The organism is Desulfuromonas sp. (assembly GCF_002868845.1).
Taxonomy (GTDB): Bacteria; Desulfobacterota; Desulfuromonadia; order Desulfuromonadales; family BM501; genus BM501.
The window spans coordinates 1-45,549 of record NZ_PKUB01000032.1; the positions used below are offsets into that span (position 1 = coordinate 1).

Here is a 45,549-nt window from a genome sequence, read left to right on the forward strand (position 1 = left end):
CGATCAGGACCCTGAGCTATTCTGGGCGATTCGCGGCGGCGGCGGGAACTTCGGAGTCGTCACCCTGTTCGAGTTCCGTCTGCACCCGGTCGGCCCCGAAGTTTTCAGCGGACTCGTCGTCTATCCTTTCGAGCAGGCCAGGGAGGTCCTGTACAGGTACCGCGAATTCGTCGAGACTTTGCCCGACGAGTTAAGCGTCTGGGCCGTATTGCGCAAAGCGCCCCCCCTCCCCTTCCTTCCCGAGGAGGTGTATGGCAAGGGCATCGTCGCCCTGGCCCTGTTCGGCATGGGGGATGCCAAGGAGGCCCGCAAGCGGCTCGACCCGGTCCGTGCCTTCGGCCGCCCCTACGGAGAGCACCTGGGGGTCCAGCCCTACACTGCCTGGCAGCAGGCCTTCGACCCCCTGCTCACACCCGGGGCGCGAAACTACTGGAAGTCCCACAACTTCACCGAGCTCAGCGACGGGGCCATCGACACCGTCATCGAGTACGCGGCCAAGCTGTCATCGCCCCAGAGCGAGATCTTCATCGGCCTGCTCGGCGGCCAGGCGAGCCGGGTGCCCCCCGAGGCCACCGCCTACGCCCACCGGGACACCCAATTCGCCCTCAACGTCCACGGCCGCTGGGAAGATCCGGCCGACGACCAGAGGTGCATCGCCTGGGCGCGGGAGTTCTTCAAGGCGACCACCCCCTATGCCGCCGGCGGCGTCTACGTGAACTTCATGACCTAGGAGGAGACCGACCGGATCGCCGCCGCCTACGGGCCCAACTACGAGCGCCTCGTCCGGGCCAAGACGAAGTACGACCCGGAGAATTTTTTCAGCCTCAACCAGAACATCAAGCCTTCGAACGAATAGCCGGGCCACTAGACCTTCCCCACCGGGGCCATGTAGAGGGTGAATTCGTCTTCGCCGTCGAGGCCCAGCAGCCGATCCATTCTCTCCTGGTGGTACGCGGCGATGGCGCAGGTGCCGCAGCCGACGGCCTGGCTGGCCAGATAGAGATTCTGGCAGACGTGGCCGGCGTCCATGGCGATCACCCGGTGGGCCGCGAGACCGTAACGCCATTCCATGCGATAGGGTACCGTCGCCCACACGAAGACCACCGGCGCCGCCGCAACGAATGTCTGGTTCAGTGCGGCCAGGGACAGCTCGGCCTGGAGGTTGACCCTGCCGCCCTCGAAGACGAGGGCATGGTCCACCGGAAGGTAGCGATAGACGCCCGGCGCCAGGCCCCCGACACTTGAGACAACCAGGTAGGTCTCGAAGGCGTGGCGGCACCCCGCCGAGGGGACGACACGGTAGGCGCATCCGGGACCGACGCTCTCCCGGATGCCCTGGGTGCTCCAGAGCAAAAAGGCCAGTTCGGCCAGGGACAGTTGCTCGTCCTTGAAGCGGCGGTGACTCTTTCTATTCCCAATCGCCGCCACCAGGTCGGTCCCGGCAAAAGAACCCCAGGCCTCCCTGCCCGGCAAGGGAATTTTATCCTGGTCATTCCGGGGCGGTTTTTGCAGCGGCGGCGGCCCGATCCCCCGGTTCTGATCGGTCGCTGAAAAGTCCAAGGTCAAGCGGAGCGAATCCTTGAGAAAGTCCCGATATGTCTTTGTCTCATCGTCAACCATAGGCCTTGTCCGTTGAGAAGGGCTCGGTTGCAGGGGCGACATCGCCCCCTGCACTTCCATTGATGGTCAAAGGCCCGGCTCAATAGAGCCGGGCCTTTGAGATGGGCGGTTAGGGGAGAATCAGTTCAGCGGGTGACAGAGGCTGCAGTCGGTCTCCCCGTCGAAGGCCGTGTGGTCGATCGCCTCCGTGGGACGGACGCCCAGAACCTCCATCTGATCGGCGCTGAGTGGCAGGACGTAGTTATCCAGCACGTGGAAGATGTCCGGGCCGGCCTCGAAGAACTTCCGTGCGCTCCCCGGCCCAGCGGCCGGGTCGACCAGGTCGACGAAATCGAAGAGGAGCAGGCCGTTGGGGTCGGGGGGAACGGGAATAACCCCCCGCGGGGGCTGCCAGGTCGCCCCCATCTCACTGGCCGGCACCTCCGCGTCCGCGGCGGCGCCCCAGCCTACGACCTGGAAGGGGGTGCCCCCAGCCAGATCCGTTGCCGTCTGGGTCCAGTGGCAGCCCAGGCAGGTCAGGGCATCGCTGCGGGTAATGGCGTGGGCGTAGTACGGCGCGATAGCCACGAAGGTGATCCCCTGGTCGTCCTCGCCCGGGAATTCGGCGGAGGTGACGTCCCCGACGAGAGTCTGCATGCTGCCGGGGTAGACCATCGTCGTGCCTCCGGCGTCGAGAACGCGGTTCACCAGGTAGCGCCACGACTTGCCCGATTCGGGCGGACCGCCGAACTTGGCGCTGGCGAACTTAGCGTGGAACACGGTGCCGTCGTTGATCGCTTCGTTGTCGAAATGACAGTTGTAGCAGGTGACGACGCTTTCCATGTGGCAGGCCGAGCAGGTGATGTTTCCGGCATGCTCGGTATGCTCCAAGGTCGTGCTGGCCGTGATGTCGTGACAATCCCGGCAGTCGGCGGTCAGGGCGCCCTCGTCGAACATGGTGGCGGGCTCCACGCCGGTGACGCCGTGGATGTCGCTGAGCTGGTGGCAGTCGGTGCATTTGAAAGCGCCGTGTACGTCCTCCAGGCCGATCGCCGCTTCCGCCCCCAGCCGGCCGTGACACCCCTTGCAGGTGTCGTTGGGGACGTTGGCCCCGGCCGCAGGGTTCTCCGTGGCGTGGCAGTCGCGGCAGACGGGGTTGCCGGGCCAGACGTCCTCGAACCCTTGTCCGGTGATGGCGTCCCACGGGCCGTCGTCGGTGCCGTTGTGGCAATCGATGCACGGCAGGTCGGCATAGGGCACCGTCACGAAATTCCCGAAGCCCTGCTGCAGCAGGGAGGAATCCGTCGCGCCGAGGCCGTCGTTGTAGAAGGTCTCCTTGCCGTTGCGCGTGCCGTGCAAGCTGGTGTTGAACCAGCCGAGCTTGTCCAATTGCGCCTGGGTAAGCGGCCTGACATAAGCGTCAAGCAGATGGATCTGGTCGGCGCCGCGCTTGAAGAGTACCCTCGGACTCGAAGAGGTAGCGGTCGGAGTCAGGGGCGCTGCGGGGTCGACCAGGTCGACGAATTCGAACTTCAGCGCCTGCGCGTAGTCGGGGGGTACGGGGATGATCCCCTTGGGTGGCTGCCAGGCCGTGCCGAGGGTCAGCCCTTCGTCTTCGCGTTGCAGGGGAACCTCTTCGCCCTCTGCGCCCTTCCACTTCACCACGTCAATGATCCCCTCGTCCACATACTGCTGCATCGCCGCGCTGGCGTGGCAGTCTTCGCAGGTCACCGCGTTTTTCTGGATCGAGTGGCTGTAGTAGGGGCCGATGGCCACAAAGCCGACCCCCGCTCCGTCGTCCTGGCCGTCGAGGGCCGCCTGGTCCGCCATGAGCGACTGCATGCTGCCGGGGTAGATCTTGGTGTTGCCCGCCCCGTCGATAACGCGGTTGACCAGGAAGCGCCACGCCTTCTCGCCGGCGCCGCCGAACTTGGCGCTGGCAAACTTGGAGTGGGTAACGCTGCCGTCGTCGATCCCCTCGTTGTCGAAATGACAGTTGTAACACGCCACCGCTGTCGTCATGTGGCAGGTGGAGCAGTCCATGCCGTTCATGTGACCGGCAGTGTGAAAGTCGTTCACCCCCTGCAGCTCGCCTGCATCGTGGCAATCGCTGCAGGCGGCGTCGATGGCGCCGAGTTCGAACATGGTGGAATAGGCGTTGCCGTCACCGTGTACGTCGCCGCTGGTGTGGCAGTTCATGCAGTCGAAGCCGAGTTGGTCCATGTGATAGTCGGTCAGGCCGAGGCTGATCTCTGTCGCCTGGCGGCCGTGACAACCAAGGCAGGTATCGGGCATGGCCACGTTGCCCTTTTCCGGCTCGCCGTCGTGGCAGTCCTGGCAACTCGGGGCGCCGGGCCAGGTGTCGGTGAAGGAGTCGAGAGCCGGATCGCCGTCGTTCTTGCCCTGGTCGCGGGTATCGTGACAACCGACGCAGGGAAGATCGTCGTACGGCACGTTGACAAAGTTGCCGAACCCCTCGACCGGGTCGTTGAACCACGTCTCCTTGCCCTGGCGGGTGTTGTGGAGGCTGGTCTCGAAATTCTGCTCGATCTTCTTCGTGCCGTCACCACCGCCATCGCCGTCACCGTCGCAGCCGGTGGCCAGGGCGAGTGCCGCAACGACCACAAGGCACAGCAAACGTCTCCACATCTCCAGCTTTTTCATTACGCCTCCTCCTTCTTGCGCCGGCACCCAGTCGCCGGACCGATTCGGCCGCTCGAAGCGGCTTGCGTTACTGACCGGCCCAATTTTCACAAGATGAATAACGGGCCCAGGGTCAGGGAAGGAACGGTGCAAGTTTAACAAGGGAACCGGGAAGGGCAAGACAATGGGTAGAGCTTTCTAATCCGGCTACGCTTTGTCCGAACCGGGTCCAATGTGCTGCGAAGCTTGGCATAGGACAGGGCAGCACGGGAGCCTGAGATCAAACCCGGCCCTTCGCCCGTTCAAGCCGTAAAGCCGCAAAGGAAAAAATTCAGGCCGGATGGATCTGCCTCAAAATGAGTTGCCCCCGAATCGATAGACAAGAGGGCCACGAGGCCTGATAATGGGCGGCAGAGATTCAACGGAGCATCGACCTGCGAAGGGAAATAAGATGAAAAATCGAAAAGTCAGCGACCAAGGCCCGGTCTATTCGTCCGAACACGGCCGCATGTGCCCCGGCTGCGCTCAGCCGGCCAAACGGTGCCGGTGCCTCAAGGAACAGGCGCCCCCCGCCGGCGACGGCGTCGTGCGTGTCGCCCGCCAGACCAAGGGGCGCAAGGGCAAAGGGGTGACCTTGATCACCGGTGTTCCCCTGGCCGGTGACGGGTTGAAGGAATTCGCCAAAAGGCTCAAGCAGAGGTGCGGCACCGGCGGCACGGTGAAGGACGGGGTCATCGAAATCCAGGGGGATCACCCGGAGGTGCTGATCGAGGAACTGAAGAAGGAGGGGTGGACTGTGAAGAAGGCGGGAGGGTGAACCTCAAGTGCGCATTCGAGTCATTTTTAGCCTTGGTTGCCCGAAGGAAACCGGCGGCCGGGGGGTGCTCTGCATATTACATTCAGTAACCCCGCAGTCCTATCGAAAGAGTGCCTTTCGAAAGCTGGCTCCCAACGTCTATCGTCGCAAGCCGATAACCGTTCCGGCAGCAGGGCCTCTACCCGATCTTTTGTTCCATCCGTGACTCCCCATCCCTTCCGAAATAGCGCTTTTTCAGCCAAAATGCGACATTGACAAGCCCAATCAAAGCCGGGACCTCCACCAGGGGGCCAATGACAGCTGTGAAGGCTATGGCTGAATTAAGCCCGAAGACAGCGACAGCGACAGCAATGGCAAGCTCAAAGTTGTTTCCGGCGGCAGTGAAGGCTACGGTGGACGTCTTGGAATAATCGGCGCCCACCTTTACCCCCATCCAGAAACTGACCAGAAACATCACAGCGAAGTAGATCAGCAGGGGGATGGCGATTCGGATCACATCACCGGGGATGGTGACGATCAAGTTCCCCTTGAGACTGAACATAACAACGATCGTGAACAGCAGAGCCACCAGGGTAATGGGACTGATGCGCGGGATAAAGACATTCTGGTACCATTCGCGCCCCTTCAGGGGGATCAGTGAGCAGCGCGTGGCAATCCCTGCGATGAAGGGAATGCCCAGGTAGATGAAGACGCTCCTGGCGATCTGCCCGATAGTCACATCGACCACCGCCCCTTTCAGGCCCAGCATCGGCGGAAGGACGGTGATGAAGAACCAGGCGTAGAGGCTGTAGAAAAGGACCTGAAAGACGCTGTTGAATGCGACCAACCCGGCGCAGTAGTCGGTGTCGCCCCTGGCCAGTTCGTTCCAGACGATGACCATGGCGATGCACCGAGCCAGGCCGATCATGATAAGGCCGACCATGTATTCGGGGTAGTCGTGAAGGAACGCGACGGCCAGCACGAACATCAGAATCGGCCCGATCACCCAGTTCTGGACCAGCGAAATCCCCAGGATGCGCCTGTTGCGGAACACCTCGCCGAGTTCCTCGTAGCGGACCTTGGCCAGGGGCGGGTACATCATCAGGATCAAGCCGATGGCGATAGGGATGTTCGTCGTGCCGACCTGAAAGGCGTTGATGAATTCCTCGACCCCGGGGATGAGGTAGCCGGCGCCCACCCCGCAGGCCATGGCGGCGAAAATCCACAGGGTCAGATACCGGTCAAGAAAAGAGAGCTCCTTGCTTATACCTTGGGACATAAGAGTTTCTCCGAGTTTGAAAACGCAGCGTTCCCAATGCCCGTTCGAGATCTGTTTCTTGAACCACATCCCCCACCTGGCCCTTTGCCTTGCCGGGCACAAAGGTCATGACGATGGTCTGAATGGTCCCGGTTTCTTTATTTAACAAACCTTTTCATCTCCTCTTTTCAACCCCCAACCATAATATCCGCATCTGCCGGGTTTGTCAGAAAGGGCCATGAAAAAGGAAGCTGATTTTTCATGGTCAGAACATATCCGCGTCGGGGGATATGGCCAACCTCCTCCTGCCGGGTCAATTCCACCGCATACGATGCCATTCCTCCCCGACGGCGAGGGCCCACCCGCACCATCCCGCCACCTCAAAGCCCCCCCCCGCCAGTCTCCATTGCAAGCCGAACCCAAATCGGCCCAAACTCTAGTAGACTGAAACTTTGTCCGTAATCGTTTCGATGTCCCCTCCCCCCGGCATGACCAAAAGGAGGCTTTATGGACCGCCGCCGTTTCCTCAAGGAGGTCGCCCTCTGGACCGCGGGGCTCTCCCTCGCCGTTCCCCGCTTCATGATTCCGACCGCAAATGCGGCAACTCCCCAGTCCGCCCTGGCGGTCGCCACCGGCAAGGACTACGGAGCGCTGACCGCCCGGGTACTGGAGCCGCTCGGCGGGATCACGGCGTTCGTCAAGCCGGGCGAGGCGGTGGTCATCAAGCCGAACATCGGTTGGGACCGCACCCCCGAGCAGGGCGCCAACACCCATCCCCTCGTCGTCGCTGCCCTGGCCCGGCTCTCTCTGGAGGCCGGCGCAAAGGAAGTGAAGGTCTTCGACCGCACCTGCAACGAAGAGCGCCGCTGCTACCAGAGGAGCGGCATCCGCCCCGCCCTGCTCGCACTCGACGACGGGCGGGTCAGATGCGAATACATCGACGGCCGCAAGTTCGTACCGGTCGACATCGTCAAGGGCAAATCGATCAACCGCTGGAAGTTCTACGGGGACGCCCTGGAGGCCGACTGCTACATCAACGTGCCGGTCGCCAAGCACCACGGGTTAAGCGCCCTCTCCCTCGGGCTGAAGAACACCATGGGAGTGATCGGCGGCAACCGGGGCAAGATTCACCAGGACATCGGCCAGAAGCTGGCCGACCTCGGCAGCGTCGTCCGGCCCCGGCTGACGGTGATCGACGCCACCCGGCTGCTGCTGCGCAACGGACCCCAGGGAGGGGATGTGAACGATGTCAAGATCAACGACATGCTCATCGCCTCGGCCGATCCCGTCGCCGCCGACGCCTACGCCACCACCCTGTTCGGGATGAATCCGGACGCGATCACCTCGACGGTGGCGGCTCACGGCATGGGGCTCGGGCAGATCGACCTGACCAAGGTCAAAATCGACGAAACGGCCCTATGAAGGGCAAATCTAAACCCCCGTGGATCACGTGGCGCCGGCTGAGCCAGGTCCTCTTCCTGCTCCTCTTCTTCATCCTCTTCATCAAGACCGACTACAACGGCACCGACGAGATCCCCTACGCGGTCAACATCCTCTTCCGCATCGACCCCCTCGTCGCCGCCGCGGCGATGCTCGCGGCGAAGGCCGTCATCGCCATCCTCCTCCCCGCCCTGATCGTGGTCGCCCTGACCCTGCTGCTGGGACGCGCCTTCTGCGGCTGGCTCTGCCCGATGGGAGCCCTGATCGACTTCTGCCGCCGCTGGATCAGGCCTAGGGCAAATCAGCCGCGGCCGGGCCTGCGGCGGATCAAGTACGTCCTGCTCGCCCTCGTCCTGACCGGGGCCTTCTTCGGCCTTCCCGTCGTCGGCTATTTCGACCCCTTCTCGATCCTGGTGAGGGGATTCGCAACCTCCGTTTATCCCGCCGCGAACGGGGCGGTCACCGAGTTCTTCACCGTCACCTACAAGTCCGCCCCGGCCTGGGTCAACGCCGTCACCGAACCGCTCTACGCCCTGCTCAAGGCGACGATCCTCCCCTTCAAACAGAAACTCTTCACCCTGAGCCTGCTGTCGCTGGCGATGCTCCTGGCGGTCTTCGCCCTCGAGAAACTCGAACGGCGCTTCTTCTGCCGGAACCTCTGCCCCCTCGGCGCCCTGCTCGCCCTGAACAGCTGGTTCTCCCTGATGCGCGGCCGGGCCGCCGACACCCGGTGCGGCGACTGCCGGCTCTGCGAGCGGATCTGCAGGATGAACGCCATCGACGGGGAAAAGCGGATCTCCCCGGAGGCCTGCATCCTCTGCATGGAATGCGTCGATCGCTGCCCGCAGGAAAAGATCGCCTTCGGCTTCGACCGGCCCGCGCCGAAACCGGCCTTCGCCGGGATGCCCCGGCGCACCTTCGTCGCCGCCCTCGTCTCGGGGGCGGTGCTGCCGGCCTTCCTGAAAACCCGCACCATCGCCGCAGTCCCCCCGCCCGAACTCGTCCGCCCGCCCGGCGCCCTGCCCGAGCCCGAGTTCCTCGGCCGCTGCGTGCGCTGCGCCGAGTGCATGCAGGTCTGCATCGGCAACGCTCTTCATCCGGCCTTTCTCGAGGCGGGAATGGAGGGGGTCTTCACCCCCCGCCTGATGGCCCGGGTCGGCTACTGCGAATACAACTGCACCCTCTGCGGCCAGGTCTGCACCACCGGCGCCATCCGGCCCCTGCCCCTGGCCGAAAAGCAGAAGACCGTCATCGGCCTGGCGATCATCGACAAAAACACCTGCCTCCCCTTCGCCAAAGGGGTGCCGTGCATCGTCTGCGAAGAGCACTGCCCGACCCCGGACAAGGCGATCAAGTTCCGCATGGCGACGGTGCTCAACGAGCGCGGCGAGAGCGTCCGGGTCAAGCAGCCCTACGTCATCGACCGGCTGTGCATCGGCTGCGGCATCTGCGAAACCCGCTGCCCGGTCGCGGGCCGGAGCGCCATCGTCGTCACCAGCGCGGGGGAGTCGCGGCATCCTGAGATTGGTGGGGGATATTAGGCCTTCGGAAAGCCCAAGAAGTCAAAAAGGGGATTGGAGAACACATCTATTTTTCAACAACTTATTCAAAGAGCCTAAGTTTGCTTTGTCATTTCAAGACAATGCGTACTATAGCCTTCGCTCATGAGCCATGATTTTTGACGAAGCAATGGATGAGGCAAAATGCGCCATAGCTTTAAGATTGTGGCGTTTTTTCTTAAAGCGCCCCCGTCCTCACGAATGATACCAGCGGCTAGACCCTGGAAATTCCGCATTGAACCGATGAAGAACCAGATTGATACGACATATTTTAAAGTAAATATTTAACTTCAGGGACGTTCCCCTTCCTGTCTCCATCTTAAAAATTGGTCGGCTTACGAAGACGCTACGCGCCTTGCCTGGCGCACCAAATAAAAGAAGGGCGTCCAAATCGGCCGCCCTTCGTCGTTCCATGTTCCCGGACAGGACTTTCCTCCCCCGGCCGGAAAAAACTCATTCTTCCTCCCGCCTCTCGGCGAAGATCCCCATCAGCCCCTCCTTCTCCTCCGGGCTGACCTCTCCGACAGCACCGTAGGGCGGGTGACGGACGCAGTTGCGCCCTTCCCGCTTGGCCTGGTAGAGGTAGCGGTCCGCCGCCTCGACAAACTCCTCGATCGTCGCTTCCTGCAGGGCGCCGTAGACCTCGATGCCGAAACTGGCGGTTAGAGGGACCGACCGGCCGTCGTCCTGCAGGGGCGTCGCCTCGATGGCGGCACGCAGCCGCTCGGCGAAAACGAGGCTGCCGGCGAGATCGGTACCGGGCAGGACGATGGCGAACTCTTCGCCCCCGTAGCGGCAGGGGATATCGAGCTGACGCGCCGAGTTGGTGATCAGCCCGGCGACGTGAACGAGAGCGGCGTTGCCGGCCTCGTGCCCATAAGTATCGTTGATTTTTTTAAAATGGTCGAGATCGAGCATGACCAGGGCGGTGGGCAGAGACGTGCGGCGGGTACGCTCCATCTCCGAGCCCATGACATCGATAAAGTGACGGAAGTTGGCGAGCCCCGTCAGCGGATCGGTATGGACGAGTTCGGACAGCTCGCCGAGTTTCCGCTGAAGCTCGGCGATTTCATCGAGAACGTCGCACCCTCCCTCCCCGACCGGACATTCGGCGGGAACGGAAAACGACTCGTTCAGGAGAGGGTCCTGCATGTTCTTCTCGGCTTGACTGCCCATGGTGCTCAATCCATCGCTATTGGAAAGAAATCGCCTTAAGATAACATGATCAAACGGCCCGGCCTACCAAAAATTCCCATCTACTTTGCACCCTTATGGAAGAAGGGGATATTTTTTACGTTCTCGGCCTTTCCAGCGGCCGGAGAAGCAACGTGGCATTAATCCAGATCGGCCTCACGCCCGTTCGCATTCGTTCGCTCAAGCCGCAAACCTTCAAAGAGAAAGATTGAGATGAGAAACCGTCGTTCCCGTTCCATGTTGCCGGTTTCAGTCGCATAGCCAGAGAGGACTACCCGAATTCCGGCAGCGCCCCCCTCTCCTCCTCGGAAAGGCTCTCCACGTATTCGCTCATCCCCCGCAAGGTGTTGCCGAAAAAGACCCTCTCACGGGCGTAGATGTCCGGCGCAAGCTGGCGGATGTTGCGGAAGTGCTCATCGCACTCCAGAAGCCATTCGAAGAACGCCTCCTCCCGCCGGATCCCCTCTTCCCCTCGCGTCTCGGCGACCCCCCTGACCCACAGCTGGAGCTGGCGGCGGCCGATTCGCAGGTAGTCGAGGGCCGGCTCGACCAGGCCGTAGTGGGCGATGACCAGGGCTCGCGGCCGCAGGGCGATCATGCGGTCGATGGAGTCGAGGGCGACGGGCAGGATGAAGCGCGGCGGGGTGGCCGGCCGCATGTAGATGCCCTCGGCCACGGGAGCGCGAACACCTGCCACCTCGCCGCCGAAGAGGAGGTCCCCCTTCTGGTAGCAGGCGTGGTGCTGGGCATGGCCCGGGGTGAGATAGGCCCGCACCCCGCTCGGCCCGATTTCCTCCTCGAAGCCGATCTTCTCCGCCGGCACCGGGACGATCTCGCCGTAGGCCTCGGCCGTCGCCCCGAGCACCTTGAGCGAGCCCTGCCAGAGTTTTTCGGGTGAAACCATGTGCCGGACCCCGTCGGGGTGGCAGATCACCCGCGCCTCGGGGAATTCCTTCAACAGGGCGCCGGTTCCCCCGGCGTGGTCAATGTGAATGTGGGTCAGCAGGATGGTGTCGAGCCTCTCGACGCCCCTGCGGCGCAGTTCGCCGACGAGACGGGGAATGGTCGAGAGGGGGCCGGGATCGACGAGAAAGGTGCCGTCTTCCCCGCGGTAGAGCCAGGCGCTGATGAATTGGCGAAAGCCTTCGAGAGCGGGTTGATCGAGGTCGATGCAGGCCAGGTTGTCGAGGTTCATGAATTCTCCCCTGTCGGTTCCCGACCGATGTGCGGGCCGGATTAAAAGAGGGATTCTGGCGCGGCACCGGCCCTTCTGTCAAGGGGTTCCATCGGTGTCTGCGTGACCTCCTGCGGTTCACGACCGGGGACTGGCTGCTTTGAGGGTTTTCAAAGCTGCCTGTCCCCCTTGCCCCTGCCGCCCGAACACCAGGCTGCTTCCGGGGACAGGCACCTGCGGAGCCGGTCCCCTCACACGGGACACTAGACTTTCCGGCGGGGAAGAGAGTCGGCGGACGGCAGGCGAGAAAAATCGATAAAGAGGGCGGCGGGGATGAGGGTGTCGAGTTCCAGCAGGGGCCGGCCGAAAAGCTCCCGGGTGAAGGCCCCGAGAAGGTCGTATTCCGCGGCGAAGGCGCGGCGGAATTCCCAGCGCAGCCCCTCTTCGGAAAGGGGAACCCCACCGGGGAAGTTGCGGGTGCAGCACCCGTCGCTGAAGACCTCGCCGGAGAGGTCGATGTTGGGCAGGCCGTGCAGGCGGCAGGTGGTGGGACGATGGGCGTAGACGAGGCAGCGACCGTCGGCGCCGAGCAGGGGGCAGACCGTCTCGTCCTCCCCGGGGACCTCCCACTCCTCTTCGGGCAGGGCGTTGAGCAGGTAGGGGTGCTCGAAACCGGGCCAGCGGGCCTGCAGGCGGGCCAGGATCGGCTGCGCCCGCTTCAAGACCTCCCGCCGGGTCCGTTCCTCCAGCTGTCGAAAGCCCTGTTGCAGCAGGGCGGCGTCGAGAAGGGTGATGTCGAAGAGGGCCCGGCAACAGGCGGAGCACCCGGGACCGCAGGCGATTTTCTCCGGGTACCGGGACTGGCAGCGCCCGAACCAGGCGTCGATGTCGCTCAGCAGCGTTCGGTAACGGAGCAGGATTTCTTCCATGACAGTTCAGGCCTCGGGCAGGACGATGGTGAAAACGCTTCCCACGCCCGGGGTGCTGTGGACCAGGACCTCCCCGCCGTGGACCTGGGCGATGTGCTTGACGATAGAGAGGCCCAGGCCGGTTCCTCCGAGCTGGCGGCTGCGGGCCTTGTCGACCCGGTAGAAGCGCTCGAAGAGCCGGGGCAGGTGCTCGGCGGCGATGCCGCTTCCCCAGTCCTGGACCTTGATCATCACCTTGCCATCCAGCAGGGAGGCGTCCACCACCACCTTCCCCCCCGGTTCGCTGTGCTTGACTGCGTTGGTCAGCAGGTTGAGGACCGCCTGCTCGAGCAGGAGGGGATTGACCCGCCCCTGAAGATCGGGGGCGCAGAAGAGGGTCACCTGGAGGTCCTTCTCCTGAACCCCCATGGCACAGGCCTGAATGGCCGCCTCGAGCACCGGGCGAACGGCGCCGGCCTCCAGTTCAACTCCGCCGTGCTCGGCCCCCTGTTCGACCCGAGAGAGGTCGAGCAGGTCGTCGATGATGGCATTGAGGCGGTCGGCCTGCTTGGCGACGATCTCCACGAAGCGGCGGGCGTCCGTCGGTTCGTCCAGGGCCCCCTCGAGCAGGGTTTCGGCCGATCCCTTGATAGCGGTGATGGGGGTCTTCAGCTCGTGGGAGACGTTGCCGACGAAATCCCGGCGCAGGTTTTCCAGGCGGCGCAGGCGGGTGATGTCGTTGAGCACGACGAGCACCCCGATCTCCTTGCCCCGGCGGTCGCGCAGCAGGGTGCCGTGGGCCTGGAGGTGGCGCTCGTACTCCCCTGCGCCGAGGACGATGTCTTCTTCCAGGGCCTTGCGCCCCCGCAGGGCCCTGGCGATAAAGGCCTGCAGGTCCGCCTTGCGCACCACCTCCTGGAGGGCCCGCCCCTCCGCCTCGCCGGCCGAAACGCCGAGCAGGCGGGCGGCGGCCTCGTTGAGGCGCAGGATGCGTTCTTCGGCATCGACCGCGAGGACCCCTTCGACCATGCTGGCGAGCATCGCCTCGCGCTCGTTGCCCTGCCGGGCCACGGTGCGCATCCGGTCGTCGAGCTGGAGGGCCATCTGGTTCATGGCCTCGCCCAGCCTGCCGATCTCTTCGGGGCCGGAGACGGCCAGGCGCCGGTCCAGCTCCCCCCGGGCGAAGCGCTCGGCCCCCTGCTTCAGCTCCTCGAAGGGGCGCACGATGCGGCGGGAGACGAAGACGCTGACGAGGGCGGCGAGGACCGCCACAAGCACGCCCCCGAGGACGATCTTCAGGTAGACCCTTTTCAGGGTCCTGTCGATGGCGGTCATGGGCAGGGCGGCGCGAACGAACCCGGCCAGCCGGCCCTCCTCGGAGACCGGCAGGGCCGCGTAGAGCATGTCCTTGCTGAGGGTGTGGCTGTAGCGCTGGGAGAACCCGACCTTGCCCGCCTGGGCGGCCCCGATTTCGGGCCGGTCGGCGTGATTGTCCATGCGGCCCGGCTCTTCCACCGAATCGCCCAGCACCAGCCCGGCCGGCAGGATCACGGTCAGGCGGGTCCCGGTGTCGGCGCCGAGCTTTTTGCACAGGGTATCGACGGCTGGCCGCTGAAGCGGGTCGAAACGGCCCGCCATCAGGGGAGCGACCAGGCGAGTCCTGGCTTCGAGGTCGCCGGCGGTCCTCTCGAGATGGAAGTCCCGCAGGGCCCTGGTGACGAACCAGCTGACCAGCAGCAGGGCCACGAGGGTGATAATCAGGTAAGAGGGATAGAGGTACCAGAGGAGACGTTTGCGGGCCATGGAAAAGTCGGGCCTTCCGGTGAAAGGGTCTCGGGGTCGGACGCTACTCCTTGAAGCGGTAGCCGACCCCGCGGACGGTTTCGATGTTCTTTCCGCAGGGGCCGAGCTTCTTGCGCAGGCCGACGATCTGCACGTCGACTGCCCGCTCGGTCACGGCGTAGTCCTCCCCGCGCACCGCGTCCATGATCTGGTTGCGGGTAAAGACCCAGCCGGGACGACCGGCGAGCAGCAGCAGGACCCGGAACTCGGTATAGGTCAGATCAACCGGCATCCCCTCGGCCCGCACCTCGTTGCGCCCGGGATGGATCGACAATCCGTGAATCTCGACGATTCCGGCCTCGTCCGCCGCTTCACGCTCCCGCTCGCGGCGGCGCAACACCGCCTGGACCCGCGCCAGGAACACCTTGGTGCTGAAGGGTTTGGTCACGTAGTCGTCGGCCCCCTGCTCCAGGCCGGCGACCACGTCCGCCTCCTCGCCCTTGGCCGTCAGCATGACGATGGGGATTCCGGCGGTCTTCTGGTCGGCTTTCAGGCGGCGACAGACCTCGTGGCCGTCGATGCCGGGCAGCATCAGGTCGAGCACCACGAGATCGGGTTCCTCGCTGCAGGCCGTGGAGAGGCCCTCCTCGCCCGATGTGCGGGACGACACGGAGTAACCCTCCCGGGCGAGGTTGTAGTGGATCAGAGCGAGGATATCCTCCTCGTCTTCGATCACCAGGATATGTTCTTTGCCCATAGGGTCCCCTGCTCCGGGAAATTAACGAAGACGCTTATTTTAAACCCAATTTGTTAGGGTTCTGTTAAATGTCCCGGAATAATCGACAGGCATCCGGGCTACCGGCCCCGCGGAAACAGAGAACCGGGTCAGGCCGCGCCGCGGTCGCTAGGGAGAGTCAGAAAGACCGTGGTCCCACGCCCCTGTGCGCTCTCCACCCGGATCTTCCCGCCGTGCCGTTCAACGATGTGCCTGACGATGCTCATCCCGAGGCCCAGGCCGCCGATGGCGGTATTGGAACTGTCGGCACGGTAGAACTTGTCAAAAACCCGCCCGACCTCTTCGGGGGACATCCCGATGCCATCATCGGCCACGGCAATTTCCACCCCGTTCTCGACCCCTTTTCCAACAACCCGAACCGCGCCGCCCTCCGGGGAATATTTTATGGCATTGCTCAGAATGTTTTCGAAGACCTGGACCATTTTGCCCCGGTCCAGCGGGACCTTCTCGCCCTCCAGTTCGTCCAGGTCCAGCTCGATGGGATGACGGGATGCGCTCACGCGAAAATCCCCCGCGACCTTTTCCACGAGGCCGGCCAGGTCGCAGGGGGCCATCTCCATGGGAATCGGCTTGCCGGCTTCAATCCGGCTGATGTCGAGAAGGTCGTCGGTGATTTTCCTCAGGGCCTCTCCCTTTTCATAGATCTCCGCCAGGAAGTCCCTTTTCTGCTCCGGGCTGAACCCGCCGAACTGCCCGGGGTCGAGGAGCAGTTCCGTAAAACCCATGAGAGAGGTCAGGGGGGTCCGCAGTTCGTGGGCCGCTGTGGAGATGAACTCGCTCTTGATCCGATCCAGCGCCTTGAGCTGCTCCTCAGTCCGCTTGCGCTCGGTGACGTCGCGGAAGAACCAGATCCGCCCCCAGAAACGGCCATCCTCTCCCACCAGCCCCCTGCTGTGGCGTTCCACCACCCGCCCGTACCGGAAGGGAATTTCCTCGCCGGCAACCTGCTCGTCGAGGTGCTCATACAGGTGCTGAATCCGCTCCTTGAAAGCGTCCGGGTCGCGCACCTGCGAGCAGGCGATTTCAATCACCTCCCGGTGCCTGTTAGATCGCATCAGGTCTTCGGGAACAGTCCACAAGTCGAGGAAATTACGGTTCCACCCCTTGATCCTGCGGTCCTGGTCGACCACCAGGATGCCGTCAGGAGATGTCTCTTGCTGGGTGGCGAGGAGGGCGTTGCGGTACTGGAGCTCCTCCTCGGCCTTCTGTCTCTTCAGGACATCCTTCTCGAGGATCTGAAGGGTCTGCTCCAGGGCAGCCTTCTGTCCCTGGAGCTGCCGGGTCTGGTCCTCAACCGTATCTTCCAGGGCGACGGCATACTCCCCTTCCATCTCCCTGGCCCTGCGGAGCCCAGCGACCATCTCGTCAAAGGAGCGGGCCAGGATGCCGATCTCGTCCCTCCGCCCGCTGTCCAGGCGCACCTCGAGGTCCCCTTCGCCAATCTTCACTGCCGCATCGGCGATCTCCTTCAAGGGATTCAGGAAAACGCGCTGGGAAAAGAGAACCGTGACCAGAACGGCTGCCCCGAGGAAGAGGAGAAGAACGAGGTAGACCAGCCCAACCAGGGTTTCGACACGCTGGGAGAGGGTGGACTTGAGATCTAGGAGGGGCGCGAGGAACACCGCCTCCGGAACGGCGGTCACCAGGTGCCACCCCGCGGAGTGCAGAGCGTGGGAGGAGACGACATGGGGCTCCCCCCCGAGGAGAAGCCGGGAGGTGTGGACCGGCGCGGCGAGGATTCTCTCCGCCAGGGCCCGCACCTGGGGCTGGCTGGAGTCGGCCAGCCCCGTCTCCAGCAGGTCGAGGGAGTTCTCAAGGGCCTCCAGGTTGGGATCGAGGCCGAAGTCCCCGAGCAGGTCCAGGGGGAAAGTAATGATTTTCCCCCGGCCGTCCAGGAGGAAGGAGAAGAGGCCCTCGGCCTTCAGGTCAGGGTGGAGGTGGGCCGGTCCCAGAACCTGCTCGAGAATGTTCTCCAGCGGAAGGTCGAGCCCGGCTGCCCCCAGGTAGGCCCCGTCCCTGCCGACGATTGGGGTGGTGACGGTCGTTATCAGGCCATGGTCGGCGTCGTCCTGGTAGACGGGGACCCAGAGGGTCTTCCGTCCGGGGTTGTTCCGCGGGTCGGCCATGACATAGTTGTTGGTGTCGCGCAGGTCCAGTTCGGAGACGGGGGGCAGAGAATAGACCCCCTCGAAGTTGGGGTAGTAGACCCCAAGGCCGGAGGTCATGATGAGGTGGCTGGCGGCGACTTCGGGGTTCTTTTCCCTGGCCTCGACCAGGGTCGGGGCGAGGGGAGCGAGGATGTTGATCTCGTCCTCCACCTGCCGCGGGATCGATTTTCCACCCCAGTAGCAGGTCATCACCGGCTCGCCGGGGTCGGTGTAGAAGATTCCGTTGGGGGGATACAGGGAGAGGTACTCGTCCGCCCTGATCGCCCTTTGCGGGGGGGAGCCGGCGCGGGCGTAGAGAAGCTCGGCCTGGCGGGCGATAAAGCGCGAATGGGCGGCGATCCGCTGGAAAACGGCCTCATACTTCTCGGCCCTCTCCTCGGTGATCCCCTCGAGGAATTCGTAGGCCTGCTGCTTGACCTTCTGCTCGTTCGCGGAAATGGCGAAATCCCCGAAACCGACCCAGAAATAGTGGTTCAGCGCGGAGACGAAGACGAGGCAGAGGACGAGCACCACAGAGAAGGCGAGGAGGAGCTTGAAACCGATCCTGTTCTGTATTTTCAGCATGGCAAATGCTTGAACATTGGTTTTTGATTTCCTCCTCGCGCGGGAAAGTCCCCGAATCAGGGCTCCCGAAGCTGTTGGGCAGAGGTGAAATAGCCCCGATAGCCCTGCAGGAGGATGAGAAAGGAGGTCAGGGCGACGCTCCCGGTGATGGCGCACATGATGGCGATCTGGTAGCGCACCGCGACCGCGGGGGCGGTCCCCGAAAGAATCTGTCCCGTCATCATCCCCGGCAGGGCGACGATCCCCATGGCGGCCATGGTGTTGACGGTGGGGATCAGGGCGGCCCGAAAGGCGCTGCGCAGCGCCGGCTGGGCGGCCTGGCGGGCGCTGGCGGCCAGGGACAGGGACGTCTCGATCTCCTCCCGCCGATCCCGGATCTCGGCGCCCAGGCGCTCGGCGGCGAGGCTCGCTCCGTTCATGGAATTGCCGATGATCATCCCCGCGAGGGGAATCAGGTAGCGGGGCGCATACCAGGGGGCGTAGCCGACGATGAAGGCGCAGAACAGGAAGGTCACCACCCCGCAGCCGAGAAAGATGGAACTGCCCACCACCCGGTAAAAACCGGGCATCCTGTCCTTCACCCGGGATGCGAGGACCTGAACGGAAAACCCGCCCATGACCAGCAGTATCAGGAGTACCGGCACCGGGCTGTCCAGGGCGAAGACCAGGTGCAGGACGTAGCCCACCGCCAGCAACTGGGCGACCATCCTCACCGAGGCCCAGAGCATCTGCCCTTCCCAGCCGAGGCGGTACAGGCGGCTGAGGCCTATGGCCAGAAGGATCAGGCCGTAGGCCAGGGCCAGGTCGGTCAACTCCAGAAGAACGATCGATTCGCCGCTCATGGTCGGCTCACCTCCTCCAGGCGTTCCGGCTGGGCCAGAAAGGTCCCGAGTTCCTGTGTCGCTGGGCGGTTCAGGAGCTGTTCCGCGGGCCCCTCCTCGAGGATCCGCCCGCCCTCCAGGTAGGCCAGGCGGTCGGCAATCCGCCCAGCCAGGCGCAGATCGTGGGTCACCAGGAGGACGGTAAGGTTTTCCCCGCGGCAGACCTCCCGAAGGGTGTCGGCCAGGCGGTCGGCGGTGGGCCGGTCGAGGGCGCTGGTCGGCTCGTCCAGCAGCAGCACCTGGGGCCGGGCGACCAGGAGACGGGCCAGGCTCACCCGCTGCTGCTGGCCGAGGGAGAGGGTGCGGGCCTCCCGCCCCAGAAACGGGGGCTCCAGGCCGCAAAGGTCGAGAACGCGATTGATGCGAAGATCTTCCGCCGGGGGAGGGGTCTGTCCCTGGTACAGGAAGGAGCGCTGCAGGTTGGCCAGGACCGATTCGGGGTACATGAAGGGCTTCTGCGCCATCAGCCCGACCCGCCGCCGCAGCTGAAGTGGGTCGAGCCGGAGGATGTCCTCGCCGCCGAGCATAATGCGCCCGCCGTCCGGGTCCTCAAGGCGGTTGACCAGCCGGATCAGGGTGCTTTTGCCGCCGCCTGAGGGTCCGACGACGGCCGTCAGTTCCCCGGGGCGGGCACTCAGCGACACCCCCTGGAGGATCGAGACGGGCTGGCCGTCGCTGCCGGACCGGGCCTTGCGCACATCCTCGATGGCCAGTGCCGCCCCGGCGTTCCTCATGGGCCGGGCTCCCGCTCCTTCCGCAGTCGCGCCATGACCTGCTTCAGGTCCTCCCAGACCTCCCGCTTGGCGGTGGGAGTGCGCAGCAGATAGGCCGGGTGGTAGGTCGGCATGAGGGGAATCCCCCCGTACTCGCGCCACTGCCCGCGCAGCTGCTCCAGGGGAGACCGGTCGCGCAGCAGGGACTGGGCGGCGACGGCCCCGAAGGCGATGATGAGCCGGGGACCGATGGCGGCCAGCTGCCGCTGAAGGTACGGCTCACAGGCGGCGATCTCATCGGCTTTGGGTTCGCGATCTCCAGAGGGGCGGCATTTCACCGCGTTGCAGAGGTAGACCTCCGAACGTTCCATGCCCATGGCGAAGAGCATCCGGTCGAGCAGCCGCCCCGCCTCGCCGGCAAAGGGCCCGCCCGTCTCGTCCTCCTCGCGGCCCGGGGGCTCGCCCACGAGAACCAGCCTGGCGCGGGGGTTGCCGGCGCCGAAGACGACGTTCTTGCGTCCCTTGCACAGGGGGCAGCGCCGGCACTCCTCCAACTCGGCGCGGATATCCCCCAGGGTCGCCTGGCGGCACAGGGCGTCGCCTCCCATGTCCACGCCCTTCACATCGGGCGGACAGGGGGGCAGTTGGGGGGGCAGGTCGGGGACGGCCAGCTCGTCCACCCCGAGGGTGTCGAGGTCCGCAAGGAGACACCGAACCTGGCGCGCCACATCATGCAATTCTTGAATGGGGTTATCTGCCATAACGCTTTACACGTGATTTGGGGTGAATTATGCTTTTACTGACCTGCCTGGCTCGAGTTTGTCCTTGATCCACCATAGGGTTTTGTCTTTTCCCCCCTCAAAGGGTTACAATACCCCAAGGAACACAAGGACAGCTGAACAGATCCCTTTTATTCAACGAAAGACACCGCAACCGATGGTTTATCTCGTTGCCCTGCTATGCATCCCATTGATCCTTCTGCCGGCCGAGTCCTGGGCGTGGGGGGTGGGTGTCCACCTGCAGCTCGGCTCCCACGTCCTGGAAAATCTGTCCGCTCTGCCGACGGCCCTGCAGAACCTGCTCGGGGCCTTCCCCCACAACTACCTGTACGGCTGCATCAGCGCCGACATCACCCTCGGCAAGAAGTTCACCCACTACCTCAAGCACTGCCACGGCTGGCGCATGGGCCGGAAAATCCTCGACGCCGCCGCAACCGACGCCCAGAAGGCCTGCGCCTACGGCTACCTGAGCCACCTCGCCGCCGACACCGTGGCCCACTCCTATTTCGTCCCCTTCAAAATGGTGCGCACCTTCAACACCGTGCTGCTCAAGCACACCTACTGGGAATTGCGCTTCGAAGCGGGCGTCCCCCCGGAGACCTGGGCCCTGGCCCGCACCATCGCCCGCAAGAGCTTCGAGGCCAACGACGCCTTGATGCGCAACGTGCTCTCGGATACCATCTTCTCCTTCAGCACCAACAAGCGCCTTTTCAACTCCCTGCTGCTTCTCAACCGGCTGCAGCAGTGGCAGAAAATGCTGCGCTCCCTCTCCGAGACCTCCAAGTGGTCCCTGGATGAGGAGGACCGGGACGAGTACCTGGGCCTGGCCCGCACAGCGGCAATGGACATCCTCAATCACATGGAAAAAAGTCCCTACTGGCAGTCCGACCCCACCGGCGAGCGGGCCCTCAACGCGGCCCACATGATCCGCAAGAACCTCAACCTGCTATGGCTCGACGGCAAGCTTCCCGAGGCGGAGGCCAATGCTATCCTGGCCGAGCTCAAGCCCCGCTTCCGACAGGGCATTACCCAGCCGGACCAGCTGCTGGAACTGCTCTCGGAGGTTTAATCGCCCGGGCGACGCGCTCCATCATCCCCGGCGCAGGCGGACGATCCGATCGAGGAGCCGGTGGGCGACCTCGTCCTTGGGCAACTGGGGCAGGACCTCCTCGGAGCCTTCGCGGGACAGCAGACGAACGATATTGGTGTCCACGTCGAAACCCGCTCCCGGTTGGGTCACGTCGTTGGCCACGATGAGATCGAGATTCTTCTCCTGAAGCTTCTTGCGGGCGTTTTTCACCAGGTCCGCCGTTTCGGCGGCAAAGCCCACCAGAATCCGCTCCCCCTTCATGCGACCGAGTTCGGCGAGAATGTCCGGATTCTTCTCCAGGGTCAGGCTCAGCGAGCCGGCGCCCTCCTTCTTGATCTTCTCCGCGGCGACAGTGGCGGGCCGGTAGTCGGCCACCGCCGCCGCCTTGAATATCACTGTTGATTCGGCGGCGAGAGCCACGACCGCCTTACGCATCTGAAGCGCGCTGGTCACCCCATGGACCTCAACCCCGCAGGGCGGCGCCAAGGCGGTGGGACCGCTGACCAGGATCACCCTGGCGCCCCGGGAACGAGCGGCGCGGGCGATGGCGTAGCCCATCTTTCCCGAGGAGTAGTTGCTCAGGTATCGGACAGGATCGAGTTCCTCCCGGGTCGGCCCTGCGGTGACCAGTATCGTCTCCCCGGACAGATCCTTGGGGGCGAAAAGCGCCACCGTCTCCTCGAGGATGGCCGCCGGGTCGGGCAATTTCCCCTTCCCCTCCCAGCCGCAGGCGAGCGGCCCGGTCTCCGGCTCGAGAAAATGGTATCCGAGATCCTGGAGCTTGTCCTGATTCTGCCGGTACAGAGGGTTCTCCCACATGTTGACGTTCATGGCCGGCGCGAAGAGCACCGGCGCCTTGGTCGCCATGATCGTGGTGGTGAGGAGATCGTCGGCGATCCCCGAGGCGACCTTGCCGACGAGGTTTGCCGTTGCCGGGGCCACCACGAAAAGGTCGGCCCGGTCGGCCAGGGAGATGTGACCGATCTCCCGCTCCTGGTAGAGGTTGAAGAGCTCGGTATGGACTGGATGGGTCGAAAGGGTCTGGAAGGTCAGGGGAGTGACGAATTCCTGGGCGTTTCGCGTCATCACGACGTGGACGTCGGCCCCCGCCTTGACGAAGAGGCGCAGCAACTCCACCGCCTTGTAGGCGGCGATCCCCCCGCTGACACCGAGTACGATTGTTTTTCCTGATAGCATGGCGCCATCCCTTTGCATAATACCGGAAGGGCGCAAGGCCTCCCGGAAGACGTGATGAAGGGAAAAGGTCCGGTGTCAGTCCGCTCCGATCCCGACGAAGGGGTTATCGCTCTTCTCCCGGCCGACCGTGGTGTCGGGGCCGTGCCCCGGGTGGACCACGGTCGCCTCGGGAAGGACCAGCAGGCGGCTGCGGATTCCCTCGACCAGCATGTCGTGATCCCCGCCGGGCAGGTCCGTCCGACCGACGGAGCCGGCAAACAGGGCATCCCCGGAGAAAAGGTGCCCCCCCCCGTAGAGAGAGATGCCGCCGGGTGAGTGGCCGGGGGTGTGGATGACCTCGAAGCGCAGCTGCCCGACCTCCAGGACCTCCCCGCCCCGAAGGGTCCGGGTCGGTTCGGGAGACGGGACCGTCTTCAAACCGTAAATGGCCGCATGCGTCGCGGCCTGGCGCAGTACGGGAAGATCATCCTCATGGATCAGCAGCTGCGCACCGGTCTTCTCCATCAGCAGGGCGTTCCCCCCGATGTGGTCGAAGTGGCCGTGGGTGTTGACGATCAGCTTCGGCTGGATGTTGTTGGCGCGAAGCGTCTCGATGATTCTTTCCCCTTCGTCCCCCGGGTCGATGACCATGGCCTCCCGGGTGGCCGGGCACGCGGCGATGAAACAGTTGACCTGCAGGGGGCCGACCGCAAGAGTCTCAATCAGCACTGTCGCCCTCCCCCTTGTCGTCTTTCGCTGCGAACAGGTCGAGACTCGAGCCCTTGAGCTGGTCCGCGAGGGTGAAGCTCAGATCCCCGCGCCCCTCCCGCGGCCGGCCCTTCTCCCTGGCCGGGGTCCTTTGGGGAGACGCCGCTGAAATGACGGGCTGTTGCGGCACGGGATCGACCACCGGCTCTGCCGCCGACTCGGGGGGCTGCCCCTCGGGGGAATCCCTGAAGAAGTAGCGGTCGTAGAGACGGTGATAGCTGGTCCAGGAACCGTTGTTCAGTGTCTCCTTTTCCATGTGGGTGCGCACGCCGTTGATCTTGGAGTCGAGATCGTCGAGGAAATTGAGGACCACCGCCTCCAGGGTCTTGGGCCGCTTGGGCGACCCGTACTCGTACTGTCCATGGTGGGACAGCAGAAGGTGCTTGAGGAGGGTGACCATCCTCCGGGGAAAGCCGGGAAGGGTTCTGACCTTTTCCTCGACCATCTCCACGCCCATCACGATGTGACCCAGCAGTTTGCCCTCGTCGGTGTAGTCGAAGGCCCGTCGGTAGGCCAGCTCCGCCACCTTGCCGATATCGTGGAGCAGGGCCCCGGTCACCAGGAGATCCCGGTTGATCCCGGGGTAGCGTCGGCTCACGTCATCGGCCAGGTCCGCCACCGCCAGGGAATGTTCCAGCAGCCCCCCCAGGTAGACATGGTGCATCGCCTTGGCCGCCGGGGCCTGGACGTACCCCTTGAGAAAGACGGCATCGGCCAGGAAGGCCTCCATGAGAGACCGAAGGTGAGGGTCCTGAAGACTGTCCACACGGGCCCTCAGGTCGGCCAGCAGCTCCTCGCTGCTGCGCCCGGCCACCGGCAGGTAATCGGCCAGGTCGGCCTCCTCCTCGTCGAGTCGCTTCACCCCCTGGATCACCAGCTGCATTTTGCCCAGGTAGACGCTGGCCTTGCCCTTGACCCGGATGAAATCGTTCTTCTCGAAGAGGTCTGCGAACTCGTCCACCCGGTCCCAGACCCGCCCTTCGACCTCGCCGGTCCGATCCATGAGCTTGAGGGTCATGTAGGGCTTGCCGTTCTTGGCCATGGCCATAATCTTATCCCGCACCAAAAAAGGGCTCTCCACCCAGTCCCTTTCCCGGATCTGCTCCACGTAAATCTCTTTCACCTATGACTCCTGTCGTCTGACTTGTTCCGCAACGTATTCCGCCGCCCGCAGGCCATCGAGGGCGGCACTCATGATTCCCCCGGCGTAACCTGCCCCTTCGCCCGCCGGAAACAGGCCGGGGTGAGACACCGACTGGCCGTCCTCCCCCCGGAGGATGCGAAGGGGAGCCGAAGTCCGGGTCTCCACCCCGACAAGGGTGGCCTCCCCGGTGACGAACCCCCGCAGGCGCCGGCCGAAAACCGGCAGCGCCCGACGCAGCCCGTCGGTCACAAAGGAAGGCAGGACTTCCTCGAGGGACGCCTCGCGCACCCCGGGCCGGCAGGTTGAGACCACGGGGCCTTCCCCCTGCCCTAAAAAAGAGAGCATGTTCTGGGCGGGAGCCCGAAAGTCGCCTCCCCCCGCCCGAAAGGCGGCCTGCTCCAAACGGCGCTGGAAATGAACCCCGTCCAGGGGGTCGGCTCCGGGGAAGTCCTCCGGTCCCACGCTCACGACCAGGGCGCTGTTGGAATAGTCCCCGTCGCGACGCCGAAAGCTCATCCCGTTGACCACCAGTCCGTCCGCCTCCGAGGCGGCGGTGATGCCCTCCCCCCCGGGGCACATGCAGAAGGAGTAGACCCCCCGCCCGGTCTCCCGGTCGTTGAAGGTCAGTCCGTATTCCGCCGCCGGAAGCCGGGGGTGGCTGGGGATTCCGTACTGGGCGCGGTTGATCAGAGCGGCGGGGTGTTCCACCCGCACCCCGACGGCGAAGGGCTTGGGCTCCAGCCGGACGCCGCTTCGCTGGAGCATCCGGTAGGTGTCCCTGGCGCTGTGACCGGGGGCCAGCACCAGGCTGTCGCAGGGGATCGCATCCCCCCCGTCGCACAGCCCCCCCCGCACTCGCCCGGAATCGGTGGCCAGGCCCGAAAGGCGGTTCTCAAAGCGCAGGTCCACTCCCTTGCGAAGCAGGGCCTTGCGAAAATTGATCAGAACCAGGCGCAGACGATCCGTGCCGACGTGGGGTTTTGCCTGGACCAGGATCTCCTCCGGGGCGCCGAAGCCGACCAGGGTCTGCAGCACCAGGCGGATCCACGGGTGGTTCAGGCGGGTGGTCAGTTTGCCGTCCGAGAAGGTCCCCGCCCCGCCCTCGCCGAACTGAACATTGCTGGCGGGGTCGAGAATCCCATCGGCCCAGAAGCGCCGCACGTCCCGAACCCGCGCCTCGACGGGCCGGCCCCGCTCCAGGAGCGTCACAGAGAGGCCGTACTCGGCGAGGCGCAGGGCGGCGAACAGCCCTGCCGGCCCCATGCCCACCACCAGAACCCGGTGGTCCCGGCCGAGAGGAAAGGCGCGGGGAAGCTCGGGCGAAACCGCTCGTTCCAGACGCTTGTTGCCCTTGTGGCGGCGCAGCAGGGCCTCCTCGTCAGGAGCGGTGAACTCCACGGTGTAGACCTGCCGCAGGCGCGGCTTGCGGCGGGCGTCGATGCCGCGCCGGACAACCCGAAACTGCCCCAGGGAACCCGGTTCGACCCCCAGTTCGCCGCCGACCCTGGCGGGCAGCAGTGATTCCTCCTCCTCGAGGCCAAGTGAAACTTCCCGCAATCTCAGGGCCATGACAGGCGCATCTCCAAACCGGGGGGGGCGGGACAGGACAGGAACGACTAGCTGAGGGGCAGCTGGATGTGGAAGGTCGTCCCCTTCCCCTCGGAGCTTTCAACGGAAATCCGCCCCCTGTAGGTCTTCACGATGCGCAGCACAACCGACAGGCCGAAGCCGGTCCCCTTGGCCTTGGTGGTGAAGAAGGGGTCGAAGACCTGCCCCAGGTTCTCCTCGGAAATCCCACTCCCGGTGTCTGAGACCGACACCGAAAGGGTCTTCTCGTCGTGGCAGAGGCGGATGCCGAGCCTCCCCCCTTCGGCCATCTCGTAAAGAGAGTTGATAAACAAGTTGGTAAAGATCTGCTCGATCTCCGAGGCGTCGGCCAGGATCTGGGGAGGCTCCCCCCCGAACTCCCGGACCACCTCCACCCCCTGGGCCGCGGCCTGATCGACGAACCCCTCCAATGCCCGGTCGATGATCTCCGGCACCGAGACCAGCTGCAGCTCGAAGCGGGGGCGCTTGCAGGTCGCCAGGAGCTGGACCAGAATCCCATCGATGCGGTCCACCTCCCTCAGGATCTTGTCGGCGTAGGATGCCTTCTCGGGATCGTCCATCCCCGACTGGAGGATTTGCCCGAACAGGCTGATGGCATTCAAGGGATTGCGGATCTCGTGGGCCATGCCCGCGGTGAGGTGCCCAAGGGCGGCAAGCTTTTACCCCTGCACGATCTCGACATGGGCCCGTTCCAACTCCCGACTCTTCTCCTCCACCCGGCGCTCCAGCTCCCGGTTCCACTCCTCGATCTCCCGCCGCAACCGTTCCCGCTCCCGCTGCAACTCCCGGTTGTGCAGTTCGATGGTGCGGATGCGCAGGACATTCTCGATGCGCTCTACAAGGTCCTGATTGTTAAAGGGCTTGAGGATGTAGTCCGAGGCACCCGCCTTCATCAGTTCAACGGCGATTTCCTCGCTTCCCTTGCCGGTGAACATGATGACGGAGGTATCGGGGCACGCCTCCCGGATCTGGCGCAGGGCGGTCATGCCATCCATTCCCGGCATCATGAAGTCGAGCAGGATCAGGGCCGGCTCTTTTTCCGCGGCGATCCGCACCCCGTCCTCGCCGCATTCCGCGGTCGCGACCTGGTAACCCTTCCCCTTCAATATCATGGAGGTGAGTTCGAGAATGATCTTCTCGTCGTCCACCACCAATATGAGCTCGCGGCTGGTCAAAGGCCCCCACCTCCGGATGAATTCTATTGCGATCGAAGGGTAGAATACCCTTCCCCCCGCCTCTTTGACAAGGAGAAATCCCAACTTCCCGCGGCGGCTCCAATAAGAAAAGGCAGCGTCACCGCTGCCTTTTCACTCCTGCCTTGGTCGCCCTCGCCGGGGCTCATTCGTTGATGCGTATGGTCATGACGGCAACGGGAGATTTGCGAACCACCTTCTCCGCGGTGCTGCCGAACAGCACATGGTCCAGTCCGGTTCGTCCATGGGTACCGAGGACGATGAGGTCGGCGGAGTTCTCCGCCGCATTTTTGATAATTTCGTCGTAGGGGATACCGGGGACGATAAAGGTCTCGTAATTATCGTAATCCTTGATGTGGGTCCGGCAGAACTTCTCCATCAATTTGCGAGCCCCCTCCTCGATCTCCTCCTCTAGCTTTTCAAAGGAGATGTGGGTAACGTAGAAGCCCCTCAGGTCGACGGGCTCGTTGATAACGTGCAGGATCAGCAGCCGGGCCCCGAACTTCTTGGCCAGGGAGAGGGCGGACTCGAAGGCGTAATCGGAACTCTCCGAGAAGTCGGTGGCGTACAGGATTGTCCGGAAGTCTTTCATGGTTTCATCCCCCGCGATGAAATGGTTGGCTCCTGCGGCGGCCCGGGTCAGTGGGGCTCGCTGCCGAGTTTGTTCATGACAGACTTGAGTTCATCCAGCTTGACCGGCTTGTGGATGTACTCGAAGGCTCCAAGGTTCATCGCCTCCAGGTAGGACTCGACCTCGCCGTAGGCGGTGATCATGATGACGTGGGTACTCGGGTGGTGACGGCTCAATTCCCGAAGAAATGTCAGACCGTTCATCTCCGGCATATTCAGGTCGCTGATAACCAGGTTGACCTTGTTTTGGCGCATGAAGTCCATCGCCTCGAAGCCGTTGGCCACACTGTCGACGAGGTACCCTTCCTGAGAGAGCAGTTTGCTCAAACCGATGCGGGCATTCTCCTCATCGTCGACGATCAGGATTTTTTTGATTGTTTCGCCCAAGATGCAAACCCCTTCATTTCTTTAGGAGAAGTCTAACATCCCGCTCCGGCCTGTCAACCCGGGCTCCTGCCAAACCCCATAAATAACAGCCAATTAGCTGGATTGTAGAAGAAAAATGTCGGCGAGGGCAGATTCAGGATTCGGAGCCGGACTCCCCCCGCCAGAGAAGCAGCAGGTGGCGCAGAAGGTCGCCGAAGGCCAGCGCCCCCTGCCGACCGGCGGCCAGGACCTCGCCGTGGTCCGGGGACTCGGCGGAAAGCCCCGCAGCCACATTGGAAATCAGGGACAGGCCGGCGACATCCATCCCCAGGTGCCTGCCCATAATGGCTTCAGGGACCGTGGACATGGAGACGGCGTCGGCGCCAAGAACTGACAACGCCCGGATTTCGGCGGGTGTTTCGTAGGAAGGACCGGTCAGGGCGGCGAGTACCCCAGAGTGGAGCCGAATGCCCTGTTTCCCGGCAAAGGCCAGTAGTTGCGGGTAGAGATCCTTCTTGTAAAGGTGGGTCAGGTCGAGAAAGGGATTGCCGAAAGCCCCCCTCAGGGGATTGTCCCCCATCAGGTTGATATGGTCGGCGATGAACATGAAGTCCCCGGGCCGGTAATCCGGGTTGATGCCGCCGGCGGCATTGGACAGCAGCAACCGGGAGCAACCGAGCGCCCCCGCCAGCCGCACCGGGAGGGTGACCTGGAGAGCGTCATACCCCTCGTAAAGGTGGTAGCGCCCCTGAAAAACGAGGACCCGGAACCCCTCGAGAGTGCCGGCGACGAGGCGGCCGGCGTGACCGCTCACCCCTGTCGGCGGAAAGCACTTCAGAGCCGGGTAGTCGATGGCCAATGCTCCGTCCACCTGCTCCGCAAGGTCCCCGAGCCCCGAGCCTAGCACCACGGCCAGCTCGAAGGTTTCGGTTCCGGTCAGGCGGCGAAGCTCTGCCGCCGCCCCAAGGAGATCTCCTTCGGCCATCACCCCCCCAGGAGCCCTTTCACGCGTTCCTGCAGCTGCTCGGGCTTGAAGGACTTGTTAATGAAGTCGTCGGCGCCGGCCCTTTCGGCATCGACGGTGTCGGCCTTGGTGCGGTAGACGCCGCTCATGGCCAGCACCTTGACTCCATTCAGGGCGGGGTCGGCCCGCACCTGGAGGATCAACTCGTAGCCGTTCATCTCAGGCAGATTCAGGTCGAGAATGACCAGGTCCGGACGCCCCTTGCGAATGATCTCCAACGCCTCGACCCCGTCTGCGGCGGTGCGCAGGGAGAGGGGAAGGGGTTTAAGCACATCGATGATCAATTCCCGAAAATAGTTGGAGTCATCCACCACAAGCACCTTCTTCTCGGGAGGCCTTTCCGCCGGCGGCGCGACAGCCTCGGGAACCGGCAGGGGGGCCGGGGCGGGGCTGCGAAGAATGACCTGGAAGGCATTGGAGCACTTGGGACAACGAAGCCGTACTTCCCCCTTGGTGGTTTTTGTCGGGTCGATCCGGTAGCGGCCGCCGCATGCCGGGCACTGAACAGTCATAGCTTTTCCTCTTGGGGGGACGCCTCCAGGCGCAGGGTCTGACCCTCCGGCGGGATCGACGGCAGGGCCTGGGGCGCGGCTTCCCCTTCTGCCGTCACGCCCCCTTCGGGGCCGACCGTGGCGGAGGGCTCACCCACCCGAACCGGTCCCGGCATGGCCTTCGCCAAAGAGGTGCCGCCGGATGCGTCCGGAATCTCCGCCGGTCCCGCGGAACCGTCGGCAGGGGGGGACATCGAGGGCAGCCGGGCGGCGGAGGGAACCTGGGGCGTCGCCTGCCCGGTCGCCCCTCCGGAAAGAAACATCCATGCGGCCCCGCCCAGGACCAGCAGCACAGCGGCGAGGAGGGGGAGGACCATTCGTCCGCGGTCTCTGCGGGAACGCAGGGGGGCCGGGGACAGGGGCTGGGGGACGGGGCTGGGCGTTGCCCACAGGCTGCCGGCCCCCTGCTCCTCGAGACGACCCAGCAGAGGGGCAGAGTCCATCCCCAGGGCTTCGGCATAACTGCGCAAAAACCCCTTCAGGTATGCCTCGGCGGAGAATGCCTCGAATCGCTCCTCCTCGAGGGCCTGAAGAAAGCCCTGCCGGACCCTGGTCCGGGCCGCGACCTCCGCCAGGGAAAGGCCGAGTTTCAGGCGTCGGCTCCGCAGGCTGGCGCCAATGCTTTCTGTTTCAGTCGCAGTCATGGGATCACTGGATAATCTTAAGGTAGTCCGCAGCCGACCGGCCCGCCTCGGATGCGGGAGCCAGGCGGATCACCTCGCGGAAAGAAGCCCTGGCCTGCTTCGGCCGGTTCAGCTTCAGATAGGTTATGCCCAGCTTGTAATGGGCCAGGGTGTAGTTGGGGGCGAGGTAGAGGGCCTGAAGAAATTCGCCCACCGCCTCCTCGGCCCGGTCGAGGGCGAAATACGCCTCTACGAGCCGGAAGTGGGCCTGGGGGTAGGTAGGGCGGTGGTCGAGGGCCTCCCGATAGGCGGTCGCCGCCTCCTGGAATTCCCCCTTGTTGAAGTGGGCGAACCCCGCACCGGTATAAGCGACCTCAGGGCTGAGAAAGAGCAGGTTCCCGGCTGCCCGGCGGAACTCGACGATGGCATCGTCCCAGCGCTCCATATCGAGGTAGAGCGCCCCCAGGTTGTTCTGCATCTGGGGGTCGTCACCGGCGAGTTGAAGGGCCCGCTGAAAGTGTGTCTCGGCCTCGGCGTAGGCCTTCTTCCGGTGATAGGCCTGTCCGAGGGCGGCCTGCAGTTTGGCATCGCCAGGCTCGATCCGCTCGCCCTGAAGGAACTCCTTCAGAGCCAGAGTGGGATTCCCCTCCTGAAGGTAGGAGACCCCGAGGATGTAATGGACCTCGGCATCGTTGACCTTCTTTTGAGCCTTCTTGGCCCCGCCGCAGCCGGCGGTCAGGCAGACCAGAAGGAGCAGCACCCCGCCTACGAATGTCCTGCCCACACGACCCTCCTCACTGGGACGCCATGAAGCGTCCCACATGTTTTAAAAACCTTCTGCGCCGGGCCCCGATGTCCTCACCGGATCGGGCGGGAGGCGAGGTAGCGCCCGTCTGCCCTTTTTCCCGCCTCAGGGGCAATTCATCCCACAGAGCTTCCCGCTCAGAGGCGCTCAGCCGCTGCAGGTGGAGATCGTCCATCATAAACCCCATGGACTCGGCGAAGCGCACGCCCGCTTTCAAGGCTGCCCCGGCCTCAGCTTTTTCGAGGGCTCCCCCTTCGTTGAGGTAAATGGCGACCTTCGCGCTGCGATGCAGGTAGAGGGCGATGGCAATCCGCACCCCCTTGTTCTCTGAGAAAGCAGCCAGGTATGCTGTCGTCTGCTGGGAGGGCAGCCCGGGCAGGGCCACCTGGACATCCCCCAGGGAACGTCGCAGATGCAGAACCCTTGCGGCGGGGATGTCGAGATGCCTCATCTCCTTCTGCCAGACAAACATAACCGTTCTCCCTGAACCTAGGACAACCCCTCGAACTCGGTCAGGAGTTCGAACTTTCTGAAGCGGGCCTCGATCTCCGGATATTCGAGAGTCTTCATCCGGTTGAGGCTGAAATTCTCGACATTGAAGGAGGCCATCACGCTGCCGAACACGATGGCTTTCCGGAGGCTTGCCTCGGAGAGATTGCCGGTGGCGGCGAGGTAGCCCGTGAATCCGCCGCCGAATGTGTCCCCCGCACCCGTCGGGTCGAAGACCTCCTCCAGGGGATAGGCCGGAGCGGAGAAGACCGAGTGTTCGTGAAACATGAGCACCCCGTACTCCCCTCTCTTGACCACGAGGGTTTTGGGTCACATGGCGAGGATGGTGCGGGCCGCCTTGACCAGGTTGGGCTCCTCGGCCAGCTGCCTCGCCTCCCCTTCGTTGATGAGCAGGATGTAGACATGGCGCAGGGTCTTCAACAGAGCCTCTCGTTTGCCCTCTATCCAGAAGTTCATCGTATCACAGGCGACCAGTTCCGGCCTCTTCACCTGCTTCAGGACCTCCAGCTGCAGCTCGGGATCGATATTGGCCAGAAAGACAAAGCGGGCGTCCTCGTAGCCCTGGGGCAGTTCGGGACGAAAGGTTTCGAAGACATTGAGCTGGGTCTCCAGGGTGTGCGCCTCGTTCAGATCGTAATCGTAGCGCCCCCGCCAGCGGAAGGTTCGCCCGGGCACGGTCTTCAGCCCGCCCAGGTCGACCCGCCTGGAGCGCAGGAAATCGAGATGCTCCTCCGGAAAGTCCTCCCCCACCACGGCCACCAGCTGCACATCGGTGAAAAAGCTGGCCGATGTGGCAAAATAGGTACCCGATCCCCCCAGTACTTCCTCGACCCGGCCGAAGGGTGTCTCAACGGAGTCGAAGGCCACGGACCCGACGACAAGTATGCTCACACTGTTCCTCCTCGATAGTTTGGTTGGACGGCTTTCCCCGAAGGGATCACTTCAGGTACTTGCCCATGAGCAGGTCCAGCTTCTGCCAGGTGGCGGCGGGGATGAGGTCCTTGTGGGTCATGAGGGCGTACTGAAGGGCCTCCCCGCAGCCGCAGGGCCGCTCCGCGCCGATGCGCCTCACCGCCGCCTTGATGATGCCCCGGGCGGTGGCGACATTCTTCTGGATAATGGCCAGGACCGCCTCCACAGAAACGTCGTCGTGCTCCTGGTGCCAGCAGTCGTAGTCGGTAGCAAGGGCCACGGTGGCATAACAGATCTCCGCCTCACGGGCCAGGCGCGCCTCGGGGATGTTGGTCATGCCGATCACGTCAACGCCCCAGCTCCGGTAGATGTTCGACTCGGCGCGGGTCGAGAAGTTGGGCCCCTCGATGCAGATGTAGGTCCCCCCCTGGTGCACCGTGGCTCCCACCTCCCGGGACGAATCGACCAGCACCTGGGCCAGGTCGGCGCAGACCGGGTCGGCGAACTGCACGTGCCCCACCGCCCCTTCTCCGAAGAACGTGGAGGCCCGCCTGCCCTGGGTTCGGTCGAAGAACTGGTCGGGGATGACGATGTGGCCGGGGACGATCTCCTCCTTCATGCTGCCGACCGCGGAGACCGAGATGATCCGTTCCACTCCGAGTTGCTTCATGCCGTGGATGTTGGCCCGGTAGGGAACCTCCGAAGGCAGGAGGCGATGGCCGCGGCCGTGCCGGGGCAGAAAGACCAGCCGGGCCCCTTCGAGGGTGCCGGTGATGAAGGCGTCGGAGGGTTCGCCGAAAGGTGTCTCCAGGCGCACCTCCTCGACCTCGGAAAATCCCTCGATTTCGTACAGGCCGCTGCCTCCGATAACGCCGATGGCCGGTTTGGACATGGGTGGTTCCTCCTCTGGGAGTCAAAAATATCAAAATCAACAGGGGTGACCCGGGTCCGGCCATAGAGTTTGAACTGCAAAAACACCGCCAACCCTCGATCGAGTCCTCGTCCCCTTTACGTTTTTTGTTCCGGGGCAGGCAGCAGGCCCTGGGCTCCTTCCAGCTTGCCCTTGAGCTGACCGCAGGCTGCGGAGATGTCCTGTCCCTTGCTGGCCCGCCGGATGGCGACCATCCCCCGGTCGAGCAGGGTTCTCTGGAAGGCTTCGACGGCTTCGGCGCCGGGAGCCCGGAAAGCCGAGCCGTCATGCTCGTTGAAGGGGATCAGGTTGACCTTGGCCTTCACGCCGTGGAGCAACTTTACCAGGCGCCTGGCATCTTCGAGAGAATCGTTGACCCCGCGGATCAGGATGTACTCAAAGGTGATGCGCTGGCTCGGCGGCAGGGGATACTTCCGGCAGGCATTCATCAGTTCCCGCAGCGGATAGCGACGGTTGACCGGCATCAGCTGGTCCCGCACTGCGTCGGTGGTGGCGTTGAGGGAGACGGCCAGGTTGACCCGGACGCGCCGCCCGAGTTCCAGCATCTCCGGGACCAGTCCCGACGTAGAAAGGGTGACCCTGCGCGGTCCGTAGTCGAAACCCTCGGTGCAGTAAAGGATCTCAAGGGCCTTGACGACATTCTCGAGGTTGTGAAGGGGCTCGCCCATCCCCATGAGGACGATGTTGTTGACCGGACCGTCTTTGACCGCGGCGCAGACCTGGTTGCCGATCTCGGCAGGGTCCAGATTGCGCACCAGTCCGAATGTCCCCGTGAGGCAGAAGGTGCAGGCCATTGCGCAGCCGACCTGGGTGGAGACGCACAGAGTGGCCCGTTCCCCCTCCATCGGGATGCGCACCGTTTCCACGGTCTGCCCGTCAGCAAGCCGGAAGAGGTACTTGCGTGTGCCGTCGCGGCTTTTTTCGACGCGCTCCGGGGTCCAGTCGGAGGCGGTCGCCCGTTCGGCCAACTCTTCCCGCAAGGCCTTGGAGAGGTCGGTCATCTCGGCGAAGGAGGTCACTCCCCTCCGGTAGATCCAGCGCATCAGCTGGCGGGCCCGAAACTTCTCCTTGCCCAGCCCCGAGAGGAAGCCGGTCAGCTCCTCAAGGGTCAGGTTCTTGAGGTCCACCCGCTGATTTTGGGGCATGTTCTCCAAGCCGTGAGGTCCTCTTTCCATCTGAATTCACTATAAAAAAAAGCCCTTCGGATTGTACCCGAAGGGCTTTTGATGCACAAGGCCAAAGTTGCCGGAGTCCCGAACCGGTGGCTCTACAGAAGCTCGAGGCCGGAAAAGAAGTAAGGGATCTCGAAGGCGGCGGTCTCCGGGGCATCGGAGCCGTGGGTGGCGTTCTCGCCGATGGAACTCCCGAACTCCTTGCGCAGGGTCCCCTCGGCGGCCTCAGCGGGGTTTGTGGCCCCCATCAGGTCGCGCCATTTCTTGATCGCGCCCTCGGCCTCGAGCACCATGACGAGGCAGGGGGCGCTGCTCATGAAGTCGGTGAGCTCGCCGAAGAAGGGACGCTCGTTATGAACGTAGTAGAAGCCCTCGGCTTCGACCTTGCTCATGTAGAGTTTCTTCAGGCCGACGACCTTGAAGCCTTCCGCGTAAATACGGGACAGAATCTTACCGGCGTAGCCGGCGGCGAAGGCATCGGGCTTGATAATGGCAAAAGTTCTTTCCATGGTATTCCTCCAATCGCTGTTGCGGGCTGTGATGCAAACGTCGCGGTATTTAGCATCACCCACCGGGAAAGTCAAGATTTTAGGTCCTACTTCCCGGCCTTTTCCAGCTCGTTGTCGATAATTTTCTTAAAGCCCCCGATGCTGCGGTCCTTGAGGGGACGGCCGTTGATAAACACCGCAGGCGTCCCTCGCACCCCGGCGGCGATGCCGTCCCGAGTGTCCGTGTTGATGACGTTCTGATACGCGGGGCTCTTCATGTCTTCCTCGAAACGCTTGATGTTCAGGCCCAACTGCCGAGCAAATTCAAGGAACTTCAGCTCGTTTAGCTGGTTGTAGTTGGCAAAAAGCAGGTCGTGATACTCCCAGAACATCCCCTGCTCATTGGCCGCCAGGGAGGCCGCGGCCGCGGGACGGGCATAGCGGTGGTTGCGCAGGGGATAGTGCTTGTAGGCAAGCTTGACCTCCTTGGGGTAGGCCGCCAAGACCTCCTTGAGCATCGGGGCCAGCCGGGAACAATAGGGGCACTGGAAGTCGTCGAATACGACGATCGTCACCGGGGCATTCGCGGGACCCTTGATGGGGGCCCCGGCGATATTGATCTCCTGGATGAAAGCGACATCGAGAACCGAGACCATCTTCTTCCCGGAGTTTTTAAGGAGCAGTTGGTCCCCGCGTCCCATGATCTGGAGGCCATCGGTACCTTTGTCGACGGCTATCCGGTCGGTGAGATTGCCGCCACTGTCGAAAACCAGGATCTCGGCCGAATCGGCAAGGACGAAGAGGCGCTTCCCGTCGGCGGCGGATGCGACGGCGAGGGGCGTAGCCTCGATCTCCAGGGAGGATACCACCTCCGTTTCCACTTTGGCCAGGGCGGGGGCGGCCAGTGCGAAGGACAGGGTCAGGCATGCCAGGAACAAATTTCTCACATCAATCTCCCTTCGTTTGGATTGATTCAATCTGCAGAGAATCTTATAGCAGATTTCCACCAGACTAAAAACAAAAATAGCTATTTACGCCTTCGGTTAAATGCCCTCAGGAGAAAATACGCTCTCTCCGAGGTTGCAGAAATTCGCTTTTGTGGTTTCTTAGTACTAGAAGGTTATGCAGCTTGAGCAGAGAACCGATGCGGAGGCGGCCATGATGATCAGGATCATGTATCACAACGGAAAGCATGATCTGGTGAAGACCTCGGCGCTAGAACGCCTTATCAGTTCCAACCAGGTCAAACAGTTTCAGCGCTCCAGCGGATGGGTCACCCCTAGCAGGGACCCTGTCCGGAGAACGAGAAACAGTCAATACCGGGGAATGGAGAGGCGGGAGGCGAAGAGCGCCTGAGTGCGTTCAACCTTCCGTCGGCGCTTTTCCGGAAGAGGGAAACACGAGGTTCCCTCTGGCCAAAAAACAAATGATGCGAGGCGGGGACAACCCGCCTCTTTTTTGTATCCGGGCTTATCGCAACGCCCCCCTCAGTCGAACTCGATCTTGTAGAAGAGGTCCACGCCGCTCTCCAAACCGAAGCTCGACTCGAGGTCCCAAAAGGGGGAGAGGCTGTAGCGCAAACGAACCTCGTTGGCGTTGGTGAAGAGGGAGTGCCCGATGCTGAGATACAGATCGGGGTTCAGATACTTGCCGATGGTGACCACCGATGATTCGGCATCACCGTTGCCGGCCTCGACCTCGATCACATCCAGCCCCACCCTTCGCTTGACCTGATCCTGAAGCGAGGCAGACTCCCCTTGGTTGAGAAGGAGTCCGGCCGCCATCATCATCGGGTCGGTTTGGCCCTTCCCGCTGCTGAAGGGGCGCCCGAACACGACATAGGAGAGGATGTCCGTGTCGGGCATCGCCGGGTCGGAGTACAGCTTGACCACCGGGGCCCGCGGCGTGCCGGTGACTTTCACCCCGGCCTTGACCTCCCCCGAAGTGCGCAGAGCGAGTACGTCGAGAGTGGGACGATCCACAGGTCCGCCGGCGAAGAGGACGTTGCCCCGCTCGATGTCGAGGCGCACGCCGTAGGCAGCATAAATGCCCTGCTCCACCGTGAGCTTTCCCTGCCCCGTAATCTCCCCGGCCCCCTGGGCCTTCAAGAGAATGCCTCCCCCAAGACGGGCGTCGACGCCGGCGGTCCTGACAAGAACATGATCCCCGAGCGCAACCTCGACCTGAAGATCGAGGGCTGCCGCCGACTCCTTTCCGGTGGAAACGTCGGCGTCCACAACGACCAGATCCGGGCTGGAACGCACCGTCGGCTGGGCTTGGCTGCCGGAGAGAAGGAGTTGAGGCACGAGGATCGCCCCCCGCACCTTCACCGCCTCCGGGCTGGCCTCCACGGTCAGGTCGGGGCTGGCCGCGGCCGAAAGCTCCGGTAGGTTGATGATCCGGAAGTCCTTTCCGACGAGACGGGCCTGGAATCCGGCCGGGCGCCAGCCCTCCAGGCGGACCGAGCCGCTGCCCTCAATGAACCCTTTTCCGGAGCGGACCTCGAAACGCTCCAGACGGATATCTTCCCCCGCAAGCTCCATCTCCAGTCCGATCCCTTGCAGCTCAATTCCAGCGGCAGGCAGGTAGGCGCCCGCATCGGCCAAGCCCAGCCTGCCGCCCAGTTCGGGGGTCTGCCAAGTGCCGCCCAGCCCGATTTCGAGATCGAGAGCGCCTCGACTCTCCTGAACCAACCCCGGGAGAAGAGCCGCAAGCAGGCCCCGTTCACGAATCCGGGCGCGCAGGTCGCCTCGGACCGCGCCCTGCGCGTCGATGGAGACCGGCAGCCGCGCGACAACCGGGAGCCGAAAACGTCCCTGGGCCTCCCCGTAATCGGCCAGGGCCAGAGACACCTCGCCCGTCAGCGCATCACCTCGCCAGCTCCAGTGCAGGTCTGCGGCATCCAAGGGGGCGCTGACCAGCCCTTCGTCATCCTCGCTCCATTGAAGAAGACCGCCGCCGACCTCGCCGCGCCCCTCCAGATCGAGGGCCAGTCCCGGAAGCCACTCTCCCTCGGCCCCGCCGCTCAACTGCCCTTCGAGATGCAGAGACGGCGGCAACCAGGGCCGAAGCAGGGCCAGGTCGATTCCCTCCCACCCCACCTCCAACTCCCCCTGCCCGGGAACGCCCGAGGCCGGCTTCTGGTCCGAAACCACTCGCCCCACAAGGCCTCCGCCCTCTTCCAGGGAGAGTTCCATTTCCCCTGCGAGACCGCCTCCGTCCCAGGTCAGTTTCGCCATAGCCAGGGGCACAGCCACCACTTGTCCTGCGCTGGCTACCTTCCCCGTCAACTGCGCCTGAGCGACGATCTCCGTTTCTCCCCCGGGCAGCCAGCGCAGCGTCGCCGCCCCCTCCCCGCGGCCATTGAGCTTCGCTCCCTCAAGCCAGGGGTTGGCATGCTCCAGGGAGAGGTCGCTCCAATGCCCCCCCAAATATCCCTTCAGAGGATCGAGATCGAGATCCCCCTCCAGGCGAAAGCCCTCGCCAAGCGCGCTGGTCAACTCCAGCGCCGAGAAACGGATCGCAGCCGGTGACAGGGCCAGTTCCACCGGACCGGCCAGAGTCCAGACTCCGTGAGTCCCGTCCTGTCCCTCCAGAGCATGGAGGGTCCCGGCCCAGGAATCCCCCTCGAGGCCGCCCGCCGCCGCCCCCCTCGCCCACCCTTCCGGCCAGGCAAGATCGAGGTCAAGGTCATGGGCGGTCGAGGTTCCGGAGAGCTTCAGAACTGCGGCATCGAGGCGTAAGCCCTCCCTCTCCAGTCCCTTGATCGCAACCTGAACGGCGAAGGGTCCGCCCGCCCTTTCCCTGCCTGCCTCGAGCTTCATGGCCGCCGCCCGGAGCCCGGCGCCCTCGAACTCCCGAGCATCTCCGGTCGCCGCCCCGGTCAGTTCCCCCTCGTGCCAGCGCAGCCAGCCCCGCGCCCGGAGCCGTCCTCGGACCTCCGGAAGGAGGCTAGAGAAGCGAGCGACATCGGCCTCGAAATCGATGCGCTCTTCCAGGCTGCCGGAGCCGGTCAAATCGAAACCATCGCCGTGCAAGTCAAGAGCATTCAGGAATAGGTCCTCCCCCAGGAGACGGGCATCCAGGCGCCCGGAGAGGACCCGACCGTTCAGGACGCTGTCGCGGAAACGCCCCAGGACCGTGGCCTCAAGCGGCGACGATGGCAGGCGCTTTAAAGTCCCGTCGACATCCAGATTGACCCTTCCCGGCCACCGCGAGTCAAGCCTTGCCGGGTCGAGGGCACGGCCCTGGAGAGAGCCGCCCAGCAAAAGTCCCTCCCTCCAGTCGATCTCCAACTCGCCAGCCAGCTCGCCGCCGAGCCAACGCCCCTCCAGGCCGGAGAGGACCATTCCCGTCCCGCTCCCCGCGGCGCTCCCCGCCAGGCTCAACTCCTGCCAGTTGTCGGCGACATTGGCCAATGAAAAACGCCCCGTCCAGTCCTCGAGAGTTCCGCCCAATTGCAGGGTGCCGGAAAGGTCGGTGGCAGTGCCAGTCTCCGGGGCCAGGTCGAGCCGATCGATGTCGAGCTTCCCGGAGAAGCGGGGCTCGGCGCCGGGCCACTCCAGAGCGGCGTTGCCGGAGACCCGGTCCGGCCCGCCGGCCCGCTCCAGGACCAGGTCGCGCAATTGCAGGAATGTTCCGGCCAGATCCAACTCAGCCCTCAGCCCCAGGCGCCGCTCAGGGCCGGAGTGGACCGTTATCTCCAAGGGGCCCGACAGGACAACCGGCTTCCGGGACTTTGCGAGACGGGCATCGAGGGCAAAAACATCAAGCCCTGCGACCGCCTCGCCCAGTGCGACACGGATATGGGCCGCCACCCCCGGAACGTCCAGATTGAGCTCCAGGCGCCCCTCGGCCTCCAAACCGGACGTCTCGAGGCGCAGACCCTCCACTTTCAAGGCGCCGTCGCGCCAAGCCATCCGGGCTTCAAGACTCTCCAGCCGAACAGCTTCCCCCTCGGCCGGGTGCAGAATCATACCCTCCAACTTCAGGGCCTCGATCGATGCCGACAGACGCCGGGCCATGTCCGGCAACCGGGGCCAGCTCAGCTCAGCAGGCGCCCCCCCGGCCTTCTCCTGCTGCGCCGGGGCCAGCCGCACTTCGGTTCCGGCAAGGGCGATCTCGGTCACCGCCAGTTCACCCCTCAGCAACCGGGCGGGTAACCAGGCAAGATGCAGGACGGACGCCGAGGCCTCGCCACCGGGCCAACTCACCCCAAATCCCTCCAGGCGAAGATCTCCGGCGATTCTCCCTTCCACCTGCCGAGCCTCCACCCCGACCGGGGCAAGGCCCGAAATCGCACCCAGCAACCAGCGGGCTCCCGACGATGTCCCCAGCACCCAGGTCGCCGCCCCCGCCAGCAGGATGACTCCCAGAAGCAGGAGCAGACCGCCGTATTTGAGCAGGCGCCTCACCATCCGAACCCCACGCTCAAATGCAGCCGGTAAGACGGGTCCTTCTGCCCGACCTGGCGAGCCAGGTCGATGCGAACCGGCCCCACAGGGGTATAGCGCCGGATCCCGATTCCGGCCCCTTGGGCCAGTTCGTACTCGGAGAGGGAATCGAAGGCATTACCAATGTCGTAAAAAAGGGCGCCCCCCCAGTTTTCTCCTAAAGCACGCTCCAGTTCGAGGCTCCCCACAAGCACATGTTTGCCCCCCACCACTTCTCCATCGGAGTCCGACGGCGCCAGGGACTGGTAGGCGTAACCGCGCACGCTCTGGTCCCCCCCGGCGAAGAAACGCAGAGACACGGGAAACTCTTCCAGAGCCTCGTTCTGCAGGGTCAGTCCGCCGTCCATCCGGGCGAACAGGGAGAGGCGTCCGGGCAGTGGCAGCAAAGCGTTTCCCGAGACCAGCGTCTGGACCAGGCCGGTATCCGAACCGAGGCTCTGGTGGCCACCCCGCACTTCGATGCGGAAGTGGTAACCTTCCTTCGGGCGCACCGTGTCCGGGTATCGTCGCCGGGAGTAGCGAATCCCCGGGATCACCATACGGGACCGGAAGTCGTCATCGGCAATGGTAGAGTCCTCCTGCAGCAGGCGCAGAAAGACCGATCCACGACGGCCCTTGCCGTAATCCCGGACGACCTCCCCTTCGGCGAAAATGGACTGGGTCTCGTAAGTATCGATGTCTTCGCGGTTGTAGCCGAGGCGAAGGACGGTAGCCGTCTGGATGTTCCGGCCCCAGGGAATCGTGTAACTGGATGTCAGGGACTGCCTCAACTCGGCCATAAGGAGGTCGCCCTCGAGCAGGTGGGCGCGGTGAAACACGTTGAGATCCCTGTACTCCAGGGAAAGGCGCGCCCCCGTGTCGGTGCCGTAACCGATTCCCGGGCGCAGGCGACGGCGTGGGGAGGGGGCCAGGTGAATCTCGACCGAAACGCGTTGATCCTCGGCCGCTTCTATGCGGGGGGTAATAAGCACCTCCCTGAAACGGTCCGTATCGAGAAAGTTCAGCTGGGTCTGGCCGAGCCTGGCGTGGGAGAAGACCTCTCCGGGGCTGAACGCCAGGAACCGGCGCAGAAAGCCCTTCGGGTAGTCCTCCGCCCCCAGCAACAAGGCGTGACCGAACAAGTAGCGGGGACCCGTTTCAAGGACCAGGTCGATGTCGGCCCACCCCTCCCCCCTGTGCACCAGGATTTCATGCGTGGGGAAACCGGCGGCCAGGTAGCCCAGGTCAAGAGCGCGGGCCTTGAGAGACCCCTTGGCCTTCTCGTAGCGGTCCTGCCGCAGCACCGCCCCCTCTCGAAGGGGGAAATCCTTGACCATGTCCCGCAGGGAAGAGGCCTCCTCCCCAGGGCCCACCAGTTCGAAGCGGACCAGTCGAACGCGCACCGGTTCCCCGGGATCGACCTCCACGGTCAGGCGGAACCGGTTCTTCTCCAACTCCTCGAGGGCGACCTCCGCATCGGCCGCGAAATATCCAAAAGGCTCCAGGGCCGGCCCGACCTTCTTCGGGACCTGCCTGGCGAACCGCTTCAGCCAGCGCCGGTTGACCGTCCCCTCGCGAACCAGCCCCGGCGGCAAGCCGAGAGCGACCCGCACGTTGTCCAGCATCTCCTCCTCGACGCCCCGGATCACCACCTCGACCGGTTCCGCCGCCCGAGCGGGCGGCGCCGGAAGGATCAGGATCAGGGTCAGAAACAGAAAAGAGAAAAAAAGCCGCAAAGAAGCCCCCCGACAAAAAAATTCAAGACCGTTGGACCGGAACCCGAAACGATCTTAAGATTTCATCATGATAGCGTATTTTCCCATGGCCAAGGCGAATCCGGCACTTTTTTGATCGAAGAAAGAGCACTTTTCGAGAATATGCGCCGGCACCCTGACATCCTGAGACCCGGCCGTGAGAAATCATTTCCAGGCCCCAGCTTCCCCATGAAACAAATGCCGGCATGCGGAAAAAAAATTTACGGCCGCTGGACCTGTAAAAAAATTCTGGTAACCTCTAATTAGTTTTTGCCCAACTCCCCTGGCTGGCCAGGGATACCTTTCAACAGGAGGATAACGCATGAAACGTATGACACAGGCAATACTGGTCCTTGTGATTTTCGGCCTGCTGGCTGGAACCGCCCTGGCAGAGAACCGGGCGGGCTCCCTGACCCTGGCCCCTACCATCGGGGGCTACGTCTTCGACGGCGACCAGGGACTCGAGGACGATCTCACCTACGGGGTCGGCCTGGGCTACAACTTCACCAAAAACTGGGCCGCTGAACTGGCCTACAACTACGTCAACACCGAGTCCGAGTTCGGCACTCTGGACGATTTCGAAGTCTACGTCGCCCGACTCAACGCCCTCTACAACTTCCGGGCGGACAAAGACCTTGTACCCTTTCTCTCGGCGGGCCCCGGCTGGACCTTCCTTGACTCGGACACAAAGGGCGGAGAGAGCAACGCCCTCTTCAACTACGGCGGCGGCCTGAACTACTTCGTCACCAAGAACCTTGCCCTGCGCGGCGACGTGCGCCACATCATCACCTTTGTGAACGAGTCCAACCACAACCTGATCTACACCGGGGGCTTGAACTACCTGGTCGGAGGCCATAAGCCCGCCCCGCCCAAGCCCCTTGACAGCGACGGCGACGGTGTCATCAACGCGCTGGACAGGTGCCCCGGAACCCCCAAAGGCGTAATGGTTGATGCCGCAGGCTGTCCCGTGGACAGCGACGGCGACGGCGTGCCGGACAGCTTGGACAAGTGCCCCGGAACCCCCGAAGGCGTGGCAGTGGACGCCAGCGGCTGCCCTCCGGACAGCGACGGCGACGGCGTCCCCAACCACATGGACAAGTGCCCCAACACCCCCAAGGGAGTTGAGGTCGACACCAACGGCTGCGCACGCGACAGCGACGGCGACGGCGTTCCCGACTACAAAGACAAGTGCCCCGGCACCCCGAGGGGCGTGGCCGTCGACATGGACGGCTGCCCGAAGGAAATCGACAGCGACGGCGACGGCGTCCCTGACTCCCTCGACCAGTGCCCCGGCACCGCCAGGGGCATCGCGGTCGATGAGAAGGGCTGTCCGGTTTCCCTGACCCTGCAGATCAAATTCGACTTCGACCGGGCGGTCATCAAGCCGGCGTTCCACGGCGAACTGGAGAAAGCCGCCGCCTTCATCCGCGAGCATTCCGGGCTCAAGGCCCTCGTCGCCGGACACACCGACAGCAGGGGGGCGGCCGACTACAACCAGGACCTCTCCCTGCGCCGCGCTGAGGCGGTCCGCAACTACCTGGTCGACAAGTTCGGGATCGATCCCACCAGCCTGGCAGCCCGCGGCTACGGAGAGAGCCGGCCGGTGGCCGACAACACGAATGAGCAGGGCCGGGCTGAGAACCGCCGGGTCGAGGTGGTCTGCTGCTACATCCTTCACCAGTAACCGGGAACAGATCAAGGCCTCGGGGGCGGGGCGGGCGAAATGCCCGCCCCGCCCTTTTATCTTCTCCCGTCCTCTTTCCTTAAATTTCCTTGATTTTTCCCTCGGTTTTCTCCACCCTGAAGGTATTCGCCCGTCTTGTTCCGCCAAAATGAGAGAACTGAGTCTTGGATTCCCCGCATCTCTTTGCCTTTATCGGGGCTACGGTCCTGCTGACCTTCGCCGCCGGCCCCGGCATCCTCTTCGCCATTACCCAGGGGACGGGAATCCAGGTGACCCCGCCGGGCTCTGAGGAAACATGGCGCTGATGAGAAAAATTCCGGCCCTTATCCTTGCCACGATGCTCCTGCTTGCCACGGGCTGCGTACCCGATCTGTCGCATAAAGACATCGCGGACCTGAAGCGAATGCCTCAGAACCCCCTGGCCTATCTCGATCCGGCCACCGCACACCGGCCCCTCCTTTCCCACGAAGAACAGCAGAAGCAGGCCCTCGCCTTTCTGGAGCGGCACTTCGCCCCCTGGCACACCAACGGACCGCTGGAGAGCACCCGCAGTCCCTTCTGGGCCGTCGACTGGGTCGGGAAAAAGGCGGTCTTCGGGGAGAACCTGCGTCCGGTGGGACAGGACCGGCTCCAAGCCCTGGTCGACCGGGCCGCGCCCGAAACCTACCCGAGCCTCAACCTTCGAGCCATTACAGTGCGGCTCTCGGACCTCCGGGCGCTGCCCACGCGCAGGCCCCTTTTCCTCGACCCTGACGAGGCCGGGGAGGGTTTCCCCTTCGACTACCTGCAGCATGCCGCCGTTCAGGCCAACACCCCACTGCACGTCATCCACCGTTCTCAAGACGGGGCCTGGGTCTTCGCCGAGACGTCCCTCGCCTACGGCTGGATGCCGGTGACGGACCTCGCCTGGGTCGATGGGGAATTCGCCCGTGCTTTTGACACGGGCACCTACCTGGCCCCCACCCGGGACCGGGTTCCGGTTTTCGACACCGACGGACTCTACCGCTTCAGCACCGGGATCGGGACCCTCCTCCCCCTGACCGGGGACGGTAGCCATGAAGTCTTTCTCGCAGTTGCGGACGAGAACCGCCGGGCCCTCCTGGCAAAGGCCCTTCTTCCGCCCGACAGCGGGGAGACATTCCCCCTGCCGCTGACACCTTTGCGCCTCGCGAGCCTGGCCGGCAATATGGTGGGACAAGCCTACGGTTGGGGTGAGAGCTTTGCCGACCGGGACTGTTCGGCCACTGTTCGTGACCTCTTTGCCCCCTTCGGGCTTTGGCTGCCGCGCAACTCCTCCAAACAGGCCCGGGAGGGGACTGTGGTTCCCCTATCCGACCTGAGCCCCAGTCGGCGCGAGAGGCGCCTGCTCGATGAAGGAGTCCCGTTTCTGACCCTGGTGCGGGTCCCCGGTCACATCATGCTGTACATCGGAGA

The 45,549-nt window shown here is 63.9% G+C and carries 39 protein-coding genes and 3 pseudogenes; 9 read left to right on the forward strand and 33 right to left on the reverse strand.

The genetic code is table 11. From position 1 onward, the window contains the following. A pseudogene (locus C0617_RS09775) lies at positions 1 to 856 on the forward strand (BBE domain-containing protein); the annotation flags it as partial. A gap of 8 nt (positions 857 to 864) precedes the next feature. Here C0617_RS09775 and C0617_RS09780 read toward each other — a convergent pair. Next, positions 865 to 1,473, reverse strand: a complete 609-nt coding sequence (locus tag C0617_RS09780) for a SagB/ThcOx family dehydrogenase (protein WP_291316840.1) — start codon at positions 1,471 to 1,473, stop codon at positions 865 to 867. Between the two features lie 267 nt (positions 1,474 to 1,740). Beyond that, positions 1,741 to 4,263: a hypothetical protein gene (locus tag C0617_RS09785; protein ID WP_291316841.1), complete on the reverse strand. Its 2,523-nt coding sequence runs from the start codon at positions 4,261 to 4,263 to the stop codon at positions 1,741 to 1,743. 430 nt (positions 4,264 to 4,693) lie between these two features. Here C0617_RS09785 and C0617_RS09790 point away from each other — a divergent pair, with 430 nt between their 5' ends. Beyond that, positions 4,694 to 5,059: a translation initiation factor Sui1 gene (locus C0617_RS09790; RefSeq protein WP_291316842.1), complete on the forward strand. Its 366-nt coding sequence runs from the start codon at positions 4,694 to 4,696 to the stop codon at positions 5,057 to 5,059. 178 nt (positions 5,060 to 5,237) lie between these two features. On the opposite strand, the gene arsB is transcribed toward C0617_RS09790, so the two are convergent. After that, positions 5,238 to 6,317, reverse strand: coding sequence for an ACR3 family arsenite efflux transporter (gene arsB / locus C0617_RS09795; RefSeq protein WP_291316843.1), 1,080 nt, complete (start codon positions 6,315 to 6,317; stop codon positions 5,238 to 5,240). 486 nt (positions 6,318 to 6,803) lie between these two features. Here arsB and C0617_RS09800 point away from each other — a divergent pair, with 486 nt between their 5' ends. Then, the gene (locus tag C0617_RS09800) at positions 6,804 to 7,718 is read left to right on the forward strand and encodes a DUF362 domain-containing protein (RefSeq protein ID WP_291316844.1); all 915 of its coding nucleotides are present in this window, start codon (positions 6,804 to 6,806) and stop codon (positions 7,716 to 7,718) included. After that, complete coding sequence (locus C0617_RS09805) at positions 7,715 to 9,277, forward strand: 4Fe-4S binding protein (protein ID WP_291316845.1); 1,563 nt, start codon at positions 7,715 to 7,717, stop codon at positions 9,275 to 9,277. The genes C0617_RS09800 and C0617_RS09805 overlap by 4 nt, the downstream gene beginning before the upstream one ends. 471 nt (positions 9,278 to 9,748) lie before the next feature. Here C0617_RS09805 and C0617_RS09810 read toward each other — a convergent pair whose 3' ends face one another. From C0617_RS09810 to C0617_RS09850, 9 genes are all read right to left on the reverse strand, one after another. Continuing rightward, positions 9,749 to 10,471, reverse strand: coding sequence for a GGDEF domain-containing protein (locus tag C0617_RS09810; RefSeq protein ID WP_291316846.1), 723 nt, complete (start codon positions 10,469 to 10,471; stop codon positions 9,749 to 9,751). A 289-nt stretch (positions 10,472 to 10,760) separates the two neighbouring features. Next, positions 10,761 to 11,684, reverse strand: a complete 924-nt coding sequence (locus C0617_RS09815; RefSeq protein WP_291316847.1) for an MBL fold metallo-hydrolase — start codon at positions 11,682 to 11,684, stop codon at positions 10,761 to 10,763. A gap of 242 nt (positions 11,685 to 11,926) precedes the next feature. Then, a complete protein-coding gene (locus tag C0617_RS09820; RefSeq protein WP_291316848.1) occupies positions 11,927 to 12,592 on the reverse strand; it encodes a YkgJ family cysteine cluster protein in 666 nt (221 codons plus the stop codon). A 6-nt stretch (positions 12,593 to 12,598) separates the two neighbouring features. Beyond that, positions 12,599 to 14,374: an ATP-binding protein gene (locus C0617_RS09825; protein WP_291316849.1), complete on the reverse strand. Its 1,776-nt coding sequence runs from the start codon at positions 14,372 to 14,374 to the stop codon at positions 12,599 to 12,601. Positions 14,375 to 14,417: 43 nt separating this feature from the next. Continuing rightward, on the reverse strand, positions 14,418 to 15,110 hold the full coding sequence (locus tag C0617_RS09830) for a response regulator transcription factor (protein ID WP_291316850.1): 693 nt from the start codon (positions 15,108 to 15,110) through the stop codon (positions 14,418 to 14,420). 128 nt (positions 15,111 to 15,238) lie between these two features. Further along, entirely contained in the window at positions 15,239 to 17,881 is a 2,643-nt protein-coding gene (locus C0617_RS09835) for an ATP-binding protein (RefSeq protein WP_291316851.1), read from the reverse strand. 56 nt (positions 17,882 to 17,937) lie between these two features. Then, positions 17,938 to 18,723, reverse strand: a complete 786-nt coding sequence (gene fetB / locus C0617_RS09840) for an iron export ABC transporter permease subunit FetB (RefSeq protein WP_291316852.1) — start codon at positions 18,721 to 18,723, stop codon at positions 17,938 to 17,940. Continuing rightward, positions 18,720 to 19,496: an ABC transporter ATP-binding protein gene (locus C0617_RS09845; RefSeq protein WP_291316853.1), complete on the reverse strand. Its 777-nt coding sequence runs from the start codon at positions 19,494 to 19,496 to the stop codon at positions 18,720 to 18,722. The genes fetB and C0617_RS09845 overlap by 4 nt, the downstream gene beginning before the upstream one ends. Beyond that, positions 19,493 to 20,203 carry a uracil-DNA glycosylase gene (locus C0617_RS09850; protein WP_291316854.1) on the reverse strand — a complete coding sequence of 237 codons (711 nt, stop codon included), beginning with the start codon at positions 20,201 to 20,203 and terminating at the stop codon, positions 19,493 to 19,495. The genes C0617_RS09845 and C0617_RS09850 overlap by 4 nt, the downstream gene beginning before the upstream one ends. Positions 20,204 to 20,411: 208 nt before the next feature. Here C0617_RS09850 and C0617_RS09855 point away from each other — a divergent pair, with 208 nt between their 5' ends. Further along, positions 20,412 to 21,323, forward strand: coding sequence for a zinc dependent phospholipase C family protein (locus C0617_RS09855; protein ID WP_291316855.1), 912 nt, complete (start codon positions 20,412 to 20,414; stop codon positions 21,321 to 21,323). A 21-nt stretch (positions 21,324 to 21,344) separates the two neighbouring features. Here C0617_RS09855 and coaBC read toward each other — a convergent pair whose 3' ends face one another. From coaBC to C0617_RS09955, 19 genes and pseudogenes are all read right to left on the reverse strand, one after another. Beyond that, entirely contained in the window at positions 21,345 to 22,541 is a 1,197-nt protein-coding gene (gene coaBC, locus C0617_RS09860; RefSeq protein WP_291316856.1) for a bifunctional phosphopantothenoylcysteine decarboxylase/phosphopantothenate--cysteine ligase CoaBC, read from the reverse strand. A gap of 75 nt (positions 22,542 to 22,616) precedes the next feature. Continuing rightward, positions 22,617 to 23,249: an MBL fold metallo-hydrolase gene (locus C0617_RS09865; protein ID WP_291316857.1), complete on the reverse strand. Its 633-nt coding sequence runs from the start codon at positions 23,247 to 23,249 to the stop codon at positions 22,617 to 22,619. Then, positions 23,239 to 24,411: an HD domain-containing protein gene (locus tag C0617_RS09870; RefSeq protein ID WP_291316858.1), complete on the reverse strand. Its 1,173-nt coding sequence runs from the start codon at positions 24,409 to 24,411 to the stop codon at positions 23,239 to 23,241. Before C0617_RS09870 ends, C0617_RS09865 begins: the two co-directional genes overlap by 11 nt. After that, positions 24,412 to 26,001, reverse strand: coding sequence for an FAD-dependent protein (locus C0617_RS09875; protein ID WP_291316859.1), 1,590 nt, complete (start codon positions 25,999 to 26,001; stop codon positions 24,412 to 24,414). Between the two features lie 47 nt (positions 26,002 to 26,048). Then, a complete protein-coding gene (locus C0617_RS09880) occupies positions 26,049 to 26,552 on the reverse strand; it encodes an ATP-binding protein (protein ID WP_291316880.1) in 504 nt (167 codons plus the stop codon). After that, a pseudogene (locus C0617_RS09885) lies at positions 26,529 to 26,675 on the reverse strand (histidine kinase dimerization/phospho-acceptor domain-containing protein); the annotation flags it as partial. The gene C0617_RS09880 and the pseudogene C0617_RS09885, both read right to left, overlap by 24 nt. A 24-nt stretch (positions 26,676 to 26,699) precedes the next feature. After that, the gene (locus tag C0617_RS09890) at positions 26,700 to 27,215 is read right to left on the reverse strand and encodes a response regulator (RefSeq protein ID WP_291316860.1); all 516 of its coding nucleotides are present in this window, start codon (positions 27,213 to 27,215) and stop codon (positions 26,700 to 26,702) included. A gap of 163 nt (positions 27,216 to 27,378) precedes the next feature. Next, entirely contained in the window at positions 27,379 to 27,825 is a 447-nt protein-coding gene (locus tag C0617_RS09895) for a universal stress protein (protein ID WP_291316861.1), read from the reverse strand. A gap of 47 nt (positions 27,826 to 27,872) precedes the next feature. Further along, the gene (locus C0617_RS09900) at positions 27,873 to 28,250 is read right to left on the reverse strand and encodes a response regulator (protein WP_291316862.1); all 378 of its coding nucleotides are present in this window, start codon (positions 28,248 to 28,250) and stop codon (positions 27,873 to 27,875) included. A gap of 133 nt (positions 28,251 to 28,383) precedes the next feature. Beyond that, a complete protein-coding gene (locus C0617_RS09905; protein WP_291316863.1) occupies positions 28,384 to 29,214 on the reverse strand; it encodes a purine-nucleoside phosphorylase in 831 nt (276 codons plus the stop codon). Continuing rightward, positions 29,214 to 29,765, reverse strand: coding sequence for a response regulator (locus C0617_RS09910; protein ID WP_291316864.1), 552 nt, complete (start codon positions 29,763 to 29,765; stop codon positions 29,214 to 29,216). Before C0617_RS09910 ends, C0617_RS09905 begins: the two co-directional genes overlap by 1 nt. Then, the gene (locus C0617_RS09915; protein WP_291316865.1) at positions 29,762 to 30,448 is read right to left on the reverse strand and encodes a helix-turn-helix domain-containing protein; all 687 of its coding nucleotides are present in this window, start codon (positions 30,446 to 30,448) and stop codon (positions 29,762 to 29,764) included. The genes C0617_RS09910 and C0617_RS09915 overlap by 4 nt, the downstream gene beginning before the upstream one ends. Positions 30,449 to 30,452: 4 nt before the next feature. Further along, positions 30,453 to 31,211 carry a tetratricopeptide repeat protein gene (locus tag C0617_RS09920; protein WP_291316866.1) on the reverse strand — a complete coding sequence of 253 codons (759 nt, stop codon included), beginning with the start codon at positions 31,209 to 31,211 and terminating at the stop codon, positions 30,453 to 30,455. Between the two features lie 10 nt (positions 31,212 to 31,221). Continuing rightward, positions 31,222 to 31,704: a hypothetical protein gene (locus C0617_RS09925; RefSeq protein WP_291316867.1), complete on the reverse strand. Its 483-nt coding sequence runs from the start codon at positions 31,702 to 31,704 to the stop codon at positions 31,222 to 31,224. 17 nt (positions 31,705 to 31,721) lie between these two features. Then, positions 31,722 to 32,633: pseudogene (locus tag C0617_RS17125) on the reverse strand (PfkB family carbohydrate kinase). 46 nt (positions 32,634 to 32,679) lie between these two features. Next, positions 32,680 to 33,546, reverse strand: coding sequence for an S-methyl-5'-thioadenosine phosphorylase (gene mtnP / locus C0617_RS09940; RefSeq protein ID WP_291316870.1), 867 nt, complete (start codon positions 33,544 to 33,546; stop codon positions 32,680 to 32,682). 116 nt (positions 33,547 to 33,662) lie between these two features. After that, positions 33,663 to 34,730 carry a 23S rRNA (adenine(2503)-C(2))-methyltransferase RlmN gene (gene rlmN, locus C0617_RS09945; protein WP_291316871.1) on the reverse strand — a complete coding sequence of 356 codons (1,068 nt, stop codon included), beginning with the start codon at positions 34,728 to 34,730 and terminating at the stop codon, positions 33,663 to 33,665. A 122-nt stretch (positions 34,731 to 34,852) separates the two neighbouring features. Beyond that, positions 34,853 to 35,266 carry a nucleoside-diphosphate kinase gene (ndk, locus tag C0617_RS09950; RefSeq protein WP_291316872.1) on the reverse strand — a complete coding sequence of 138 codons (414 nt, stop codon included), beginning with the start codon at positions 35,264 to 35,266 and terminating at the stop codon, positions 34,853 to 34,855. An 86-nt stretch (positions 35,267 to 35,352) separates the two neighbouring features. Further along, positions 35,353 to 36,192: a thioredoxin domain-containing protein gene (locus C0617_RS09955; protein ID WP_291316873.1), complete on the reverse strand. Its 840-nt coding sequence runs from the start codon at positions 36,190 to 36,192 to the stop codon at positions 35,353 to 35,355. A 211-nt stretch (positions 36,193 to 36,403) separates the two neighbouring features. Between C0617_RS09955 and C0617_RS09960 the strand changes: the two genes are divergently transcribed. Next, a complete protein-coding gene (locus C0617_RS09960) occupies positions 36,404 to 36,601 on the forward strand; it encodes a GSU3473 family protein (RefSeq protein WP_291316874.1) in 198 nt (65 codons plus the stop codon). A 131-nt stretch (positions 36,602 to 36,732) separates the two neighbouring features. Here C0617_RS09960 and C0617_RS09965 read toward each other — a convergent pair whose 3' ends face one another. Continuing rightward, positions 36,733 to 40,662: a translocation/assembly module TamB domain-containing protein gene (locus C0617_RS09965; protein WP_291316875.1), complete on the reverse strand. Its 3,930-nt coding sequence runs from the start codon at positions 40,660 to 40,662 to the stop codon at positions 36,733 to 36,735. Further along, complete coding sequence (locus C0617_RS09970; RefSeq protein WP_291316876.1) at positions 40,656 to 42,413, reverse strand: autotransporter assembly complex family protein; 1,758 nt, start codon at positions 42,411 to 42,413, stop codon at positions 40,656 to 40,658. The genes C0617_RS09965 and C0617_RS09970 overlap by 7 nt, the downstream gene beginning before the upstream one ends. A gap of 340 nt (positions 42,414 to 42,753) precedes the next feature. Here C0617_RS09970 and C0617_RS09975 point away from each other — a divergent pair, with 340 nt between their 5' ends. The 3 genes from C0617_RS09975 to C0617_RS09985 all read left to right on the forward strand — a co-directional run. Continuing rightward, positions 42,754 to 44,115, forward strand: a complete 1,362-nt coding sequence (locus C0617_RS09975) for an OmpA family protein (RefSeq protein WP_291316877.1) — start codon at positions 42,754 to 42,756, stop codon at positions 44,113 to 44,115. A 164-nt stretch (positions 44,116 to 44,279) separates the two neighbouring features. After that, positions 44,280 to 44,420, forward strand: coding sequence for a hypothetical protein (locus C0617_RS09980; RefSeq protein WP_291316878.1), 141 nt, complete (start codon positions 44,280 to 44,282; stop codon positions 44,418 to 44,420). Beyond that, the coding region (locus C0617_RS09985; RefSeq protein ID WP_291316879.1) for an NlpC/P60 family N-terminal domain-containing protein at positions 44,420 to 45,549 on the forward strand (1,130 nt) is incomplete at its 3' end. The genes C0617_RS09980 and C0617_RS09985, both read left to right, overlap by 1 nt.

Coding starts and splice junctions, on each gene's coding strand:
- mtnP (WP_291316870.1), bottom strand. CDS start 33,546: ATGTCCAAACCGGCCATCGGCGTTATCGGAGGCAGCGGCCTGTACGAA.
- C0617_RS09830 (WP_291316850.1), bottom strand. CDS start 15,110: ATGGGCAAAGAACATATCCTGGTGATCGAAGACGAGGAGGATATCCTC.
- C0617_RS09800 (WP_291316844.1), top strand. CDS start 6,804: ATGGACCGCCGCCGTTTCCTCAAGGAGGTCGCCCTCTGGACCGCGGGG.
- C0617_RS09875 (WP_291316859.1), bottom strand. CDS start 26,001: ATGGCCCTGAGATTGCGGGAAGTTTCACTTGGCCTCGAGGAGGAGGAA.
- rlmN (WP_291316871.1), bottom strand. CDS start 34,730: ATGCCCCAAAATCAGCGGGTGGACCTCAAGAACCTGACCCTTGAGGAG.
- C0617_RS09805 (WP_291316845.1), top strand. CDS start 7,715: ATGAAGGGCAAATCTAAACCCCCGTGGATCACGTGGCGCCGGCTGAGC.
- C0617_RS09855 (WP_291316855.1), top strand. CDS start 20,412: ATGGTTTATCTCGTTGCCCTGCTATGCATCCCATTGATCCTTCTGCCG.
- C0617_RS09825 (WP_291316849.1), bottom strand. CDS start 14,374: ATGGCCCGCAAACGTCTCCTCTGGTACCTCTATCCCTCTTACCTGATT.
- C0617_RS09960 (WP_291316874.1), top strand. CDS start 36,404: ATGATGATCAGGATCATGTATCACAACGGAAAGCATGATCTGGTGAAG.
- C0617_RS09845 (WP_291316853.1), bottom strand. CDS start 19,496: ATGAGGAACGCCGGGGCGGCACTGGCCATCGAGGATGTGCGCAAGGCC.
- C0617_RS09820 (WP_291316848.1), bottom strand. CDS start 12,592: ATGGAAGAAATCCTGCTCCGTTACCGAACGCTGCTGAGCGACATCGAC.
- C0617_RS09790 (WP_291316842.1), top strand. CDS start 4,694: ATGAAAAATCGAAAAGTCAGCGACCAAGGCCCGGTCTATTCGTCCGAA.
- ndk (WP_291316872.1), bottom strand. CDS start 35,266: ATGGAAAGAACTTTTGCCATTATCAAGCCCGATGCCTTCGCCGCCGGC.
- C0617_RS09810 (WP_291316846.1), bottom strand. CDS start 10,471: ATGGGCAGTCAAGCCGAGAAGAACATGCAGGACCCTCTCCTGAACGAG.
- C0617_RS09915 (WP_291316865.1), bottom strand. CDS start 30,448: ATGACTGCGACTGAAACAGAAAGCATTGGCGCCAGCCTGCGGAGCCGA.
- arsB (WP_291316843.1), bottom strand. CDS start 6,317: ATGTCCCAAGGTATAAGCAAGGAGCTCTCTTTTCTTGACCGGTATCTG.
- C0617_RS09815 (WP_291316847.1), bottom strand. CDS start 11,684: ATGAACCTCGACAACCTGGCCTGCATCGACCTCGATCAACCCGCTCTC.
- C0617_RS09910 (WP_291316864.1), bottom strand. CDS start 29,765: ATGACTGTTCAGTGCCCGGCATGCGGCGGCCGCTACCGGATCGACCCG.
- C0617_RS09925 (WP_291316867.1), bottom strand. CDS start 31,704: ATGTTTGTCTGGCAGAAGGAGATGAGGCATCTCGACATCCCCGCCGCA.
- C0617_RS09895 (WP_291316861.1), bottom strand. CDS start 27,825: ATGAAAGACTTCCGGACAATCCTGTACGCCACCGACTTCTCGGAGAGT.
- fetB (WP_291316852.1), bottom strand. CDS start 18,723: ATGAGCGGCGAATCGATCGTTCTTCTGGAGTTGACCGACCTGGCCCTG.
- coaBC (WP_291316856.1), bottom strand. CDS start 22,541: ATGCTATCAGGAAAAACAATCGTACTCGGTGTCAGCGGGGGGATCGCC.
- C0617_RS09905 (WP_291316863.1), bottom strand. CDS start 29,214: ATGGCCGAAGGAGATCTCCTTGGGGCGGCGGCAGAGCTTCGCCGCCTG.
- C0617_RS09975 (WP_291316877.1), top strand. CDS start 42,754: ATGAAACGTATGACACAGGCAATACTGGTCCTTGTGATTTTCGGCCTG.
- C0617_RS09835 (WP_291316851.1), bottom strand. CDS start 17,881: ATGCTGAAAATACAGAACAGGATCGGTTTCAAGCTCCTCCTCGCCTTC.
- C0617_RS09785 (WP_291316841.1), bottom strand. CDS start 4,263: ATGAAAAAGCTGGAGATGTGGAGACGTTTGCTGTGCCTTGTGGTCGTT.
- C0617_RS09965 (WP_291316875.1), bottom strand. CDS start 40,662: ATGGTGAGGCGCCTGCTCAAATACGGCGGTCTGCTCCTGCTTCTGGGA.